The sequence below is a fragment of the Sporosarcina sp. FSL K6-1508 genome (genome assembly GCF_038007465.1).
Taxonomy (GTDB): Bacteria; Bacillota; Bacilli; order Bacillales_A; family Planococcaceae; genus Sporosarcina; species Sporosarcina psychrophila_B.
This window is the reverse complement of record NZ_JBBOXF010000001.1, coordinates 632355-690025: the sequence shown is the minus strand read 5'-3', so window position 1 is coordinate 690025 and position 57671 is coordinate 632355. Positions and strand designations below refer to the sequence as shown.

The following is a 57671-nucleotide window of genomic DNA, read 5'->3' as shown; positions in this document are numbered from 1 at the left end:
TGAATTTGTTTGTAGTATGGTAGGCACCACTTTACCCCTTTCAGTCTACTGCATTTTGAAACCCAATCCCCATACCGTTTGAATATAGGTTTCATCAGGGATGACTTTACTGAATTTTTTTCTTAAATTACCGATGTGGACATTGATGGCATTTTCTTCTCCTTCAAAATTCTCATTCCATACGCTTTCGTAAATAATATTTTTTGTAAATACTCTGCTAGGGTTTGTCATAAGTAGCTTCAAAATTAAAAACTCATAGCGTGTAAGGGAAATTTGCTCATTTTCAATTTTAACTTCCAAGGTTGTACTGTTCAAAGTTAAATCCTTAAAATGCAAAATTTCTTGCGGTGCTGTATTTCCTTTTTGATATCTTCGTAACACGGCTTCAATTCTTACAAGCAATTCTTTATTATCGAAGGGTTTTGTTAGATAGTCATCAGCTCCACGACGAATAAGATTGACTTTACTATCAGTATCTGTTTTTGAAGAAACACCGATAACAGGTGTATCTGAAGACTCCTTTATCTGTTCTAAAACAACTTCGCCGGACATGCCAGGCAGCATTAAGTCTAGCAAAATTAAATCAAAGCTCTGTTGCTTTAATAAGAGAATAGCTTCGGTTCCTGAATATGCTGTTGTGGTGTTATAACCATTTTGAAAAAGCAGTTTCTTTATCATGTCGCTAATCAGCGTATCATCTTCTACAATTAAAATATGCGTCATTCTCTCACCACCTGTCTTTGCTATTTTGTTCTACAGTCAGTCGGATTCTTAGTGGCTATGGGAACAACCGACAATTTCCGCTTTGAAATAGCCCATTGGATACATCTTCTTTCATAATAGTAGGCTACCATATGCCACGTAACTTTACATTTTTCTCCTATCTTATTTTATGAAAAATCGAGCTTTTGTTATTCAGTATCCATTATTCAGAGTGAACAGAGGGGAAACCATTAAGATTGATTATAATATCGCAACGTTATGTATTTTTTTGTTTCATAACTCTGTACTTCAATTTTGCACTATACAAGTGACTTATTGAAGTAACTGTATGATAGTTAAATTAGGATTTCTGTGATAAAGGCTTCTACATTAAAAAGACAAAAAACACTTGGAAAACCAAGTGTTTTTTGTCTTTTTCCATACTTCAAAAGGTACTCACTCAATAAGAAGATTTCTATATATAACACTACTTTTACTATTATTCATTAAATCTTACAGGTATAAGTACCAATTAACAAAAATACATCAAGTGGCATTATTCATTGCAATGTACTGTTTTTAATCATCATATTTTATAGGGTAAAGTATTTATAACTAAAAGTTAAACAAACTTTACTTTAAGTATGAAATATATTACACTCATTTTATAAGAGGTGAGTAAAGATGACATTAAACAATGAAAGAATGATTAAGAACAGAATCGTTATCTTAAGAACCAAAAGAGGTTTATCACAAAGAGAGAGGTTGCTGATAAATTGGGAGTGAGTAGACAGATGGTTCTATCTCTTGAAAATGTAGATACAATCCGGCTTTAAAATTAGCGTATGACATCTCACTAATGTTTGGAGTAGATTTACACGAAGTTTTTCAATGGGGAGTGTCAATATTTATGTGTAAATGACAATCCAACCTCTTCTTAAAGATCATCACACTTTTATTCTTTCACTTCAAACAACTCAGCCAGCTTTGCACGTGCTTGATCGAAACCGATATGGCATCGTACGGCGAAGCGTTGGTTGTACTCTTCAAACTGCGAGACTAGGAAGCGTTCGAGTGCTTCTTCATTCGGAAACTGTTCTTTGCGCTTTGTATATTTCTTGATTTGCTTGTTAAAGGACTCGATTAAATTCGTTGAGTAGATGCTGCGCCAAATTGCCTTTGGAAAGTTATAGAAGGTAAGTAGATGATCATTTGTAGCGAGTGATTTTGTTACCTTTGGATATGATTTGTTCCACTTGGAACAGAAATTATCTAACGCGACTTGCCCAGCTTCCTGATCATCTGCTCGGTAAACTGTTTTGAAGTCATCGCAAATCTCAGCACGATCTTCGACACGTACTTTATGTGAAATATTGCGTGCCACATGCACTAAACATGTTTGGAATTGCGCTTTAGGAAATACGCTTGTAATCGTGTCAATCATGCCTGCTAAGCCGTCTGAAAGGAAGAGAAGGACTTCTTCTACGCCACGCTCTTTTGTTTCCAGTAAGAGCTCTTTCCAATTGAATGCTGATTCTGTTGGAGCGATTGTGTAAGCAATTACTTCTTTTGATCCATCTTCGCGAATGCCCACAGCTATATAAACAGCTTCTTTAGAGACCGTTTCACGTCGAACAGAAATATAGGTTGCGTCTAAATAAACACAGACATAGCGCGCACTGAGTTTCCTTCTATTAAAGGCTTCTACTTGTTCGCCCACTACCTGTGTCATGTTAGAAATGGTTTGACGTGTGTAATGATGACCGTACATTTTCTCGATTAAATCTGCGATTTCCGACATGGTAACGCCTTTTTGAAACATGTGAATGACAAATGATTCGAGTGTATCGTTTGACCGCTTATAAGGCGCAACTGTCTGTTGTTTAAAATCACCGTTGCGATCACGGGGAATCGTAACTCGGAGGTCACCATATTCCGTGTGTAGCGTTCGGTCATACGAACCATTACGTGAATTCCCTGAATTAAAGCCTATTCGGTCGTATTTTTCATAATCTAAAAAAGCTGTCAGTTCAGTAGTCAGTAAACTATTAACCGCTGTTTCTAAATGCGAACGAAAAACCTCGGTAATATCTTGTTTTTGTACTAGTGCTTGAACAATATCTGTTGTAAACTGAGTCATAGGGAAGGCCTCTTTTCTAGGATTGGTTGTGGTGACTTAATTCTACCAAGAAAAGGTCTTCCTTTTTGTAATTATTCATTTACACAAGATATTTTACACTCTCTTTCAATGTGAAGTAGCAGAGGAGTAATAAATTATAGAAATGTTATTAGCTACTTTGAGTATTATTTATGTATTACTATTCTTTATTGCGTAATTTATTTCGTTGAAATTTGAATTGGGTGAAAAAATAAAGAAGAACGTGGAAAAAGCATTTCAAATAAATTGTAGGGATCGTATTCCCCTTAATGCCTCTTGGGGGGGGGGGGGGGGGGGAATCTCAGGATTAATGATTCTTCATGCAATTATCATAACAGAATTAAAAGGAAAATATTAACTCGGGAAATTTGCTCACATAAAACATATATAAAGAAACTGAGATTGGTAGAAGGTGAGTTGTTGTGTGAATATTTGCATGTGGGTTTTGTGTTATGAATTGTATTTCTTACACCCTTGACTTTAGCAAGAAAGGGCAATTGTATATACATTCATAAGAGTTACCGAAGGAAAGGTTGCTCTCATGGCAAGATACGATAATAAGGATGAAGCATTACAAATCAACGGGTTAGAATGAATAAGATAGAACCTCATAAAAAAGACTTTGTTTTAAGGAGGCGATGTAAATGTTAGTTTCACTTATTTACTCACTAGGTATGTTGATTGTTTTACCCATTGTATTTATTATCACCCTTTGGAAAGCATCATTTAAAAGCAGGTTGGAATGGTTATTAGATGCATTGACGTCCACTGCATTAGTTGTTTGGATATTTCAATCAGGAAATTGGAGTTCGGTCGGGTACTATTTCCGTTTTCTTTTATTCGCTGTTCTCATTATAGCTTTGGTTATTTCTTGGAAAAAAGTACGGACTTTACCCTTTAGAATAAAATATAGCACCAATCAAAAAGTTACGCTTGGTGTTTATACATTCTTATTATTTATGTTTGGTATGTATAACGTATTTATCATTACTAGTTATACAACTGATGAAGCAGCGATTGAATTAACTTTTCCTCTTCAAGATGGTACTTACTATATCGGACAAGGTGGAAATAACGTACAAATGAACTATCATCAGGCACATCCGGCTCAAAAGCACGCTTTAGACATTCTTAAATTAAATAAACTTGGCGCACGAGCCAATGGTCTTTATCCAAAAGAACTTAAAAAATACAAGATTTACGAAGAGGATCTATATAGTCCTTGCAATGGAAAAGTTGTCGAAGTACAAAATGAGTTGCCTGATCTTACACCACCAGAAGCTGATCCAGAAAACCCGACAGGTAATTATGTCGCTTTATCATGTGAAAATACGGATGCAATTCTTTATTTAGCGCATATGCAAAAAGGTAGTGTGACAGTAACTCAAGATGAGATTGTAAATGTAGGTAAAAAAATTGGGCAAGTAGGGAATTCAGGGAATACAAGTGAGCCCCATTTGCATATTCATGCTGAAAAAAATGGGGTAGGTGTACCTATTCAATTCAATAATCGATTTCTCGTGAGAAATAGTTTAATGCGCTAACGATGGAGTTCCTGCGTCTATCATTTGAGGGCACAGGCACTCATTTATCACACCCATATTTGTTTGAATCAAAGCGTTTAGTTTAGTGACTGTCACCTTTGCATTCAAAATCATAAGTACAATCTATATAGGTCTGTTGTTTTTGAGCGATTAAGTCTGTTTTTCAGTAATATAAGATTTAACGGATGGTGGTTCATAATTAATAAACTGATCAAGTAGATCATTTGGTTCTACATCTACAAGTGCCATAGAACGATATTTTTCATGCAAAAACTCTTCATCAGACATATGGTTAAATAAAGCAACAAGGGGATCATAATAATGATTAATATTTAAGAGTCCACAAGGTTTATGATGAAGTCCTAACTGAGCCCAAGTGAAAATCTCAAAGAATTCTTCTAATGTTCCTGGCCCGCCTGGCAAAGCTATAAACCCATCGGCAAGTTCTGCCATCTTTGCTTTTCTTTCATGCATGGAGTCCACTACAATTAGCTCAGTTAGGTTATTATGAGATATTTCCCTTTTTTCTAGAAAATCTGGCATGATTCCAATTACTTTCCCACCCATTTCTAGAACAGAATCTGCAACCGCCCCCATAACTCCTACACTTGCACCCCCATATACAAGTGTAATATTGCGTTTAGCCAGTTCTTTACCTAGTTGTTTTGCTACTTCGACATAGACAGGAGATGCTCCATTACTTGATCCACAAAATACAGCTAGCCTTTTCAATATATACACATCCTAATTTAGTATTCTTTCTTAGATAGCATACAAAAATTCCGATAATTTGTTAAGCTTAATCTATTATACGAAAGGTGGATTCACATGAACGTAACTGAATTTCAACAATGGGTAAGAGAATATTATGAAGCAAGGGGCTGGTCTGAATTAGATATATTTATTCGTATCGGCTTTTTAGCAGAAGAAACGGGCGAGGTCGCGCGGGCTATTCGTTCCCTTGAGATTGGCAGAGATAGACCAGATGAAGTGTGTAGTTCGTTTGAAGAGAATAAAAAGGAGTTAACCGAAGAATTAGGGGATGTGTTAGGAAACTTAATTGTCATTGCGAACAAGTACGATATCCCTTTAGAAGAAGTATTTCATGTGCATAAAAAGAAACTATCGGAGCGCTATTCCAATACATAAATTAATAATAATCTTTTCGACCTTTTTCCAGTCTTCAACCAACTGTACTTGGTCCTTAGATACAAACCGTCCCTATATCACCACTATTAACTTTAGTGATTATCTTTGTCTCTTCATGTTCTGCAACAGGCATGAATTGCATAATGCAACGGTTTTTTATGGCTGTCTAAAGCGTTACGGTAAAATGGCAAGCGACCATTTGGCCCATTTCGGATCGTACTCTTTTGGTTCCTTCAATTCGACAAGGTGGCCGACTCCCCATGTAATGTACGCACCTTCTGAAAAAATAGGGGAGGGCAATAACTCTAAATAACCTTCATGCCTTCGCACAAAAAAAGCGTCCGCATATGCCTTCGCTTGGCTTGGTTTTTCGGCTAGGAAGACCGGTTTCATGAGAACACCTCTTTGATTTCAATAATAGAAATGCTAGTTCTTATACTACTAGTATCTCATAAATGAAGGGTGTTATCTAATGCGCAAATAGGGTCTATGATGTAAACAATTATAAAGGAACAAACTAACTAACTGGTTTATTTGTTGGGCTTTACCCATGCAATAAAGCATTTGCAAAAGATTTGTTACAGAATGCATTTAATTATTGACACTCCCGCAATGGAAAACAAGGAAAATGGATTGGTTATTATACAAATACGAAATTGTTACAATAAATAAGAGGCATACTACTCAGTATCCATCTTTAATATTGTTTTCGGTTTGAGTTAAATAGAGCAGTCTGCCCCTTTACGTCAACTACATGCTTAAGGGGTAACAGAACCTAGAACGAGCTTTCTTCCTTTTGTACAACATATGACCTCATTTACTACTACAACATTAAATTTTTTCACAATATACCACAACAATTAATCATTTGTTTCTTTAGCAAACGCGTCCTTTTGTTTAATAAAATTACAGAAGGGTATTCAGCTACACTATAAGCAGATATAGGTACCAATTAAGCTTTTGAATTGGAAATTGCTTTTTAGTAAATCAGTTTTTAATTATAGTAGAGTTTACTGGAAATTAATTTGTTTTCTTATCGATTTGTATTTCTTCTTCTTTCTCAATGTTTACTACAGCTCGGCCAATGATAATCAATAACATGAACATTACACCAACGCCGACAATGAGATAAATCATGGTAAACCATTTACTTAAAACTGTTTCGGGTACTAACCCAGTATTGACACCTGTTGGGATGAGGCTAACGAATGAAAAATAGAATGAATCGAGTAATGACCAACCTTCAGCACCTTTATAAAACATCGTACCTGATAATAAGATAATTGATAGCGTCGCAATTAGTGACTTAAAAATAGGTTCTTTAATGATTTTAACAGTCGCTGACATTAATCTCCTTAAGGTTAAAATAAATGAAATCACATTACTACTCCTTTGTTTTCTATTGCGTAGTTTTATCCTTTATTTCGCGTAAGTTGAACTTATAACAAGGGTCGTGTTTATCAATCTGATAAGTTCATGTTACTTAGGGACTACTGAACAACCCAATTATGCAATTCGTTCTGGTAGTCTGCTGTAAAAATAAAACCATATTCTTCGGAATTGAAACATAAAATCGGAAGTTTCTCCATCACGGGGCGGCTCATTATCATCATTATCATTCTTCCCATAATCATCGCGTTTAAGCCTGTCCAGAGCGATGGATTCGTTGAGTTCATTGATCATTTTTGCGTAGGTAAACTGGAGGCAGTGGCGTTTGTAGCTTCCAATATTTTTTGGGGGATCGAATTAGCGGATGATAAGAAGCTGCAGGAACGTGCATATTACGGAAAGGTCGTCACGGTAATTGAGAACACTGGATCGCCCATTCCGGAGAACGATTTGAGTCGTGTGTGGGATCAATTCTACCGGGTTGAGCATTCGCGGGATCGTAAATCTGGAGGGACCGGACTGGGACTCGCGATTGTCAAACACATCATGGAACTCCATGATAGTGAGTTCGGAAATAAAGGCGTCGCATTTTCTTTTACCCTATATGAAAGCAGAGGAGAACCCCATGAATACTAAAAAAAACGGCTATATCATTTCAGTTCTTTGCGTGCTTCTTTTGACAAGTGGTTGTGCCATGAAATCAGAGTCTGAAGCATCAGACGCGAAGCCATCTGAAACCAACCAAGGCAATGCCACCAAAACAGAGGACGCTTCAGCGGATTCAGAGAATGAACTATTAATTATTATAGATCAGACTCCAAAACCAATAGAGGGAAATAGTTTCGATTTCGTAGTGAAACAGGTCCCAGAAGGATACGCGTTAGCCGAAATACAGTGGATTTCCAAGGATAACCGGATTGTAAATTCGATTCAAGAGGCCATTGAACACGGAGCTAATGGAGAAGATGGATTTTACATTAGTGGGGATGGACAATTCTCGGGTTTCATATATCCGGATACGATGAGGGGCGAAGAAGGTCAGGTTGTATTTCTATTCAAAAATTCCGAAGGCAATGAGTTAACTTGGAAAAAGAAAATAACATTGGGTGCGTCAGCAAGTTCTCAGGAAGGCGGTAAGAATGAAATTGTCGTTGAGAATCCGCAAGATACGTTGGAGCAATATATGCAGGCTATCGCTAATCTGGATGCTGCAAAGTTGGTCGAGTTATACGGCGGTAGCTATCAAGGACTCATGAACTTATTTCCTGAAACAGACCCTAGTGACAAGCGGGGATTAATTGATCAATATTTGAAGCGAATACCTAAACTTTCACTGAAAGAAATTGTTGATCAGACAGAAGTAAGCAAGGACGAATATACATTTGTGATCACGTTAAAACAGGAAGACGGAACCTTGTTCCAGACAAAGGAGTTTGACACAATCACCGATAAGTTTACTTACACAGTTAAACGAGTCGATGGCAAGCTGAAATTGATGGAACTTCCTCCCTACCAGGCTTAGTTTGGTGTTAATCTTGATGAATTCAAACGAAATTTGACATCATTATAATTAGTGATGTCAAGTTTTGTGATTATTTTGGTGTGTCGTACATAACTTTTTATTCGATATTGATGAACCTTAAAACCAAACTAATAGATATGAATGTTTTTCTTGCTTTTATTATTTACCTGATATATAATTCAATTAACAGTTTGGTAATTGTTAATTGGAGAGTGGGAAAAAGGAGATGAAATCGGATGTCTACATTTAAAACAGAAGAAGAAGCACTACAACAGTATGATTCGAGTCAGTACAGAACGCCGGATGGGTATACAAGTGATATTGCGATATTTACGTTAATCCCAAATGAGGAATCGACTGTTGAAAGTCAATCGGCCTCTACTCACTCATTAGCTTTGATGTTGATTAAGCGGGCAGCGTTCGATGCAGAAGGTGAACCTAATATCGAAGGCGGAAAATGGGCTTTACCAGGAGGGTTTATCCATCCAGAAGAAACAGCTTACGAAGCGGCTAAGCGGGAACTAAAAGAAGAAACTGGTGTAGACGGCATTCACATCGAACACTATGGTGTGTATGACAAATTAGGTAGAGATAAACGCGGATGGATCATATCTAATGCTCATTACGCAATTGTTCCTGAAGAAAACATCGAAAGCAGGGAAGCTGCTGATGATGCAGACGATGTTCAATTATTCACGATTGATGAAGTCTTTGCGTTAGACTTGGCTTTTGACCATTACCAAGTGATTAAAGATGCTTTGGAAGCCGTTCGAAAAGATGTGTTTCAAACAACGGTGGTTAAAAACTTTTTAACAGAAGAATTCAAGTTGGAAGATTTGCGCCAGGTGTTGCTTGCGATTATTAATGACCCTGTTGTGAATAGTAAGCCTGGGTTCTTTAGGAAAGCACCAAGTCTGCCTTTTATCGTAGAAGCGTTAGACAAAAATCAAGTTCCTAAAACAGCAGAACCGACAAGCACTACGAAACGACCAACTAAATTATACCGATTTGTAGATGTAGACATTACCCCTTCGATTTGGCGCTGAATGTGTGAATGAGTATGTACGTGAACGTGTGAATCAATGAAACATGAATGCCTCCTGTTGCAGGCGAGGGCACTGAAAAAGTTCTTTTTTATAGTAAGAACTAGTTGATTGTAGTGGAAAGCGTCCGCTCGGAACGGAAATCAACGGAATTGAAGGAAATAGGACTTTTTCAGTGGCTTCTTGCAGGCAATAAGGCGTCCAAAGTTTATCTTAAATTAAAGAAACGGTAGTAGATTTTATTTCTCCGCATAACAATTAACAAATATATAATCGTTAATTTAAATCAAGACTAAAGGAGTGTGTTGAAAATGATGAAAACCAAATTTGAGGAAATCGTTGATGTTTCAAGGGTAGGAAGTAAGAATACGAAGGGATTAAATGAATTACTGGTCCTTGCGAATGCGGAGAAAATGACACCTTCAAGTGAAGATGTTGAAAAGGTGTTATTCATTGGGATTGATTTTCAAAATGACTTTATGGAAAACGGAGAATTAGGTGTTCCAAACTCCCATAAGGATGTTGAACGTGTAACTAATTTCCTTTATCAAAACCTAGATAAGGTGACGACGATTGCCTTGTCGTTAGATACACATGAATTGCATCAATTATTCCATGCGAGTTGGTGGGTGGATGCAGAGGGGAAACATCCTGTTCCATTTACAGTCATCACCAGAGAAGATATTGAAAAAGGAAAGTGGATGGCTGTAGAAAAAAATGAAAGCTTGGCGTACATTGTTCACTTGGAGCGTTTAGGAAAAAAACAATTGTTGATATGGCCTTATCATTGCATAGAAGGGACACATGGTGCGGCCTTAGAAGGTCAGTTTTCGAATATGGTTCACTTTCATTCCTTGATACGGCAGTCCAGCATACAAAAGATTGTAAAAGGGCAAGACCCATTAAGCGAAATGTACGGCATCATTAAACCGGAGTATGCCGAAACAGATGGAACAAATTATGCGTTTCTCCATTCCCTACTCGCTTACGATAAAATTGTTATCGCCGGGGAAGCAAAATCTCACTGTGTATTGGAATCCGTTCGGCAGATAGTCGAGTACTACGTAGATAAGCATGAATTGCTATCAAAGATTTATTTGTTGGATGACTGCATGAGTCCGATCCCTGGTTTTGAAGAATCAACAGAACATGCATGTAAAGAACTTCAAAAGAATACTGGCATTCATATTGTGAAATCAACCGAATTCATGTTGTAGAAATAAACAAAAGAAGCGGCACTGTTAAAGAGACGATGCCACCACCTTATGAAGGAGGAATAGTAAATGACTAAAAAATATCAAGATGATGGGCTAGCACTACACACGGATTTGTACCAAATTAACATGGCGGAAACGTATTGGGAAGATAATATGCACGACAAACGAGCGGTGTTTGAACTCTATTTCCGCAAGTTGCCTTTTGAAACGGGTTATGGGATTTTTGCAGGATTGGAACGAATCATTGAATTTATTCAAGACTACCGTTTTACAGATAGTGATCTTGCTTATTTACGTGAAGAATTGGGTTATGAAGAAGATTTCTTGGCCTATTTAGAAACGGTGCGCTTTAATGGAACGATTCGAGCAATGAAAGAGGGAGAATTGGTTTTTGCGAATGAACCGATTCTACAAGTCGAAGCAAGTTTAGCGGAAGCTCAGTTGATAGAGACAGCTCTCTTGAATATTGTAAATTACCAAACCCTCATCGCGACAAAAGCAGCACGCATCAAACAAGTGGCAGGAGAACAACCAGTAATGGAATTTGGAACGCGACGTGCACATGAGTTTGATGCGGCGGTGTGGGGAACAAGAGCGGCGTATATTGCTGGATTTTCCGCAACGAGTAATGTGAGAGCCGGTAAGATGTTTGGTATCCCTGTTTCTGGAACACATGCACATTCTATGGTTTCAGCGTATAAAGATGAATACAAGGCATTTCATAAATACGCTCGTCGTCATAAAGAATGTACGTTTTTAGTGGATACCTATGATACGTTGCGATCTGGTGTACCGATCGCAATTCAAGTAGCGAAAGAACTGGGAGACAGCATTAATTTTAATGCGATTCGTTTAGATAGTGGCGACTTGGCTTACTTATCAAAAGAAGCTCGAAAAATATTGGACAAAGCAGGATTTAAAAAAACGAAAATTGTTGCTTCAAACGACTTAGATGAAAAAACCATTATGAACTTGAAGGCACAAGGAGCGAAAATTGATGCGTGGGGTGTCGGAACAAAAGTAATTACCGCATTTGACCAACCTGCTCTGGGTGCTGTTTATAAATTGGTAGCGATTGAGGATGATAAAGGTAATATGGTTGACACAATTAAAATATCTGGAAATCCAGAGAAAGTAACGACGCCTGGATTGAAAAGAGTATATCGTATTGTGAATACGGTGAATAATCGTGCTGAAGGTGATTATATTGCTATGATAGATGAGAATCTGCAAGCGGAAGAAAAGTTAAAAATGTTCCACCCGACCCATACGTTTATCTCGAAGTTTGTGACGAACTTCGAAGCCATCGAATTACATCAGGACATTTTTGTAGAGGGGGAACTTGTGTATGTGTCCCCATCTATACAGGAAATTCAAGCGTATGCTAAAGACAATTTAAACCTCCTGTGGGATGAATATAAGCGTACCTTGAATCCAGAACAGTATCCTGTGGATTTAAGTCAGAAATGTTGGGATAATAAAATGAGAAATATTCGTGAGGAACGAGAAAAAGTACAGGAGCTAAATAGCTAATGAAGAAATACAAAATTACACGTTGGAGGAATGACTTATGATGCAAAAGACAGAAAAACTAAAAGCACATCTTCAAGAGCTAAATCCTGGGAAAGACATCAAGAAAGTGTTTGAAAAAGGCATGAAAATCGGTATATACGGTTCTTCTTTCGACCCTGTGACCAACGTTCATTTGTGGACTGCCTCAACAGTGGCACATCGTAAAAAATTGGACTATGTTATTTTTCTACCTTCATCTAACAAACGGTTAGATAAACAAGTGCAAACGCAAAACAAGCATCGAGTGGAAATGGTTAAGTTAGCAATTGAAAATAATCCTAAATTCATCTTGGATGATTACGAACTAGAAGTATTACCAGGTGATCACTATACGTATTACACAATGGAGTATTTCAAGGAAGCGTTCCCTGATGCAGATTTTTATTTCATCATGGGTGCTGATTTGTTGGTGGATATCGGAAAAGGAGAATGGCGATTGGCGGAAGAGTTAATAAGTCGAAATAAATTTATCGTGATGGCTAGAAACGGGATTGACATTCTGAGCACGATTTCAAAATCACCTATTCTGCGAAATCATGATGATGGTCGATTCCAATTGTTAGATAAAGGACTAGCGATGGAAATAAGTTCGACGTATATTCGAGAAGAATTTGCAATGGGGGGAGAACCGCAGTATTTATTGCCAGGCTCTTGCTACGAATACATTAAAAATAATGGTCTTTATCAAACAGTTGTCGACTGAAAATTGAGGAAGATGGTTTTCTAAATAGCCTACGTGACGTCTGACAGAAAAAGCATCTGCATACGCTTTTCCCTCGCTTGGTTTTTTGGCTGAAATTATCGCATGAATGATAGCACCTCTTTCATTCATGCGATAAAATCGTATTATATATCCTTGTATTATCGTATAAATGGGAGAGGTTATCTAATTAGCAAGTAGGACGAATAACTAATCCAATCAAAAGGATTTGAACAAACGTGTTTGTTTGAAATGTCACGTTTGTAAAGAATGGCAATACATTTTCTGTGGTTATCCAGATGTATGAATTCATAATTGTATGGAGCCTCACATAACTAATAGTGTACCTTTGGGAATTAACTTGTGGGTACAGGAGGCAGGAATAGCTATGAGAGAAAACAATGGAGGGGAATCAGGTTCTTCCACGCATCTAAACAGAAATGCATCAAAATTTTGGGCTGAGGAAATGCATTCACAGACTGTAGGTGAAAGAGGTCCTGTACTGGAGCAGGACAGTATTTTACATGAAACATTGGAGACCTTTGTCCATTCAACAATTTTAGAAAGACCAGTGCATGTTAAAGGCTTTGGTGCTTTTGGTTACTTTGAGACTGTGTATTCTATGGCAAACTACACAAAGCTCTGCTTCTTACAAAATCCTGGGCAGCGAGTTCCAGTCACGGTGAGGTTTTCGCTTGCTGTAAGCAATAAAGGTACTCCGGATACCTCACGAAATGTGCGTGGATTTTCTACTAAGTTTTATACTGAAGAGGGTATTTTTGATTTGGTCTTCAACCATATTCCTGTATTTTTAGTACGAGATGCTATACGTTTTCCAGAGACCATTCAAGCTTTTTTACCCTCGCCCGTAAATAACTTGATGGATCCCGAACGGTTCTGGAGCTTCATAGCCAGAGCGCCAGAATCAACCCATTTTGTTGTTCGGCTTTACTCTGATGCAGGCACAGTAAAAAGCTTTCGCCACATGCCGGGTTATGGTGTGAATACCTACGTTTGGAAGAACGGGGAGGGGGTACGCAGTTATGTAAAATATCACTGGGTTCCTTATGCTGGAGAGCAGTATATAGATGCTCAAGAAGCCGCCCGATGGAATGGCGAGAACCCAGATATTGCAGGTCAGGATTTGTATGATACCCTAGCAAAGGGAGAGACTGTTGTATATGGGCTTTATGTGCAGCTTATGAATCCGAAAGATGAAGCCACTCTTCCTTATGATCCATTGGATGATACAAAAGTTTGGGATAAACAGCAGTACCCTCTGATGCCTGTTGGCCGCTTGACGTTGAACCGCAACCCGGATAACTATATGGAACAAGTGGAGAAACTGGCATATTCACCGTCCAATCTTTTGGAAGGGGCCGAATTATCAGATGATAAGATGCTGCAGGGACGCGCCAATATTTACTCGGATTCCCAGCGGCGGCGGCTTGGACCAGATTTTCGCAAAATACCTATCAATCATCAGGAAGACTGGACACCAGCAACACAAGTGACAAGCGGCAACGGCAGATTTGTGGAGGGGCATCTTGAACGATCCAATTTGCCAAAACCGGATGATTTTACGCAAGCCGGGCAATATTATCATGCTCTTCCCCCTGAGCAACAAAATCACCTAGTAAATAATCTTTCTGCTGATCTTGCCGGCATATCCCATGAAACGCGACGCATTGTTTTGACGTATCTGTACAATGCATCGCCGGAAATGGGAGAACGGGTTGTCCGACAAATTGAAATGCAGACAGAGGGTTAATTCGATAACCCGACAAGGGTAAAACTTTTAAAGTACTCGTCTATATATGTTGAACCAAGCGTGTTGATTTAGCGTAAAAAGACAATGTAATACAAAAAGAAACCCTCTTTTTGTAAAATGAAAGTGCGAACATTCAAATACAAGGAGAGGTGTTTCTTATGAAAAAGAATATTATATTTGCAAATATGATTCAAAAAATTATTTCCTTGAAAGAGCTCGATTTGTTGTAAAAGGTCATCTCCCCTGGGTGGTCCAACATGGCGAACCCTTGGGCATCAAGTTACATATCAGTTATTCTCCTGAAAGTGAGATGCTCCTACACGTAATTGAAAGTACAGGGCTTAAACACGATGGACCAGTTGAAGAAAAGCTAGTGGACCCGCGCTTTGTTCAATAGGGTTCTTAACAGTTATTAAAATGGACTAGCATCTACCTTGGTGGAACTTTTCCCCTTAACCTGTTTTAACGTCGCTACTATAAGAAAGCTAACAATCACTAACAAGAGCCATGAACTTACCTTTCCTAGATGGACGAGACTCCATGCGTCGGTTTGGTTTGGGTATTCCCAAGCCCCAAAGAACGTTGCAATATTTTCGGCTATCCATATAAAAAGTCCGATGAGCACAAATGAAAATGCGAGCGGCATACGGTAACGGGTTCCGACAACCTCGTATGTGACCCATGATTGCCAAAAGACGATAATTACAAGTCCAGATAACCACCAGCGAACATCGATCCAATAATGGTGGGTGAAAAAATTCAAATAAATAGCAGCTGCAAGGGGCACAACTACCAAAAATGGTGGCCACTTAACCAGTTCAACCTTTAACCTCCGCCACGCCTGGCAAAGATAACTCGCTACACTCGCGTACATGAAGCCACTATATAAGGGTACTCCAAAGATTTTAAAATATCCTTCTTCTGGATAAGACCAGGAGCCCATATGTACCTTGAAAAATTCAAGAGCAAGTCCAATAAGGTGGAATAACGTGATAACCTTTAGTTCATCCCGTGTTTCAAGACCAGAACGCACCATCCACCACTGCATTAGAAGGAAGATAATGAGCAGCCAGTCATAACGTGGAAGGAGGGGAAGTGGGATGAATTGTGTAATAGCTAAAGAGGCAAAAATCACGACAGGAAACAAACATGATAGCGCCTGCTCCCAACCAAAACGAACGAGTTGTTTTAGTGCTCTCATGATTTGTGCCTCCACTTTTGAACGGTTAAATTCATGAGTAACTCCCCTTTTTTGTAATAACGGAAAAAGAAGTCATTCTTTTTCTTTCCGCATTAAACACTGACAATTCATTAAATTTGAGTGTCTTTATTACTTCGGTATTCTAAAATATCTCCAGGCTGACAGTCTAAAGCTTTACAAATCGCTTCTAAAGTTGATAATCGAATTGCTTTTGCCTTTCCATTTTTCAGTATGGAAATGTTAGCCATTGTTATTCCAACCCTCTCCGAAAGTTCTGTCACGCTCATTTTCCTTTTAGCCAACATCACGTCAATATTGATTATTATTCCCATTGTTTTCACCTCAGACTGTTAAATCATTTTCTGATTTTATATTAATCGCTTCTTGCAAAAGCCTTTGTAGAACGGCAGCAAAGACTGCGATAACCATTGAAGCAAAAGCAGGAACCATTCCAACTATGATAAGACCAGGTGCATCATCTAGATCTGCAACGAGAAATACAAATGGCATAATGACTATATACAAAATACTAATCGTAATTGCACAAAATTTGATATTCTTAAGAGACTTAACAGACAACTCAGAGAAAGATTGGTTCTTGTCAATATAGCTTAAAAGTTTAAAGGCCTGATACAATGCAATGAAAAACGGTAAAGCTGAAACATACATAACTATTAAAATGGGATATAGTATATAGGCATAATCCGGGTTTACTGGATTACTGGCTAGCTTATATAACCCAAATATACACAAAGCAAGAACTGGGATTCCCATTAGAATAACAGCCATCCTTAAAAATAGTGTTGAACCTCGTTTCATAAAAAGCACCTCACTTATTTATTATTAATTTTATTTTAGCACCAGATTTATCGAATTGCAATAAAATATTATCGTTTTTTGTTATGAACTTATTGTTATAAACATATCCTTTTAGTTTTAGACAAAGATTGTACAAAAGTTTTTACTAAGTATCCAATATCAAAGTGGAAATCATGGTTTATCCCATATAAAATGAAAAAACTGTTTGCCCCATACTTGGGAACAAACAGCATCTTCCAACAGTTCACTTTCAAACCCATCTCCCATTCATGATTGAAAACGAATGGCGTGCGCTTTAAATGAGAACCGAAATACCAGCTATACTTTAGTCGGGCTAATTTTGCTACTTTCATTCATCATTTCCAAAAATTTAAGCGGAATATTGAATTCATTTTTTTCATTAAAAAGAGTTGTGGTAAACTCTTCATCCATTCGTTTAATTTCATTGATTTCTTTATGAAGATTCGCCATCTTTTGGTCTAATTCGTTGGCAGATTCCGCAGCTTCTTTCAACTCTTTCGTTATTTTTTCAGGGACAGATTTGTTGAACTTATAAAAGATTTTATGTTCCAGACTTGCCCAAAAGTCCATAGCAATTGTCCTGATTTGCATTTCAACAAAGACGTGCTCTACCCGATCTGTCATAAACACAGGAATTTTTAATATCAAATGAAGACTCCGGTAACCATTGGGTTTGGGATTTTGTATGTAATCTTTATACTCAATCACTTCAATATCCTTTTGCTTTTGAATCATTTCACTTAGTTTATAAATGTCAGAGTTAAAGGAACAGTTAATACGAATTCCTGCGATATCCCGCATATTTTCCTTTATGGAAGACATGGACAGTCCGATATCTTTACGAATCGCCTTTTGTATAATGCTTTCTGGTGTTTTCAAGCGGGTATTAATATGTTCGATGGGATTATATTCATGTATTAATTGAAATTCTTCTTCCAATATATTGATTTTTGTGCTGACTTCGTCTAACGCAAATTTATAGGCTAGCATGAATCTAGTCATTTCTTTTTTTAGATAAGTCAATTGGCTGTAGTCTAGTTCATTTTTCAGTTTCAAAATAAATACCTCTTTTCTTTGCCTTAATAAATCATAGCACGAATGAAAAAATCCTCTGAACTTGAGTTCAAGTTATTTTAGCCTTTTCAAGGAATATTTGCTGTTTCGTTCACCCTTTGTTCAAAAAAAGTGAGATTTACATAAGGTCCCATTCGCGTCGCATAAAATTGTGTATAAACAATAAGTTGCGCTTTTCTATATCTATCAGGTTTGAAAAATTAAAAAGGAAACAGGTCCTCACTAAAAGGACCTATTAGGTTTTAATATGTCAGATCAAATGTTGACCGGGAAACTCAAATTGTATTCATAGCTAACTTAGCGCACCGAACAATCGGATTGCCTAAAAAAAAACTAACCGAAATAATTTTCTTATTGTAGAAGGCTAATGCTTTTATTTGGATTGACCGGTATTTTTTTACAAGCAAAAACCCCGTTCTAGATTCAGAACGGAATTTTGCTTGTTTCATTAGATAAAACCATCAAATTAACGGATAGTGACTCAATCTATTTCCCTTGCTTTTTGTGTATCTCTAACATTTTTCTGAACTGTTACCGCTGCAAATATACTAAGAACAAAAGCCATACCATAAAACCCTTTTTCGCTTAAGATAATACTTCCTGCATTATATAAACCGATAGCCATTAATAAAATAGATATAGTAAGTGCAAACCAGCTAATGCCATAATAAATGTTCGTAACTGGGATTCCTTCCTCTTTATCTCTTACAGCTTTTTGTAAGGATACAGCCGAGTAGAGTCCGAATATTAAAATTGCAAAGTAATATCCTTTTTCATTCAATTCCATGGCTGCATTATACAAACCTAAGAGATAAGCTGATACACCTATTAATAGCGCTACCAAGGAAGCTCCTTTGAAAGCTGCAGTGGGTTCTCCATGTTTTCTTTCTACTTTCATAGTTGAATCATTTTGTCTTTCCTTATCGAATAACTCTTCATGATCAGTAGCCATTGAATGTTTCCCCTCCCCTATAGACAATCATATCCAACCGAGTGTAAATCGGCAATGCCTTTTGTAATATTCCATCCTTTCTCTAAATTTTATCTTTAGTAGCCCTAATCGAAGAAAATGATAATTGGACTGTTGATAGGGATTTTAGTTGGGTTTGACGTTTTCTATATCGTGCGTGGTCAAATGCTATAAATTTTGAATTAAAGAATCCCATTGAATCTGCTGTGGCGCTCAATAATGAGAGAGTTGTAATTTGAGGTATGGATTGTAGATCGCTTGGCGCTTTGGGGATGCCTTTCGCTGTAAGCCTGGATTAGCGCTTCGCATCCAGTCTTACGGCTTCGGCGACCCCTTTGCCGCGCCCGCGCTAGGGTGTTCATTATCGAGAGAAATGTGATTTTTGAGATGTATATTCCGAGATTATAAGGTGATTACGTTTTGATAATATATAAATTGAAATAAAGAATTACTCTGAACCGCTACGGCGCTAGGGGATGCCTCCCGCCATAAGCCAAGCAGCTACGCCGCCAGTCTTATGGCTTCGGCTACCCCTGCTAAGGCGCCTTCGCTCAGTTTATATACCGGATTCAATAGTTCAATATATAGAATTAGAGTCAAGAAAGACACACTCCAGATTGCAGATTTCATCACAGCTAATGAAATGCGCTCTCTCACATAGACCATCCAGCGAAGGCGCGACTTCGTGGTAGCCGGAGCGATAAGACTGAAAGTGCTCTCCTTTCCGGCTTATCGCGGGAGGCATCCACAAAGCGTCGAAGCGATATTAGCAGGAATTCTAATTCATTCCACATATATTGGGACATTCGTTGATCACATTCGCTCGATTTATGGCACTCCAGATTGCAGGTCTCATCCCCGAAAACGAAATGCGCTTTCACAAATAGACCATCCACAAAGCGTCGAAGCGTAATTAGTAGAAATTCTGATTCATTCCTCATGTATTGGGACATTCGTTGATTACATTCGATCGATTTATGGCACTCCAAGTTATAGGCCTCATCCCCGGAAAAGAAATGCGCTTTCTCAAAAAGATCATCCAGCGAAGGCGCGACTTCGTGGTAGCCGGAGCGATAAGACTGAAAGTGGTCTCCTTTCCGGCTTATCGCGGGAGGCATCCACAAAGCGTCGAAGCGGTATTAGTGGGAATTCTAATTCATTCCAAATATATTGGGACATTCGTTGATCACATTCGATCTATTTATGGCACTCTAGGTTGTAGTCTCATCCCTGAAAACGAAATGCGCTTTCTCACACAGAGGCCATCCAGCGAAGGCGCGACTCCGTGGGAGGCATCCACAAAGCGCCGAAGCGATATTAGCAGGATATCTAATCCATTCCTCATGTATTGGGACTTTCGTTGATCACATTCGATCGATTTATGGCACTCCAGGTTGTAGGTCTTATCCCCGAAAACGAAATGCGCTTTCTCAAATAGACCATCCAGCGCAGACGCGGTATAGTAGGATTTCTGATTCTATCCATTGTAAAGCGCCTATGCCGTATTCACTTGTTTAACGGATATAGTTTGAAATTTGATTGCCAGGCTTAGAGACAATTATGATTTGCCTCTGTGCTTGGCAGTTTTCGCTGTGTTGCAACTTTATACCCACGTTCTTTGGGCTCATAGACGTTTTTTAGGCACTATTCTAAAATTAATATATGGAAATATTTGATTATTTATATTTCAACAACTAGGATGATTTTGTGCAAAGGAGCCTATTATGACGAATGACTATGAAGGAAAACGAAAACAACTAAAAGTGATTCAATTTGACAAAGAGAGAAATACACTTATTGAAAAGACAGAGCCGAAGGAAACGTTTGCCGATGTTGGCGGTTTGGAGGATGTTAAGAAGAAAATTCAGATGAACTTCATCCTTCCACTTAAAAATCCAGAGTTTTTTAAAGCCTATGGCAAAGAGGCTGGGGGAAGTTTACTGCTTTACGGACCACCGGGTTGTGGAAAAACGTTTTTGGCAAAAGCGATTGCGGGTGAAATAAATGCCAGTTTTCTACATTTGGAATTACAGGCAATTTTGTCCATGTATGTAGGGGAAAGCGAGCATAATCTCCATGATGTATTTGAAGCAGCGCGAGAAAATAAACCGTGCGTCTTATTTATTGATGAGTTGGATGCAATTGGTGGAAATCGGCAAAACATGAGACAACATCATGAGAGAATGCTTGTCAATCAGTTGCTCCTTGAGCTGGATGGTCTAAATTCTCATAATCATGGCATCTATGTCATTGGCGCAACAAATACGCCGTGGTATTTGGATTCTGCATTACGGAGACCTGGCCGTTTCAATCAGCTGCTATTCATTCCACCACCAAGTGAAACGGAAAGAGAAGTCATCCTAGAATTAAAACTAAAAGACAAACCTCAGTCTTCGCTAAATCATAAAAAAATTGCTAGTAAAACAGAACATTTCTCTGGGGCTGATCTTGGCCAACTTGTCGGGGATGCAATCGAGTCCGCATTACACCGTTCGTTGGAATCGGGTGAACTACAACCGTTAACGAATGAGGATTTAAGTGGAGCATTGAAGCAGCGGAAGCCGACGACTTTGGAATGGTTTTCCACGGCTAAAAATTACGCCACCTTCAGTGATGTGAATAAAGATTATCAACATGTGCTTGATTATATAAAAGAGAATAGAATTAGATAGGTTGTGAGTTGCGATGGACGAAGAAAAACAATATGCACAACTCATGCGGATTGAACAATTGTGTGAGTGGAGTCGTTTTAAAGATGCCATTAAAGAGACGGAAAACTACATTCAACAATACCCCGAAGATGCGGATGGCTATGCGTTGCTCAGTAAAGTCTACTTAATGTTAGATGACTTTGAAAAAGCTTGGTATTGGTCACAAGAAGCATTAAAGAAAGAGCCGGAAAATGAGGTCGCATGGGAGGTTAGGGTATCGACGCTTTACACAGAAGGTAAATATGATGAAGCGATGGCTGCGATTAAAGAGGCTTTAACGATTTACCCCGAAGAAGGCCATTATTATTTTTTGAAAGGAAATATTTATAATCAGCGCGGTAATTATAAGAAAGCGAAAGAAAGCTTTATCGTTGCCTTAAAATTTGAGACTTCTAATGCACTCTATCTTGCAAACTACAGTTATGTTGAAAGTATATTAGGAAATCAAGAGCTTGCTCTTCAAGCGGAAGAACGAGCATTGGAACTAGAGCCAGAAAATCCGACTGTTTTTATGTATTTAGCTTGGGCGGCTGATCAAAGGGGAGATCATTTAAAGTCATTGCATTACTTGGAAAACGCGGTCCGATTGAAACCTGACAATCGCCAATTAAGAGAAGAGTACTTGGAAATTTTACAAAAGCAATATAAAGTGTACCGATTTTTCTTGGTGCCGTCTAAACTGTTAACAAAAGTAAAACCGGTATATGCATTCTTACTTTGGATTGTGGCCTGGATTTCATTTAAGCCACTTGTCGTTGTATTTATTATTTTATATGTCGTGGCTCATTGGACGACGAAAATCATTGTCAATTTAAAAGTGTTTGGTCGGGTAATTGTAAAGGCATGAAAATGTGCATTAATGAACACATGTAAAAAAAGGTACCTGAGTTACTCTGATGTTTTTGATGTGCAATATCCAGCGGTTCATTTTGTGCTACATCAAGGTGAATATACGACTATTTCCAATTGGTTTAAAGAGGGGCGCGTAGACTTTGGCTTTGTTAAGCCAACCTTTCGGGGAATTATGATTAACAATTGAATAATGGATTCATACAGTGAATCCAGGTAGTAGAATGAGAATAAACTTTATTGTTAAAATCCATTGACAATTCCGAAAAGGAAATGGTATCCTCAAGTAGTTAGATTTACAAAAAAGAAGGAGGTACGGAAAAGATGATTAAACATGTATATTCTATCCGCAACTTTATAGTCATCCCGTGCCAAAACGATCTTTCTGTTAACTAATTAGAATCGGAATGGCATATGTTCTGCCATTCTTTACTATGAGCACACGCTTATTTTAATAGGCGTGTGCCTTTTTGGGTTCATTTTAAATGGAAATTGGTGTTTTCACGCATTGCGTGTTGCATAAATAAAAAGAAAAGGAGTGCTGACCATGTTTTATGTAATTCAGCAAAGAAAAGTATTGAAAAAGGAATCTACAGAGAGTGGATAGTGAAAGATTTTAATACTTTAAGAATTAATTAAAAATAAGATTGAGGAGGAGAATAAAAGATGAACAACAAAATTGTGAATAACAGATTGAATAAGCGATACGGAGAAAATAAATTGGAGTCTCCAAAAATGTATGTGGGCGGTAAATATGTAACAAGACTGGTGTTTGCCAAACCTTTACAATAAAATTGGAAGAGCTCCTAAGGGAGTAATAGAATGTCTGAACATAATATAGAATACGTCCGTGAACGTATGATCGAATTAGAGAAAGAAGCAAGGGCTTATGAATTGGCACGTCGCTGTATGGCAATGAAAAAGAAAAAAAGAAAATCTTTTTGGGTAATAGTATTGAGCTATTTTCAGAGATGAGTAACTTATTCGTTACATCTGTCAGAGATTACATCTTTGTCTGCTATGAATTTATATATGCTGGAATAAAGAATCCATTGAATCCGCTATGGCTACCCCTTGAAAGGCGCCTACGCTATATACAATTGTTCAACATATATAATGGATAAAGATGTTTTTTCAGTCTAGCAACATTCATTATTTACTCTTTTGTAAATGACGAACTGCTTGGTCTTTTATTTTGTTTTTGTAAGTGTGTAGACGACGATTGCTAGAGCGAAATTAATAATGGTTTAATCGCCAGTTTATTGCAAAAGAGCAAAGCGGATTAAAATATAGGAGTTCTTGTTCAAAATTGCTAATAGGATAAAAACATGTTAATGTTAGTCTACAAATTTTGGACGGAGGGTTTTATTAAAATGGTGTTGCGTAAATTCCGATTTATTTTAACTTTGCTTGGCTAATTGAATAGCTGTGAAGGTTCTACTTGTGTGTAGAGTATTCGGAATGGATCTGCCTTTTTAAGAAAATCTATATTGATACAATAGAGGGAGAAGTTGCTCCCTCTTTTTGTTTCTTAAAATATCGGTCTAGGTATTTTGAGTGTAAGGCAGAATTGTCTCTGTCTTTGATTGAATATGTAGGTATACTTATGCTCCTTTTCGTCTACTTTTAACACAAGCTAGAAATTGTGATTAGAATGATATAGACAGAAGGAGTTTTTATATGAAGAATACACAGGATCCAAAGAAGTATGAATATTTATCGGATAATCCGAACGTCAAGGTTATGCCTATTATGCTTTCCCTAATTATTGGTGCCTTTTTTGCGATATTAAACGAAACGCTTTTAAATATTGCACTCGTTACGTTAATGGATGAATTTTCAATCCCGTTAACGACTGTGCAGTGGATGGCGACAGGCTTCATGCTTGTAATGGCAATTGTTATCCCTGTATCTGCATTGTTGCTTCAATGGTATACAACCCGACAATTATTTTTAAGTACAATGATTATTTTTACCATCGGAACAATTATCAGTGCAAGTGCACCGACTTTTTCACTATTGCTAGTCGGTCGACTAATCCAGGCGGTTGGAACAGGATTATTAATGCCGATTATCTTTAATGTGTTTTTATTGATTTATCCGCCACATAAGCGTGGAAAAATAATGGGATTAGTAGGCCTTGTAATTATGTTCGCCCCTGCGATTGGGCCCACGCTTTCTGGAGTCATTGTTGAATATTTAGGATGGCGCTATTTGTTTATTATAGTCATTCCATTTGCTTTATTTTCTATTTTATTTGCTTACAAATATTTAATTAATGTTTCTGAAGTAACCAAGCCGAAGATTGATGTACTATCAATTATTTTTTCTACAATTGGTTTCGGATCCATTGTGTATGGCTTTAGTTCAGTGGGAGAAAGTGCCGAAGGTTTTTTGAGTGCCAATGTCCTGATTGCGATTATTGCGGGAGTCGCTGGAATTACATTATTCGTAATAAGGCAACTGAAACTTGAAGAACCCGTCATGGATTTAAGGGTTTTTAAATACCCGATGTTTACGCATGCGGTTCTAATGTTTTTAATTATCATTATGGCCATGTTTGCTTCAGAGATTATATTGCCGATTTATATGCAAGGTCCTTTAGCTTTAAGTGCAGCTACAGCTGGTCTCGTGCTATTACCGGGAAGTATTTTAAATGGCATAATGTCTCCATTTATGGGACATCTTTTTGACAAGTTTGGTCCTAGGGTATTAATGGTTCCAGCATCGCTTGTTTTATGCGGAACGATGTTCATGATGAGCCGATTGACGACAGAAACTTCCTTGTGGATTGTCATCGTTGGCTATATTTTATTAATGTTGGCTGTCTCAGCTATTATGATGCCTGCCGAGACAAATGGCTTAAACCAGTTGCCTAAACGACTGTATCCGCATGGAACTGCAGTTATGTCAACATTACAACCTGTTGCAGGTGCAATTGGTGTGTCTGTGTTTATCAGCATCATGAATGCCAGGCAGCTGAAATTTTTACAACAGTCAGATACACCTACTAATCCAGCGACAGTTAGTGAAGCAATGGTAGCCGGCGTTGAACTTGTCTATTTTATCGCTTTTGCCATGTCTATCGTAGCGGTTATCTTAGCGTTTATTGTTTACCGAGCAGAGCCTATGGAGATGGATGAGCAACATCAAACAGAAGAATAGAAGAACAGCAAATTTGGGTGAGTGGAAAACACTGCCTGAGACAGTTTCAAGTTTTAAAAGCTTATGATTGCAATTCCCAGTGTTGGAGAATAGAAATGATAAATACCGTGTCTCAAAATGAGATGCGGTATTTATTATTTCGGCAGTGAAGGATACTAGCGTTAAACAGGACTCGAAGTTATAGAAGGCGCTGGTATCGTTTTGGAATTAAATCTTGAAACCAAGGCATTTTGTTGGATTTACCATCACTTGCGTGGTAAAGTGATAGTAAGATTAGTGATGGGGAGGGAAAAAAGATGCGTAATAATACGATTGGCTCGTTAATTTGGTTACGTTTAATGCGTTTTACAAACCAAAGTAATCAACTGTCGAATGAGTTTTTAAAGCGTTTTGATTTAACAACTGCCCAATTTGATGTACTTGTTCAAATTCAGCTGTACCAGCCACTTACACAAAGTGAATTAGCTGAAAAAGTGACGGTTACGCAAGGCGGTATATCCCGCATGCTCGCCCGACTTGAAAAAGAAGAGTATATTGTACGTAAGCAAGACTGGAAAACGAAAATGATTAGCTTAACTAACAAGGCTGAAGCAATATTAGAAGATGCGATGCCAGCTCAACTGGCGTTTCAATCGTCATTTTTTGCCGATGTATTGAACGAAGAAGAAGAAAAAACACTATATACACTAATGACACGCATCCATAAACATAGTCAAAAAAAAGAGTTGCCGCCGGAGTAATTTTTTTGCACCATCACTTGACTAATCAACTAAAGAACGAAGGAGGAACTGCTATGTATAAAATACCAGGACATCACCACATTTCGATGATTACAAAAAATGCTCAATCGACTAATCACTTTTACCAAGATGTACTAGGCTTGCGCCGTGTGAAAAAGACGGTTAACCAAGATAGTCCATCCATGTATCACTTGTTTTATGGAGATTTAACGGGAAGTGCAGGAACGGAGTTATCCTTTTTTGAAATGACGAACGCGGGGAAAACCGTTCGTGGGACAAATGCCATTACACAAATCGGCTTACTCGTTCCATCACTTGAAAGTTTAACGTACTGGAAAAAGCGCTTTGAGCAATTGAATGTACTGCATGGAGAAATTATAACGTATGCAGGTAGAGCAGCATTGCCATTTGAGGATGCAGAGGGGCTACGAATGATCCTGCTAAACAATAATGGCGAAGTGATTCCTGAATTTTGGTCGGCGTGGGAAGATTCTACCGTGGAGCAAGGGCATCGTATTTTAGGAATGGGAACTGCGGAAATAACAGTACGTTATTTGGACCGAACAGCTAAAACATTAAAGGATATGTTTGGCTATGTAGAAGTAGCTCGTTCAGAAAAGGAAGCCACTTATCAGTCAGTTGCAGGGCAAGCATTTGGCGAAATTGTCTTAATGCAGTTGGAGGGACCGAGTGAAAAACCGGGCCGAGGAAGTATTCATCATTTAGCTATTCGTGTGAAAAACGAGGAGGAGTTACGTTATTGGGACGGTGTTGTTAAAGAACGAGGTTTTGATTCATCGGGCATTATCGATCGTTTTTATTTCCAAAGCTTATACTTCCGTGATTCAAATGGCATTTTATTCGAAATTGCCACAGATGGACCTGGATTTACAGTTGATTCAGCGGTTAAAGATTTAGGAAAAGAATTAGATTTACCACCATTTTTAGAATCAAAACGTGCAGAAATTGAAGCGAAACTACAACCGATTGATTAATAGAAACGATACAAAGTATGGGCATAGAAAAAGGAGACGATGAAAATGGAGAAATACCGTATTGACACAACTAAAGGACTTGAATTTGGTTTATATTCGATTGGGGATCATTTACTAAATCCGTTAACAGGAAGTCGTATTAGCGCAGAGCAGCGTATTCACGAATTGATTGAAGCAAGTAAGTTGGCTGATGAGGCGGGACTAGATGTTTTTGCAGTAGGGGAGAGTCATCAAACGCATTTTACAACACAAGCGCATACGGTCATTTTAGGCGCAATCGCACAGGCAACAAAAAACATTAAAATTGCGAGTTCTGCAACGGTGTTAAGTGTATCTGATCCTGTGCGTGTCTATGAAGATTTTGCCACGATTGATTTAATCTCGAAAGGGCGGGCTGAAATTGTGGCAGGGCGGGGTTCACGGATTGGAGCCTATAGTTTACTTGGCTATGATGTACACGATTACGAAGAGTTATTTGAAGAAAAACTGGAACTTCTGATGAAGATAAATGATGAGAAAACAGTGACATGGCAAGGGCAATTCCGAGCGCCGTTGGAAAACGCTACGATTTTACCGCAACCGCGGAATGGTCATCTGCCAATATGGCGTGCAGTAGGAGGACCACCCGCGAGTGCGATTAAGGCTGGGTATGCAGGAGTACCGATGATGCTGACAACTCTTGGTGGACCGGCGATTAACTTTAAGGCGTCGGTGGATGCCTATCGTGAGGCGGCGCAACGTAGTGGTTTTGATCCAGCGGCGTTGCCAATTGCAACAACGAGCCTATTCTATACCGCAGAAACTTCACAGGATGCGCTTCGCGAATATTATCCACATGCCAATGCAGGTATGCAGGCGTTAAGAGGCGGCGGCTATCCGAAACAACAATTTGCACAATCAACGGATACGCGCGATGCATTAATGATTGGTAGTCCACAGCAAATTATTGAAAAAATTCTCTACCAATATGAGCTATTTGGTCAACAGCGATTCATGGCACAAATTGACTTTGGTGGTGTACCGTTTGATAAAATCATGAAAAACATTGATCTGATCGCGACAGAAATTCTGCCAGCAGTTAAGAAATATACAGCTGGAAAATAAGGAGATGTTATCATGAAAATCGCATTACTATCAGGATCAAAAGTAGGGTCTAAAACAAGAACGGCGATGGATTTCACAGTCAAAATAGCACATGAAAAATATCCAGATGCAGAGATTACATTACTGGATCTGGCCGAGTTTGAAATGGTCTTTAGTGACGGGCGTAATTATTGGGACTATGAGGGCGACACCAAGTACGTTACAGAAACGCTAATGGCCGCGGATGCCATTATTATTGGAACACCGACGTTCCAAGCTTCTATCCCGGCTACGCTCAAAAATATTTTTGATTTATTACCGGTCAATGCGTTCCGAGATAAAGTGGTGAGTATGCTCGTAACAGCTGGTACTGCAAAGCATTACTTGATGGTGGAACAACAGTTAAAGCCGATTTTAGCATATATGAAGGCACATATTGTACCCACTTATGTATTTATAGAAGAAAAGGATTTCCATCGCAAAGAAATCGTCAATGATGATGTTCTCTTTCGTCTGGAGCGCTTAGTGGAAGATACCGTACTGCTTGTCGATGCTTATGTAGGGATTCGGAAACTAAAAGATGAGGAGTATGGATTTTAACTAATCTGTGAGGACAGGCACTTGAAACCATTCTTTTTCGTTTTCTACCGAACACGAGTAAAGCTTGATTTGCTAATTCATCATGATTTCATTCAAATTGGCGGCGTTTTGACGCACATGCGCGTCAAAAATACGTTCAAGCAAACGTTTATGATTCTATTTCTTGGCATTTTAGCGTTTGGCGTATTTTTCATCCGGTTTTCCGATTTATCCAACTTCCCTGAGTTTAACTTTATTCAGTAGGGGTACCGTTAACCAAGGAACAACTATTGATCTTTGGCGTATGAAGATGTGCTAGTTGTGCGTCCGGAAATCAGAAAGAACTCCTATAAATGAAAACATAGAGCGTAACAAAAAATCCCGGTACTCTCGTTGGAACTTTAGACGAGATTAGCGGGATTTTAGTCATAAGGGATAGCCGTTCATTAAGTATAAATCTTTACCTTTTTTTCGTTTTTAAAAAGTAGATAATGGGCATTTCCTACTTTTTCTTCTATATAGTCGAGTGAATAATTACCGAATGGATCGGCTAAATCTCCAAGTGCCCGAGATAGATTATCAACCGCAAGATTTAACGTTTCAATTTGTCTCGGCTCATTCCCTCTATTCATCTCATCCATGATTTCATGAGCTAGTTGCTGAATTCGACGTAAGCGTACTTCTTTTGTTTGCATGATATCCTCCTCCATATCTTAACTTATATAGCCTAACTATATTGCTAATGACAGGAGTTTATGAGTATGTGTATTAATTAATTCGGATAACCGTTCACAAGTACTACTTAGTCTTCAATTCGAAAGGTTAGTTATTAATGATCGTAACAAGTTCACGAATATCCGTGCGTGTTTGAGCCTCGGGTATATGTTTAGGATAGCCAATCATCAACGTCGCTACTACTTTTTCACCAGGTAGGACACCGATAGCTTCCCTGAATAACGGATCGTACACCCAATCATTCGTTCGCCAAATCATTCCGATCTCCCTTTCCCATGCCGCAAGCTGGAAGTTTTGAATTAGTGAGGAAACCGCCCCGTAATCCTCGTCCCACCTTCTTTGGCGGGGGTCTTCAGGCATAACAACTACAAGATGAACCGGAATATCCCGGAAATATTGTGCTTTTCTTTTCACTTTTTCTGAAATTTCGCCATCTACTTTCGGCTGTGAATGAATATAGGCTTGAACAAACTGTTCTTTTCCTTCATCCACGTACAATTGAAAGCGCCACGGTTCCGTCAACTTGTGGTTCGGTGCCCATTTCGCCACATTTAGCAGCTCAATAATCACTTCAGCACTAATCGAATCCTTTTTAAAAGATTTGATTGTCCTCCGACCTAAAATGTTTTGTTCGACTATGTTTTTCCCTTCTTGATAACTCATCTGATAATCCCCCTTTATGTTTAGAAAGTATAGGAGTTTTCTAAACTACAAATGAAAACAATTCTCATTTAGTATAGCATGACGAATAATAATAGCCCAACAGATCTATCTTTTACATCCTATATAAGCTCACACTCTAAAGGGGGATTCAAAATTGGAAAAGTTACGAGATTAAATAACGAAAAGTTGGAACAAAAAGTACAGGAATTCCTATGCTTTGTACAATTTTCAATTATACTTAAGGTCATTCCGTTATTTGAAAGCCTAACAAATAATTCTGTATTTCAAATCATGATTGGATTAACAGTCATAGCCATTATCATAAAAACAGTACCAATAACCAAGCTATCCTTTTATCTTCAAGCCCAGAGTGAGCATTTCAGAATTAACTTAAATTACTTGTATGCTATTTATATAATCCCGTACATTTGGGTGTTTTATGTATTTTTAGAGCGGCGATGGTAGACACTTACTTGAGGATGAAAAAAGTTAAATTAAGACTAGATATCGAAACCGTTAGTGTAAGCTATTTTTAGCGCAAGATTTCAAAAGGACTGTGCAGTCGTATGCGACAATATATGTCTTTATACGTGATACCTGTAAAATGAAGTCTCATCTGGTTGTACGAAACACTTGTATTTGATATATTAAAAGTAATATGAAATCTTTGATGTGATCAAGTAGACAAGAATTGTGAAACAGAAAATGTAGCGACTTGCTGAAAGCTATATCACCCCTTCTTGTTGAAACCTACCACTGAGACGTTATGCCAACATAACCGAGTCGTTTTCGTTATCAAACGTTTTAGAGGGCTTGAATTTAACTTAATTTAGGCTAAACTAAGGTGGTACCACGTCCATTCAGCACAAAGACGTCCTTATTATAAGGGCAACTTTGTGCTTTTTTGATGTCCAGATTTCAGGCAACCGAAGGATTTCTTTATTATTTTAGGAGGGGAAATTAATGACCAATCAACAGAAAAATGATTTTACAAGCTGGTATATCGACACAATTAAAAAGGCGGATTTAATGGATTACACGCCAGTTCGCGGGTGCATTGCATTCAAACCGGATGGTTATGAAATTTGGGAACATATCCAGGCTGAGATGGATAAACGTTTTAAAGAAACGGGACATCGTAATGCCTATTTCCCAATGCTGATTCCAGAGTCATTTTTCGAAAAAGAGAAGGATCATATCGAAGGGTTTTCACCAGAACTCCCTTGGGTTACCGAAGCTGCGGGTGAAAAACTAGAGGAGCGTTTAGCACTTCGTCCAACTTCTGAGACGATGATCGGGCATCTCTATTCAGATTGGATTAAAAGCTATCGAGATCTACCCGTGTTAATTAACCAATGGGCGAACGTCTTCCGTTGGGAAAAGAAAACACTTCCGTTCATTCGGACGTCTGAGTTTTTATGGCAAGAAGGGCATACAGCTCACGTGGATGAAGAAGAAGCACGTGCTGAAACGATGCAAATGCTCAACATTTATAAAGAAGTTGTCGAAGAGTTGCTGGCGATTCCAGTATATGATGGTCAAAAGACGCCTTCCGAGCGTTTTGCAGGAGCAGTGGATACGTATTCCATCGAAGCAATGATGAGGGACGGAAAGGCTGTTCAAGCGGGAACTTCACATTACTTAGGAACGAAATTTGCGGAAGCATTTGATATTAAGTATCTAAATAAAGAAAATAAGCATGAATTTGTTCATACAACATCATGGGGAACTTCCACACGATTGATTGGTTCTGTCATCATGGTTCATGGGGATGAACAAGGTCTTGTACTACCACCGCGTGTTGCACCAACACAGGTCATATTAATTCCGGTAGGGCCATGGAAGAAAAACCCTGAAATTATGGAGAAACTAGATGGGATTTTTGCGGAGTTAAAAGCAAAAGGAATTCGTGTGCGTTTAGACGACTCCGATCAATCACCAGGTTACAAGTTCAATGAGTGGGAATTGAAAGGCGTACCGGTTCGAGTAGAATTAGGACCACGTGATTTAGAAAAAAATCAAGCGCTCATCAAAGCACGAGATGAAGACGAAAAAGAAGCTGTGGAGCTTTCCGTACTCGTCGCAAAAATTGAAGAAGAATTAGCGACAATGCAAACACGCTTATTGGACAAAGCCCGTACATTCCGTGAAAAACACTCCCATATACATGTTGATTCACTTGCACAATTAACAACTCATATTGCGGATTCAACTGAAGGCGGAGAAATCCCTGGATGGATCCTTGCGGGATGGTGCGGAGATGACGCTTGTGAGGAACAAGTGAAAACAGAAACGAAATTCACGACACGTAATATACCATTCAATCCACCGGCTACGAAGTCGACTTGCATCAATTGCGGAAAAGAAGCGAAACATACCGTGTGGTTCAGTCGGGCTTATTAATTATATGATGGAAGTATGGAAACTTGTAAAAATTGTTTAGGCGCCTTACTGGGGTAGCCGAAGCCATAAATCTGAAAGTTTAGCGGTAAAACTAATGGCGGGATGCATCCTCAAAGCGCCGAAGCGTATTTAAAGGAATTCTTTCTTTCAATTTCTATAAGCAATCGTAATATAAAACGCTCCCCGGATAAATCGGTAGGAGCGTTTTCCAATACATTTGGAATCAAAATCACTCATAGAGTTTTAATGAATGGGATAACTATTCTTGCAAGCGTTCCGAATGTCAGCTCTCGAAATAAGTCATTAGTATTTCGAATGCGTTTTGATTCATTCAATTGAATTTACTTATGTAGATAGGTTGAATATGCTATATGTATAGAGGTTTTCACAGAAAGAAGGATGCAATATGGAGTACATTATGCTTTACTTCATCGGCTTTGCTGCAACAACTCTTGGTACATTAGCAGGGGGAGGGGGACTTATCAGTTTACCGGCCATGTTGCTGATGGGATTGCCTGTTCACTCGGCAATCGGAGCGAATAAAGTATCAAATACGGTGAGCTCATTTTCAAGTTTTCTTGTGATTTATAAAAATAAGGAAGTAACAGTCAAAGAGGCGCTTACAGTTGTCCCAATTAGTCTTGCTGGAGGAATTACCGGTGGGGTTATTGCATCCTTCCTAAAAGAGGAATGGATGATTATTATTGCAATTATACTATTAACATTCGCATTCATCACATCATTTCTTGGAAAAGCGGACTTTGATGGCAGTGAATCATTTCGTGTAACAAAAAAAAGTGCTACATCATTGTATGGTATAGGTATTTACGATGGCGTGTTTGGTCCAGGTAGCGGAACATTGGCGTTGTACTTGTATGCTCGATTGAAAGTATCTTATTTGAGAGCTGTTGGATTATCCCGTATCATGATTTTTTCAAGCTGTTTTGGGGCGTCAATCAGTTACATTTCGACGGGTAAAATCATTTGGCCACTTACGATTGCATTAATGCTTGGTTCAATAAGTGGTGCGCAACTCGGTGTTCGCCTCGCGCGTAAGTTGAAAACAGAGCACGTCAAACCGATACTTCGTGTTGTCACTGTACTTTTAATCATTCAAATTATTGTGGAGTATTTTGGATGAGTTGCCGGTACACCTATTAAGAATGAATCGGAACACTTTTCATAAGTGATGCATTTGATAAGTATGATGAAAGAATAACTAGTTGACGTTAGACACTTAAAAAGGAGGATTACATATTAAAATACTTGTTGTGGGTGCGAGCGGAACGATTGGCAATGCGGTTACTGAAGAATTAAAGAAAAACCACGAGGTGATCCGCGCGGGACGAAATGGTGCTGATGTATCTGTTGATATTACGTCAGTAGAAAGTATCAAAAAAATGTATGAACAAATTGGCAAAGTCGATGCGGTTATTAATGCAGCAGGTCGTGCTCATTTTGATGCAGTTACGGATATGACACCAGAATTGAATGAGATAGGAATTGATAGCAAACTGAAAGGGCAAGTTAATCTAGTTCTTTTAGGTTTTGATAATATGAACGATGGTGGAAGTTTCACGTTAACGACGGGGATTATGATGGATGATCCAATCGCTAAAGGAGCTTCAGCAGCTCTGGCAAACGGCGGCGTCAGGGCTTTTGTTAAAGCTGCGGCTATTGAAATGCCAAGAGGGATTCGCATTAATTGCGTAAGTCCAAATGTCTTACAAGAATCTTGGCACAGACTTAGTACTCTTTTTCAAGGGTTTGAAGCAGTACCTGTAAGTCGTGTAGTCCATGCTTTTGAAAAAAGTGTGTTCGGTTTACAAACGGGTCAGAACTTTGAAGTTTATTAATAAGTTAAACTTGAAAGTATGCGAAAAGCCTTCCGGGTAGAGTTCCCAGAAGGCTTTTCAAAGTAACAAACATCACTTTATAGTCATCATTTTTTAAAGAATAAGAAAGTATAAGTTTTTCAACTGGGGTCGGTGTCTAGACTCCAGGCGCCAGCCGCTCGGGTCACAAGCAATCCAGCTATGTGGCAAAGAGCGCCACGTCGCTGGATTGACTTATGCCTGTCGCGTCTAGCAGGCGCCTTGCGCTTTTCTTATTTAAATTCTTTTCAAGACGTTTTTAATTAAATGCACAAATGAATTTCGAGACTTCGCAGCAACTTCAATTACATCCTTATGGCTTAATGGTTCATCTAAAATGCCGCATGCCATATTTGTTAAGCAAGATATTCCTAATACCTTAATTCCCGAATGAATAGCGACAACTGCTTCAGGCACTGTTGACATACCAACTGCATCTGCACCTAAAATGCGGATCATCCGGATTTCAGCAGGAGTTTCATAAACAGGACCACTCCACCAGCCATATATGCCTTCCCTTAATGTGATGTCATTCTCTCGAGCAACTTGTAACGCCGTATTTCTCATTTCCCGGTTATAAACTTCAGAAACATCTGGGAAACGCGTTCCTAAATCATCGTTATTTTTACCGATCAATGGATTAATGCCAACTAAATTAAGGTGATCTGTAATTAGCATTAACTCGCCCGGATTAAAATCAGTATTTACCGCTCCGCATGCGTTCGTGATAATGAGTTTTTCTATCCCTAATGCTTTCATCACTCTGACAGGGAAGGTAACTTCATCTAGCGAGTATCCTTCGTAAAAGTGATAACGTCCTTTCATGGCCACGACTGTTTTTCCTTCTAGATTACCGATAACTAACTCATTCGCATGACCAACTGCAGCTGATTTCGAGAAAAAGGGAATGTCCTCGTATGGAATGACCACTCCATTTTCTATCTCATCGGCAAGTCCGCCCAATCCAGATCCTAGTATAATTCCTATTTCAGGAATAGTATTTGTTTTACTAAGAATATAACTTTTCGCTTCTAAGATTTCTTCTGTTTTATGCATTATTAATTACCCCCTGCTGAGTTTTTCGAATGTTTTAGTAGTTGTTAAAAATGTTAAGTGCGGTCCTTTTATAAATTTCCATCAGTTTACAATCTCAAAAGATCAGTTGAGGCTTTTGAGGTTCTCCCTATTTTTTGCGAAAGGAAATAGGCAATTGTCGATGATAGGAAGATAAAGATGGAGAAGAAGGGAATGTTAGAAGTCTTTTCAAATACGACTTCCTGATTTGAAATAGCCGTCATAGAAGATAAGTCTGGCTTATAGAGAACTGTAAGAATCGCTCCTGTTGAAAGTTGAAAGAGTATATACAGTGCTGCAAAACTAAAGATAAAGATCAGGTATTTTTTCATTGTTGTCACCCCTTCACCTATTTACTGTTCGATTTGACTAAAGTTTCATGTAACCCAATCTTTGTTGCATGACTCTTCCATCACAGTCAGCAACTGTTCTGCAGACACTAAGCGTTCACCGCCGCCTTGAACAAACATATCATTCCCGCCGCCTTTGCCTTTTATAAGGGGAAGTATGGCAGATGATACTTGCTTCATGCTCATTTGTACAGAAGTTCCTCGAGTTGCGACAAATTGCAATCGATCATTATTTTCAGCAACAAGAAGTACAAGTATATCATCTGATTCAGCTACAAGGAGGCGGGCAAGTTTCTGTAATTGCTGAACAGTTCTACCTGTAAATAGGGCTTTCACAATGCCTTGATCTCGTTGGTCCAATAACGCTTTCGCTTCGAATACCAATAATGCTTCTTGCGCATCTGCCAACGACTTCTCCAGTGAGTGATTCGTCTCCAATAACTTCTGTACCGCCTCCGCAACACCACCATCAGGTGCGCTTAACAATCTGGACGTTACTGCCAACTCCAGGTTTTTCCGTTGTAATTGCTGCAACACACGCCCGCCGCAAACAAAATGCACGCGCACTTTTCCACGATGCTTCTCGGTTGATAAAATCTTCAGCATACGTGCTTGTCCCGTTGAACTTGGATGCGTACCGCCACAGCCGTTGTAGTCATAATCGGGAATGATAACAAGCCGGATTTCGTCTGTCACTGCCAGTTGCTTGCGAAGGGGATAGTGATGAAGCTCATCTTCAGTCACCCATTTTATTTCAATTTGTCTATTTTCTAATATAATATCATTTGCTAACTTTTCCACCGCATTCAATTGTTCAGGAGATACTTCTTCAACATCCAAGTCAATCGATACAATTTCTCTTCCTAAATGAAAACTTACTGTTGGAAAGCCAAGTAGTTCAACAAATGCAGCTGACAGAATATGCTGTCCTGCATGCTGTTGCATATGATCAAAGCGACGCTCCCAGTCGATGACGCCCTCCACTTGATTCGCAGAACCGAGGCTTTCAGCCAGTGTATGACGAATTTCATTCTCCACTTCCTCCACATTGAGTACTTGAATACCATTCAATGTCCCCGTGTCATGCGGTTGACCGCCGCCTGTCGGATAAAACGCTGTATTTTCCAAAACGACATAATAATTGCTGTCCGGATCTTGAGCTTCCTTGAGAATATTTGTGGTGAAAGATTTACAATAAGAATCTGCATAATACAAGCGATCTTTTAACAACCTATTACCCCCAGTACTTTTTTCTATAGTTTACCACTGGAAGGTAATAAGGTGGAAATGAAAAAACACATTTAGCACTCGACAATTATTGTCAAGGAATCCAAATGTGCTCGTATTTTTGTTTACTCTCCATAGAAATGTATCCAAGCCTCCTGAATACCTCCTGCACAATCCTTCGCAGCCCGATATAGCCGAGGATGTGGTTCCATTGAAGCAAGCTCGGCTTGGGCATTGCCTACAATAACAGAAGGATGGCCAAGGGAGAGCATTTCAACGTCATTACCAGAATCCCCGGCGACAAGGACATTGACATCTGGGTAGGCATATTTGTCCATCACATAAGCTAAAGCTTGTCCTTTTCCGCTGCTTGCCGGAAGGATATCTACATCACGATTAGAGCTGAAAATTAACTTGTGGGAAATATTATCCTCGATAAGCGCTTTTTCCAGCTGAGATACGACGGCTTCGTCCGATTGAGTAGTGAATGAAATGCGACGATTGTCTGGCAGAGGTTGCCTGGCAAGGGCAGGGATGGAAGAGCCTAGCTCAACAACCAGCTCGGGTTGCCAATCCGCCTGCATCTTTTTCGTCCACTCCTTATCTTCAACCAGCCATTCCGTTGTATAAATTACTGTACCGACGTCTGAAATTAGAACGTCGGGCATCGGTAATCCTTCAGCGCGTATCAGAGAAAGCGCTGAGACCAAGTGTCTGCCTGTTATATAGACAAGTGCTACGTCATAGTGTGAGTCCTCATAATAACGAAGAAGGCTGTGAAGCCCTTCTTTATCACCGACTAGCGTACCGTCGAGATCGGTCGCCAGCATATAGGGTTTTCTTTTCATTTATTACCACCTCATACAATGTATCCATTCTTTTTGCTAGTACAGGCCACTTGAATTCAAGGTTTGCAAAAGTCGCCGCTTTTTTTCCGAGTTCGTTAGCTAAGGTCGGATTGGAAAGCAGAGTTTTCATGGCATAAGCTAAACTTTTTTCATTACCTTTTTCGATATGAAGCCCGGTGATCCTGTTTTTCACGACGTCTTTCAGGCCGCCCACCTTCGATGCAATAACAGGGCTTCCACAGGCTTGCGCTTCAGCGGCCACCATCCCGAAGGATTCATAATAAGAAGGGACAATCGTTGCTACTGCATTGTTGAAAAGGGATGCAAGCTGTTGCTGAGATTGTGAACCGATAAAGTCAATCCGGCTTTCCAGACCTATGATTGCTGTCTTCAGCTTGGTCTTTTTCGGCAGTTTGTTGAAGACATTTACATTTTCTGAATCTCCGCCGGCAATGATGAGTTTAGTGGAGGCTGGAATATCCTGTTTTTCAACAAGTCTGCGAAAAGCATTGACCAATGTATAAATCCCTTTTGTTTTTTCGAGTCTTCCTGCAAAAGCGAAATAGGGATGAGTTGCTGTTTCAGCTTCGTTAAAAAATGGTTGAAATTGGTTAGCGGTACCAATCGGAATGACAGTAATCGGAGAGGGATTATATACGAAGCTCCGGATGAGGGATTTTTCATTTTCCGTCGTTGCGACAATGCTGTCTGTTGAACTCAAAATTAGTTTTTCAGCAGTAAGGCGCGTAGGCTCTGCAATACCGGTTGCACTTTCTTTTGCCACTCCCAATGAATGATTTGTATGAATCCATGGAAGGCGATAGTCTTTCTTGACAAATGTACCCAACAATCCTGAGAGCCAATAATGTGTATGGACGAGATCATAGGATGCGATCTTGATTGTCTGTCCCATCTCCTCATAGAAGTCGGGTAATATAGCAAGCATTTTATTTTTAGGGATATATGTTTTAGAGCCGGCCCCAATTCTAATAACACGGCAAAAGTTACTGAAAGTCTCGATTTGTGGATCGGAAGGATTCGCCCAATGTGTCACAACATCCACGCGATTACCTTTCCTTTCAAGAGCCAGTGCAAGCTGTTTTACATAATTATTTTGGCCGCCTGCTTGCTCACTGCCAAGCGGAGCGAGCGGATCGCCATGATCTGAAATGAACAAAATTTTCTTATGCAAATTAGATTTCTCCTTTCTGTTTATTAAATGGATTAAAGTAATCTGTTGAAATGTATCAAAGCCAGTAGATTACTATACCCATTAAACTGAAAATATAAACTACTAGTTGTTTTAATTTGTTGAAAAAGGGGGATTTAGATAAATTAAGGAAGGGGGGCTTTAGATGGAATTAAAAGAGAGAAGTAAGTTCGTACCAATTAAACTATTTTTCAAAGTGATTGCGGCATATACGATTTCAAAACTATCTGTAAAGAAACCAGAAAAGAAAATTGTATTGGTCGGCGGGAATTTGGGAGTGAAATATGAAGACAATGCTTCCGTATTCCATCGCTATTTGGTTGATCATTACAAGGATGAGTTAGAAATTTATTGGATGTACGATCCCCGAACATCCTACGTTCAAAAGCAGGGGATACCAAATGGTATTGCACTAGGAAGTTTCCGCAACTATTTACTATTCTTCAAGGCGGCCTATACAATCCATGGTCACTCAATCGCTTATGATATTGCACCTTCAATCGATAAATATATATTCATGAATCGGAAAACGGTCATGATACACATCAGTCACGGGATTGAATGCTTTAAAAAAATCCTTATTCAAAAAGAAGATGTCCCACTTCTTGCAAGGTGTAATTACTTCAATTGTGCATCGAACTATGAAAAAGACATTAAGTTGACCGAATGGGGCATACCGGAGGAAAAGCTCATTGTTACGGGGATGGCGAGGTTTGATCGATTTGGTCCAGACCGACCTGCAGTTGAAGTGAAAAAGGTTCTTATTATGCTGACATGGCGGGAATGGCTTTTTGGATTATCAGATGAGGAATTTCTTGCAAGCGATTATTTCCTTAACACCGTAAAGCTTGTAAATAATAAAAGGATGGCAACTTTGGTGTCAACGTATGATTTGCAGGTGAAAGTCATCCTGCATCCATTCATGAAAAAGTTTGAGCATCATTTCAATGGCCTGGGAGCTGCCGGAGGGAAAGTAGAATTTTTCAGTTTTAATGAATTGTCCATTGGTCGGGAAGTCATCGAAGCCGATATGTTGCTCACGGATTACTCGAGCATTTCTTGGGACTTCCTGTACATGAACAAACCAATTATCTTCTTTACTTTTGATCAAGAAGAATTTCTAGAGATGAGAGGTTCTTACTTAAATCTGGACACGGATTTATATGGATATAAAGCGAATACAATCGATGAGGTTGTGGGATGGATGAAAGAAATTATTATCAATAAAAAACCATTGAATCCTTATTTTAAAGATGCGTCAAAATACATTGATTTCTTTGATCAGAAAAATTGTGAAAGGTTGGCTCGTCAAATAATTGTTTGAATGATAGCCACCATCAAACGGATGCTGATTTTGAACAATTAAAAAGAGTGCCAAATCCACTGGGGATTTGGCACTCTTTTCTGTTTACTCTTGAAGCTTACCAGCAGGGGATAAAACCTTGGTTTGCAATACGTCTGTTTCATCTTTCTCGTCAACAATCGCTTTCTTCGACCAAATTGTTGCGAGAATCGGACCTGAAATATTATGCCAAATGGCACCCCATACGCTCGGCAATGCTGCGAGCGGACTAAAGTGCGCAGTCGCTAGCGTGACGCCTAATCCAGAGTTTTGCATGCCAACTTCAATCGAAATGGCCCGTCGATCATTTTCGTTCAGACCGAGCATTACCGCTGTCAAGTAGCCAAGCAGCAGGCCGAATCCATTATGAAGGAAAACGGCAATGAAAACAATAAGTCCTGAACTTGCAACATTACCCGCATTGGCGGCAGTGACAGCTGATACGATGATTAAAATCGCAGCTACTGAAATGAGAGGAACGACCGAAACACCTTTTTCGACAGCTTTCGGGAAAAATTTCTGAACGGCAAGTCCTAATACAATCGGAATGATAATCACTTGAACAATCGACATAAACATCGACACCGGGTCAACCGGCAGCCATTGTCCCGCAAGTAAAAGCAGCAAGAACGGTGTTACGACTGGAGCTAGTAAAGTGGAAAGAGAAGTCATTGCAACTGACAATGCAAGATTCCCTTTCGCAAGATAAACCATAACATTGGAAGCCGTACCACCTGGAACGCACCCTAGAAGCACTAAACCTGCTGCCAATTCAGGGGGTAACTTGAGCAAGTGGGCTAATGCGAAAGCAACAAGGGGCATGATGATGAATTGAGCCCCAACACCAATAATTACGGGCAACGGTTTTGTCAGAACAATTTTAAAATCCACCGGTTTTAGCGTCAGTCCCATTCCGAACATGACGACTCCTAGTAAAATCGCAATATAGTCGCCTAATCCTAAAAAAGGAGCTGGAACCATGAAGGCGATGGCAGCAATAATGATAACCAAAAAGGCAAAGTATTTTCCGGCAATTGTACTGAGTGCTTCAAGCTTTTTCATAATAGATTCCCTCCTAGTTCATCTTCACGTTTTTATTTGGATTAAGTAAGTTGTCGGGATCAAGGGCTTTTTTTATTTTTTCCATAACGATGAGTGCTGAACCATGCTCTTGTTCCTGGTATTTCTGTTTACCGATACCAACGCCATGCTCTCCAGTACATGTGCCGCCACGTTCAAGTGCATACATAACAATTCGTTCATTTAACTCATCGGCTTTCGCAAGTTCTTCGGGATCATTCATATCCATCATCAGCAATACGTGGAAGTTGCCATCGCCGACGTGGCCGACAATTCCACCTGTCAATTCAAGTGACTCAACTGTTTCACGCGCATGACCGACTGCACCTGCCAATTCTGAAATCGGAAGACAAACATCCGTTACCATCATCTTTTTTCCCGGATAACCATGGATGAAGGCATAAGCTAAATTATGCCGCGCTTCCCACAACCTATTGCGTCCAGCGTTGTCAGTTTCAAATTCGATATCTTCACACATATGATCTTTTACAATTTCTGTTGTGAAATCAACATCTTGTTTCAACCCTGCTTCATTGCCATGAAACTCCAAAAATAGCGTCGGCTTTTCTTTATAGTTAGTCTCACTGTATAGATTCGCCTGTTTTATAGAGGGTTCATCGACCAACTCGACCCGCGCAATCGGAATGCCCGCCTGCAAAATGGACACGACAGCCTCAACGGCATCATTGACAGTAGGAAAGGAAGCTCGTGCTGCCGTGACATGTTCTGGAATGCCATACACACGAAGTGTTAATTCTGTAAAGCAGCCAAGCGTACCTTCAGATCCGACGAAAAGACCGTTCAAGTGAAGACCAGACGCAGATTTTGCTGCCATATTCCCCGTATGAATGACCGTTCCATCTGCCAAAACAACTTCCAAATCGCGTACTTGATCACGCATGACTCCGTATTTAACGGTCGTTGTTCCACTTGCATTTGTTGCCGCCATTCCGCCCAGTGTTGCATCAGCGCCCGGGTCGACTGAGAAAAAAAGCCCATACTTTTTCAGTTCTTTATTTAACTGTGTACGGGTCACGCCGGGCTGTACTTTAACTAGAAAGTCATTCTCCCGGACTTCAAGAACTTTATTCATAAGCGAAAAATCAATCGTGATTCCACCTTTGGAAGGGATTATATGTCCTTCTAGGCTAGAACCGAGACCGAATGGTACGACGGCAATTTGGTATTCTTTCGAAACTTTCATCACGTTGCTTACATCTTTAGTGGACTCCGGAAAAACAACAATATCCGGAAGCATTGCCGCGTGATATGATTCATCCCTGCCGTGAAGTTCTCTTACGGTTTCATTGACTGTCACCTGATCGTTCTTAAGCACGGTTCTTAGTGCTTCAATTATATTTTCTGTAGATATTGTCATTTTGTATTCTCTCCCTCTACTAGATAAGTAGTCATACCAAAGGTTTAATCAATTTTAAATTATTAGATTTTGGTCCAACCAATGTTTATAATTATAACCAATAATCTGAAAAATTCAACACTTATTTTATGTTATTGATTATTCTAACTATGGTTGGTATCGTTAAAAGTACAAATCGGGGTGAAGTTATTGATGACACAAAAGAAAAAAACCTATGAACTAATTGTTGAAAAGATAGAAGAACTCTTTTTAAATGGAAAACTGAAATCGGGTGATAAGCTGCCGCCCGAAAGAGAACTGGCAAGTCTTTTTGGGGTGAGCAGGACTTCTGTGAGAGAGGCGCTACAGGCGTTGGAAATTAGCGGTTCTATTGAGATCAGACAAGGCGGGGGGAGTTTCATAAAAGTGCCTGAAGGCCAATTAGTAAGCGAAGCACTTTCCACTGCGATTATTCAGGCTGAAAACAATTTGGTCTATGAAATGTTGGAGTTGCGCCGTGCATTGGAAGTTGAATCCGCATCTCTTGCTGCACAACGTGCAACTTCCTCAGACTTGGAAAAGATTCGTCAATCATTGGAACAGATGGCTACATCCGGGGAAGATACAGAGGCGGGGGTACAGGCTGATCTGCATTTCCATTTGCAAATCGTACAAGCTACGCATAATCAATTACTCATTAATCTAGTTCAGACGCTAACCGAACGAATGGAAGATACAATTCGTGCAACTCGGAAACACCGTTTTTCAGATGAAACTCGTTACGAAGATACATTCAAGGAACATAAAGAAATTTACGTGGCAATTGCTTCGGGCAATGCTCAGGAATCAAAGAAACTGATGGAAGAGCATATTACGCGTATACGAAAAGAGTTGAGTGAAACCTTTTTGCGGACTTTAAGATGAAAAATAGCCTTTACACTACCAAAGTAATTATTACTGATATTATTGCTCTAGGGGAGATTACATTCTATATTGCTTTTCAAACAGCCTTTGAGTTGAATAATTCAATTAGGAATGCAAGGTACTATTATTTAGGGTTAACTCAATAATGTCGGCGTATTGAATTTAATATTGCCTTTAGTAGATAAGTCGATACTATACCAATGAAAAAAGGAGCTGAAACCATAGCGGTTTGTAGCTCCTTGTGATTAATTATGCCTTAACATAGATTTCATCAGACTATTTTTCTAATTCAATAATGATGTCTTCCAATATAAATTCCTCTTTCCCTATCCCGGATTTTGTAGGTATGGGAATTTCTTTCGGTCCGTCTTTTGTAAACTCGACTCCGCCAGAATTAGTAGAATCGTGACTTCTGAAAGTGACATGGGGAGTTATAATAAGTTTCGTTGCACTCGGTTTTAGCTTTTTGAATGTCTCACTCAAGCTCATATTATAGATGTTCTTTCCCAATCCTCCATTCCCTTCGCCGGAGTATACATTCCCTAAGTCATCTTTTACTTCTAGTTCAACATAGACATCATGCCATTTATCACTGACCTGTTTGGCAACCTCTTGGTCGTAAGAAACGATAAAGGACATTGGCGAATAGGATATCTTTTCGATATTTATTTTAACTCCACTTTTTTCAATGCTCTGGTTACTTAATTGTACTTGGCTTTCCGTCGCTTTTAGTGAGAATGCAAATTTCCAATTTCCTTCTACCTTTTCCACAGTGCCGTGTTGGATGAAACCATCCAAACTCCATTTTATATCGACTGAATCTTTTCCTATTGAAGCTAAGTCAATAGGTGTGGCTCTATATAATCCCACATAATGATAATCATCCACTTTAGAAATTTTAGAACTTCCTGCCATTCCTGTGGATCCTTTAATATCAGGTGAGCCAAATGTTGTGATATCATCTCCTAAATCCTTCTCACTTTCGATTGAATAGGTGATGGCAACAGTTTTTCCGTCAAAAATTGCATCATTAATGGTCACTTTGATGCCATTGCTTTCCTGTGTCATATTCATTTCAGTGGAATAGTCCTTGTAATTATCATAAAGACCTGTTTTTCCATTATCCATGAATCTGAAGATATCCCCTATGATAGGAATATTGCTAGCATAAGCAGGAAAGGTTAATCCAAATGTTGTAACCGATAGACCTACAATCATTGCAGCCGCCGCAATCTTTACTTTCCAACCTTTTCTTTTCTTTTTTGTGGTTATGGATTTTTTGAGAGCGCTTTTCACTTTAGCTTTTTCAAATCCAGTGACTTCCATTTCTGCGAATTCATCGTCGTCTATAGGTGCGTCATTCAATAATTCATAGATATCCTTCATGCTCTACTCTCTCCCAACTCAAGGCTCGTCACCTTTTCATTTAGCTTCTTTTTCCCTCTGTAAACTCGATTATCAATGGAAGCTACAGTCAGACCGAGTTTTTTAGATATCTCCTCCGTTTTGAGACCAAGAAAGAACTTCATGATGAAAATTTCTCGTTCCACAGATCCAAGTTGATTTATCAATTTGACCAATTCGGATCGATTTTCTAGCAAAATCAGCTCATCTTCAGCAGAAAGGTCCGCATTCAAATCCATGTAATCTGACGAGAACTCCATCTCCTTACTAGCTTTTCTGTAATAATCGATTGCTTTAAACTTGGCGATAGCACAAATCCATTTTCTGAAATCAGTTGATTCTCCCTTGAACTTTTTCGAGTTGTTCCAGATTGATAGAAAAATATCATTAATACATTCATCTATAACACCGTTGTCTTTCAAGGGAATGAGAACTTTATACGTTATCCCCTTAATTAATGGTAAATAGGTGTCGACGACAAATTCTAACGCGTCTTCTTCCTGTCGCTTTAATCGTTTAATAAAATTTGTCTCATTAGACTTCATATAACGATTCTCCTTACTTTTGTGTAAAAGTTTTTACACCTTATACAACGTATTGAAAAAGAATTTCTCTCACATTTTCAATAAAACCTAATAAATTAGCTAGCATCAATCGAAATTGAAGGTGTGTTTGGAGAGGAACTTACTAGTATAATGATAAAAGTAGAAGAATAGGAGACAATATTTGAACTACTTGTAAGGGAGGACTTTTTTGGGAATACAAAGGTGCCGCGGTTTATGATAATGATGAATTCTTTGATAACTATATAACAAGAAGACATAGAGCAGAAAGTCCGAACAACAGCATTGAAAAGCCTGTTTTAATGGAGCTGATGGGTGATATTGCTGGAAAAAAAGTATTAGATTTAGGTTGTGGTGATGCTGAATTCGGGGTAGAGCTACTGAAACAAGGCTGTGTTTTTTATGAAGGAGTGGAGGGTTCGCTCAATATGGTCCAAAAGGCAGTAAGTGTCTTAGATCGCACGACTAGTAAAATCCATCATTCATCGATGGAAGCCTGGGATTTTCCACTGGACCACTATAACTTGGTCGTTTCTCGATTGGCCCTGCATTATTTGGAAAACGTAGAACCTGTGTTTAAACAGATATACAACGCCTTAACAGAAGATGGGCTATTTGTTTTTAGTGTTCAACATCCAATCTTAACGTCTTCAGTGCAAAGTGCAACAAAATCGGCACGGACAGATTGGATAGTGGATGACTATTTCCATACTGGAAAACGGGTAGAGCCATGGATTGACGAAGAAGTCGTCAAATATCATCGTACAACAGAAGATTATTTTAAGGAATTGAAAAATGCAGGATTTACTATAGAAGAATTAAGCGAATGTAGTCCACGTCGTGAGAACTTTAAAAGTGATGAGGAATATGCGAGACGAATGAGAATCCCCTTATTTTTAATATTTGCATGCAGTAAATAAATACTCATATATATTGGCTTGATAAATACCGTATATAAACTGAGCGTAGGCATCCCCAAAGCGGATTTAAAGAAATTCTTATATATATGTTCACACCTGTTGATTAACCAAGATTAACCAGTGAATAACATGATCACCTGCTGGGCGCTACGTGTATAGTTGATTTGGATTGCTTTGTATTGAATGGCTTCTATACGATTACCGAGATGTCTGGATGTGTAGGGATGCGACCTTGTCGCATCCCTACATATTTTTTTCGGTAATCCTATGGTGATCCTTCATCCATCGCGCTCCAAATGCATAAGTACACGAAGTGCTAAAGCTTTTTGGGACGAAAGAATAGAGTGGCATCTACCTGGATAAAAGCCGCCAAAGATGCAATTTTGGCGGCTGAAAATTTCTTTAGGGTTTTCTTTTTTTACTAGTAAAGAAGTGTCACTTTCAATAAGGTATAACATGATTACATGCATAATCTTTGCTAAAATTAAGGAAGGAACGCATTGTACAACGTGCAAGTGTGCCCGAAATTGCATCTTCGGGCACTTACAATCTCTAAAGAAAGTCATCTATTCGTTTCCTTCAAACATAACTGCATTTTTCACTTGAATATTGTAGGTACGCGACAGGCAAATATTTGCAACAGGATTATCGAAAAAAGTGTGGCTAGAAGTGACGGAGTCACTTCTAGCCACACATGCCTCTCGGTAAATGTGTCTTGATTATTTCGCCGAAAGCGAACCGGAAATGATCCAGTGAAGTGGATTTTTCCACGCCCTACTCACCAGTATTTTATGCAAATAAATGGTTAATCAACAGACGTGATATATGTTGAACAAATGAATACGGCATATGAACTTTACAAGGGCTTTTAGGAGGTCACTGAAAAACTCTCAACACTTGAAATGAATAAGAAGCCCTGCTAATACCGTTTCGACGCTTTGCGGAGGGCCTATGTGAGTATGAGCATTTCGTTATCTGTGCTGAAATCTGCAACCTGGAGTGCATCTTTCTTGAATATAATTAGTGTCAACTAGAACTCACCTTATAATCTCGCAATATACATCTCAAAATCACATTTCTCTCGATAATGAACACCCTAGCGCAGGCGCGGCAAAGGGGTCGCCGAAGCCGTAAGACTGGATGCGAAGCGCTAATCCAGGCTTATGGGAGGGTACTGAAAAAGTATGATTTCCTTCAATCCCGTTGATTTCCGTTCCGAGCGGACGCTTTCTTACCTCTAGTCAAGTAATTTCTAAAAAAATTGGTGGGGGAATAAAGAATAGCCCAAGGCAATTGCTTTTCGTTCCAGCGCTCGCTTTCCGCGGGCATGGCTTGAGCCTCCTCGTCCGCTTCGCTCCCTGCGGGGTCTCAAGGCTCATGCTATTCCCGCAGGAGTCGAGCGCTTCCACTACAAGCAACAAGAGAGAAATCAAGAAAGGATAGGAATACGTGGGGTCTCCGCTAGAGAATTTAAGTAGCACAAATAAACCTGACGATTATCTATTTTTTCGAAAGGTCTTCTGTGCTATAGTTTGGATATCCTTATTACGAACTGGTTTGGGCTGCTTCGTAATCAAAAAGGACTCTGTGTTGAATAAGGTGAAATGCGACTTTCAAGAACTTATTCACACAAGCTATGACCGCAACCTTATGAGGTTTCCTCTGAGGTTGCTTTTTTAAATGATCATAATAGTCGACAATGGTATTCTTCGTTCGTTGTCGCAAAGAAATCATGGACATCACCATGAAATATAGGATTTTTCTCAACCTACGGTTCCCTCGCTTATTTATCCGATCCTGGTACTGCAGCTTCCCGGATTGATACCGTTGGATATCAATTCCTGCGTAGGCATTTACCTGTTTCGGATTCTTGAAGCGACGGATATCCCCCAATTCTGCGATAAGCCGGACTGCTGTAGGTACTCCGATGCCCGGAAAGGATACAAGTACTTGGAAATCCATGCGTTCTTTGGAGAGTGCCACCATCTGCTTAATGATTTCATTCTTCTTTTGTCTTAGCTCTACTATACGGGCCGCGTCTTCTTTTAAGTGCAGGCACCGAACATCGTCCTGTTTGATAGCTGGATATGTGTCCTCTGCAGCAATGAGCAGTTCCATCGTTTTCTCTTCTGCTTTGTGAATCGAGAGGTGCTTATAAGTGGCTTGTTTGATGTGTTTCGTAATTACTTCCTTTGACTGACCTTTTAGACAATCTGGATGGGGATACAATTGAATCACATTTAAAAACAAGACCGACCTTTTGGAGAACACCTTTTCCAGTGCTGGAAAACTCAGCTGCAGAAAGGCGTGTAATCGATTCGAATACTGCTGAATCTCTTTCTCTACATCGTCGTAGTAACGCCCCAACGCACGCATTTGTTCAAAGTAGGCCTCCTGGACATACGTTTCTTCACGGTCGACCTTGAAATGGGACTTGGCTAACTCATGTGCGTCACTAATGTCTGTCTTATTTCTGCGCATAGAGGCCATTTGCAGCTTCGCTTGTAGGGGATTTAGCCTTTTGTATGGATAACATTCCTCCTTAAGAAAGCGTTCCAGTCCTTGTGAGTAGACCCCGGTAGCTTCAAACACGATCTCAGGTGTTCGGCCAGATTGTTCTTTCAAATTGTCCAACTTCTCTTTTAGCCACATGAACCCAGTGACTGTATGTTCCATTTCGCCCTCGAATCGGCAATGTTGATTGTGATCGTACACCACCATTGTACTTTTTCCCATACTCACGTCAAAAGCAACTACATTATTCATCCTACATCCTCCTCTTATGTTTCATAGAAGCCTTCACATTGCCTTATCGATTCCACTTTCTTATACACGATCTCGAAGATCCAACATACTAAACTGATTCAAATAAGGATGTGAAGTGAGTCGGTTTCCTTATACGAATTCAAAGATTCCAGCGTCCGCACGACTTCGCTTCACTTCTACCATAAAAAATAGTAGCACAAACCATGGCCATGGTTTGTGCTACTAATGTTAGTATGTTTCCGCGGGCACGGCTTCAGCCAATCGAACTACGAAGGGTTCGATTTGCCGTATTTCTGTGTTCTTTGCAGAAATTAAGGCATTCTTGCCCCGTGCTCCCAACGCTAGCGCTTTTGCTCGCAAAAGCCGTTCTTCGTAACGGCTCTTCCTGCGGGGTCTTCAGCTCGTGCTGTTCCCGCTGGAGTCGCCGCTCTCCACTACAATCAACTAGTTCTTACTAAAAAAAGAACTTTTTCAGTGGCTTCGCTTATGGCGGGAGGCATCCCCAAAGCGCCAAGCGACCTTCAATCCACACGCCGAATTACAATTCTCTTATTAAAGAGCGCCACAGCAAATTCAATGGGATTCTTTAATTCAACATATATAATAAAGAAGTTTAACATAAGGTGAAATCCAGTCGGGGAACATTTTCTGTATGAACAAAGGAAGCAGTACGAGGAGGATGAGTAATATGGAAATAGTAGAACAATGGAATCAAGACGATAGTGACTTTATTCGAAGTAAAGTTATAGAACATAATATGGAACGGTTGCCGAATGAACTTAAAACTTCAAGCGAAAATATTAGCTTTGTATTAAAGGATGCCGAAGGAGAAATAAGGGGCGGCATTACAGGTAATATGTTTTGGCGTCATATGCATATTGAGTTTCTGTGGGTTGATGTAAGCGTTAGGAAAGAAGGTTATGGGAGTATTTTATTGGAGAAAATTGAAAATTTTGCAAGGATTAAAGAGTGTAGGCTCATTCACCTTGATACATTCAGCTTTCAAGCGCCAGAATTTTATCGGAAAAATGGCTATGAAGTGTTCGGTGTACTTGAGGACCATCCAAAGGGGTTTAATCAATATTTTTTACAGAAGAGATTGGATAGGTAGGCAGTTGTGAAGAGATGGAGTTGAAAAACAGAAAAAAGATACGGCTAATGAATAGCCGTATCGGAACATGTAGGGGATTGTATTATTGCTATTACCTGGCTTTTAGGAAGCGTATTTCCTTTTTACGAAAAGAGAATAACCAGTTTACTATTTTTTCGTAGTTCTCTTTCCATAGATTTTTCATCATCAATGTCAAGAACAGCAAAACTAGCAATAGTAGAAAAGAAATGATGGTTGTTAACCGGAAGAAAAGAGATTCTTGAAAACCGCCATAACCGATGCAAATGGCGATGCTACTCACAAAGATTATAGATAGAACAGGCAACAATTGAAAAAATATATCATGGTTTCTCTTCTTGATAAATCGCATTATATAGGGGGAGATCAAAGCAATAAGTAAGATATACGATATGATTACGAGTACGTCTATTACGACTATGAATACATCCATCTTTTTTCAACACCTCACTTTTCAGATATCCTAACAAGAATAACGCTCTCGGAAAAAGCTATATACATAATCTATACCCTTTCATTCTCGCAGTTATGCATAGAATCAGTATAATCCCTTAAAATGGAAAAATAAAAAGCGGTAGGGTTTATCACCCATCCGCTTCCTTAAGGTCGTTACTCTATTATTTCAAAGCTCTCCAACATATGGTGGAACCTGGCGCCGTGACCTTCCGCTGCTTCGAGGAAGTAGTTTTCAGTAATGACAAAGCTTCCTTTATTACCGTTGCTGATGACATAAGCGGTGACGACTTTACTGTCCCACTCGCTGCCTGTTATGCCGTGGAGCCAATAACCTTCGACGGGCTCCGTCACTGTCTCAACCGTTCGCAACTCGGGGAAATCTTTCTTCAATTCTGCTTCGACTTTGCCAACAAGGTCTTCTGGTTTTTCGTTAGGCAATTGTTTAATTTCCATTGTTACTTCTGGGTACTTTTCAGGTAATGGATCAATCGTCGTAATCATGTCTGTTTCTTTGCCGTTGATCATTTTGTAGCGTGTTTCGTCGACATAAATGATGTACTCGGAGTTAGTCCCTTCATTCAAATGAACGTTTGTTGCTTCGTCTTGACCTTCGATGCTTTGATTAATTTCTTTTTCAGGGACGAACATCTCTTTAATACCTTTAATGAACGCCATTCCTGTATCTGTTTGTAAACTGAATGCAATGACGATGGCGGCAGCAGTTGTAATGATAATGGGAATTACACGATTTTTCTTTTTCAATGTCTTTATTTCTCCTTTGTTAGCTCGCTCTTCGCTGAATAATTCTTTTTCTAGACTATTCCATATTTCGTCTTTTAAACCAATCGTGTCTTGGTCGGTCCGTCTATGAATTTCATTTTTTGCTCGTTCGTCGAAGTTACTCATTGTGGTCGTCCTCCTTCGCCGCTAAATTCAACTGTGCTCTTAGCCGTTTTCTGCCTTTGAATAACCGTGACTTTACGGTGTTGTGATTCAATCCGAGGATATCCGCAATCTCCTTTTCGGTGAAGCCCTTTACATATTTTAAAATGAGCGGTATCCGGTGTGTGTCATCAAGCGATTGAATCATATCGTATAAATCGGAGAGATGATCGAAAGATTCTTCGGTAAGGGATGGATCGTTTTCCAAGTCGGGATAGTCGAACTTTGAAAGTGGCGATTCTTTTTTTAGGTACCGAAGGCATTCATTCGTCAAAATCCGATAAAACCATGGATCGAAAGGCAACGCGGAATTGTAGCTACCGATTTGTCGATATACGCGGATGAATGTTTCTTGTACGGCATCTTTCGCCATTTCACGGTTGCGTGTAATAGCAGAAGCGGTTCGGATCGCATAGTCCACGTAGGCTTCGTAAAAGACACGGAAAGATTCTTTATCGCCAGCCTGTATATTTCGTATCATTTCTTCTGTCTCCACCCACATTTCACTCCTTCCATCACAAGGGTATTTCGTTGTCCATACTATACTTACCCTGAGAAACAGTAAAAAGTTTTCAAACGTACAAATTTCTTTTCCAAGCCGGATGATGTATGTGAAATGAGCTTTACGTGTAAAATAAATGCTAGAGTATGAAATATGTTAGATGAAGGAGAGGGATAAATGAAAGTTGTAGCGATTGTCGGTAGCTTGCGGAAAGATTCATTTAATATGCAGTTGGTAAAAACGGTTGAAAAGAGATACAGTCACCTTTTTGAAGTGGAAATTGCAGATATAGGAAGCCTTCCGTTCTTCAATGAAGATGAGGAAAAGGCGCCTTCAGCAGTTGTACAGAACTACAAGAAAATGATTGCTGAAGCGGATGCGGTACTCATCAGCACACCAGAATTCAACTGGTCCATCTCCGGCGTTTTGAAAAGTGCGTTAGAATGGTTATCCAGAGTTGACAAGGTAATAGCGGGAAAGCCGGTCTTACCGATGGGCGTTTCGCAAGGAGCACTCGGGACAGTGAGGGCACAGTTGCACTTACGACAAGTATTATCGAGTATCCAAGCAAATACCATGCCCCCTGCGGGAAATGAAATCTTCATCGGCTCTGCTGGACAAAAGTTCAAAGACGGGGAGCTGACAGATGAAGCGACACTCAAGTTTTTAGATTTAGTTGTCGATAAGTTTGTTGCTTTTGTTAATGAGCAGGAAATTAAATAAATAAGAAAAGCGCAAGCGCCTTGGTAGAGGCGACAGGCATAAGGCGGACCGGCGAAGCGGTGTCCTTTGCCGTGTAGCTGGACAGACTTATGACCCGAGCCTCTAGGCGCCGGAGCTAGACGCTGCTCCAGTTTCAAAATCTTATACTTTCCTTTTTAAAAAACCGCCTTTTTGATTTCTCATGTAAGAATCAAAAAGGCGGTTTCTATTTTGTTAAATTATTTTTACCATATGATGAAATGGTTCGCCAATGATTGTCCAGGGCGATACGATTTCATAGCCAAGACGTTTGTAAAGGCGGAGGGCGGATTCTTTTTGTATTTCGACGTTCAAGGCAATTTTTGTATAACCTGTTTGTTTTGCAATTTCTTCCGCATAGGTGAATAGTTGAGTGCCGATGCCTACGTTACGAAACGTTGGATTGATACAAATGGTGTCTATATATAATTCACCGGGTAATGCTTCTGAGTCGATGTCAAAATTCGTTGCACCTTTTTTTCTGAGCCATTCGCTTAAGTTTTTATCGAACTCGGCTTCATATTCACCCGGATACAAAACCATAATGCCAGCAAATTTCCCATCCAGTTCGGCAATATACGTGTAGAGATAGGAATGTAAGTTGTCATCCCGCTTGAATAGCTCGCATAGTGATTGTTCTACTTGTTTCCAGTCTGTTTCTCCCGTAATTCTTTTTGTGATATCGCCGTTTGCGTCAATAAGAAGAGGGGCAGCTTCTTCTGCATCGGTTGGTCGCGCTTGTCGTATTGCAATTTTCATCATAAAGATCTCCTTTGACTATCATTACTATTGTAGCAAAATATCGCGTTTATATACGCTTGTTACCATCGTGGAAGAAAGAAATGATAAAATAATCCCGTTATTGTCTAAGGAAATAAACAATAACGGGATTATTTAATGGGTCATTATATAGATTTCACCATATGATGAAATGGTTCGCCAATGATTGTCCAGGGCGATACGATTTCGTAACCGAGTCTTTTATAAAGACGAATGGCCGGTTCTTTTTGCGTTTCAACATTTAAAGAAAGCTTTGCAATTTCTTTTTGTTCCGCGATTACTTCTGCATATTCAAACAGTTTTGTGCCGATGCCTTTACCGCGAAATGCGGGATCAATACAAACGGTATCGATATAAAGTTCGTCTTCTAATGACTCCGCGTCCACTTCAGAGTTAGTAGCGCCTTTTTTAGCAAGCCACGCACTTAAATTAAGATCGAGCTTAGGAGCATCTGCACCTGCATACAACACCATAATGCCAGCCACTTTTTCATCAAGCTCAGCAATGTATGTATAGAGGTGGGAGTGCCGGTTATCGTCCCGCTTGAACAGGTGACAAAGTTCCAGTTCCACCTTGTCCCATTCAGTTTCGCCTGTCATTCTTTTTGCAATATCACCGATTGCATCAATTATAAGGGGAGCTGCCTGTTCGGCATCAGTTGGTTGTGCTTGTCGAATCGTAATGTCCATTAGAAAATCCTCCTTCTCTATTTACTTATTATATCAAATGTTTCTGAGTCATAAATAAAACAGCCCACTGCAAATGCGTGGGGCTGTTTGGGTCAACGTGTGTATTTTAATCTACGTTGTGCCAAGGTGGGTAAAGTCATCCCGATTACGATAATGATGATACCGATTACTTGGAAAAATGTGAGCGCTTCGCTTAATAAGATAACTGACGCAGTGACGGCAACGGGCAGTTCCGCTGCACTTAAAATAGAAGTCATTGCTGTTCCGACTTTTGGTACCGCAATGGAGAAAAGGTAGATCGGAATAACGATCCCGAACAATCCAAGAATCAAGCCATATATCCACAAACCGCCGCCGAATAATGTCCCGTTCCAGACAATTTCTGGTGTTTGAAAAAAGAAGATGGCAATTGCAGCGAAAAACGATGTAAAGAGCAGACGCGTTTCCGTATCCATACCTTCCACTTGTCTTGAGTTAATCATAACGAAGGATGCAAAGCTGACAGCCGAAGCCATTCCCCATGCCCAGCCTTGCCAAGGAATCCCGCTAAGATCTGCATCGATGATTCCGGCTGCAAGTATGGTCCCCCCGAATAGGAATAGAAGTGAAATGACTTCAATCCGTTTAGGAAGTCGCCTTTTGGCGATGCAATCGAACAGCATCCCGACCCAGGTGAATTGGAACAACATGACAACCGCCAGAGATGCGGGCATGTATTCAATTGCCTGGCCGTAGACTGTTCCTGTCGTTGCAGTAAATAAACCCGCAAGCAGAAGTGTAACACCGCCACTGAATTTTGGGATTTTACGTCGTACAATGACGAAAATGATAAGAGCAATGAAAAAACCGACGAAGTATTGGCTTGTTACTGCTTCAGCAGCAGTAAAACCATCTTGAATCGCCAGTTTAATAATCGTTGAAAGAATTCCGTAGCAACTCGCCGCAAAGACGATAAGTAACGGATAAATCCACTGTTTCATAAGATAAATCCTCCTGTTCCATTAGATCAGTATATCACGATAAGGGAAAGGTTGACAGGTCGGAAGTCTGACGACAAGGTGACATCCGTTTTGTGGTTCTACAAAGTCATTGAAGTCAGAATTCATCTAGCATAATTCCTCCCCTTCCTGTAACGAGTATTCCATGATACGATTAAAAAAATGAAATTGCGGGGAGTTTATGAATGAGTTATACACAGAAAAAGCATGTCCTTATTTACGGTGATGCATTCGTCGATTATATAGCGGAAGACCAGTCCAATTTGACATTCACAACGTTTCTTGGCGGCGCCACGGTCAATGTGGCGGCTGGAATTGCTAGGCTTGGCGCTTCTTCCGCTTTCATTACCGTGACGGGGGATGATACGACTTCCGAATTTGTGCGGGAAGAGTTACAGAAAGAAGGCGTCGACTTGACGTTCGCGAAACTGAAAAGTGATAAACGGGTGAGCGGTGTTTATGTTCATTTGACAGAAGATAATGATCGCATTTTCCATACATATATTGATGAAACGCCTAATATTCAAGTGGAAATTGCTGATTTATTTGCTGAGGCATTTTACAATGCTTCAGCATTGCATATTTGTTCGGGCACGATGTTTCACTCAACGGCTCTACAAACTACGCGGGAAGCAGTACGTCTTGCAAAGGAGTACGGAGTGCCTTTGTCAGTTGATGCAAATATTCGCCCGTTAAGGTGGAAGAGTGAAGCGCTCTGCCGTGAGACAATCATGTCATTTGTTGAGGATACTCATCTGTTGAAACTAACGGAAGAGGAGCTTTTTTTCCTAACTGAGACAGCAACACTTGAAGATGGGCTCGCCACGCTATTGCCCTATCAGGTTCCTGTCATACTTGTCACTGCCGGAGAACTTGGCACATTCGCTGTCATTGATGGCAGCATGACACATGTAGGCGTCAAACCTGTTGTGCCTGTCGATACGACTGGAGCGGGCGATGCATTTATTGCAGGTATTCTTCGCCAAATTCATTTAAAAGGGCGTCCGAAAACGCACAATGAATGGATTGATTATATCTCCTTTGGCAATAAACTCGGGGCACTCTGTGCGACAAAACCGGGAGCACTTTCAGCGATGCCGCGGATTGAAGACATAGAAGAATAATAGAATCCTCCCAGTTTTTATGGGAGGATTTTTCTATTGCTGAAGAAATTCTGAAATATCAAATGGGGAATAAGTTATAAGGTAGAAGCTTCACGTCTAGTCTTCGACGCCTAGGAGGCTCACATGCTGAGTTCATTTATAACAGGTACTTTGCATTTTAGTTTTAAAGAAAAATTGTAATACTTCACCCGTTTGTTATATACAATATAGAACAGTATTGTTATACTGAATTTACCATTAACAAATTGAAAGGTTGTGAAGTTCATGGTTGAACTCTCTAGCATTCCGTGGAATCTCATCATGCCATTGATTGTACTTCAGTTTATTTTGATGATTATTGCGCTTGTCGACGTCATCCGTCATCAGCGGACGAACGGTCCATTTATCATGTGGATTTTCATCATCGTCCTTGGCAATTTGCTAGGACCTATTCTGTACTTCATCTTTGGGAGGCGACAAGTATGACATCTTTGCTTCAAGTGGATAATTTGACAAGAAAGTATGGCGATAGCAATGCAGTAGATGCTGTCTCGTTTGAGCTTCAGGAACATACAGCGACTGCTTTGATAGGGCCGAATGGAGCTGGGAAGACGACG

Annotated in this window: 57 protein-coding genes, 1 pseudogene and 1 other annotated feature (2 of these 59 cut by a window edge); of the genes and pseudogenes, 30 read left to right on the top strand and 28 right to left on the bottom strand. The window is 39.6% G+C overall.

What is annotated here, in order from left to right; genetic code table 11:
- The 3 genes from MKZ11_RS03120 to MKZ11_RS03110 form a co-directional block, all read right to left on the bottom strand.
- Nucleotides 1-27 carry the beginning of an ABC transporter ATP-binding protein gene (locus MKZ11_RS03120; RefSeq protein WP_340792600.1) on the bottom strand. It extends 876 nt beyond the left edge of the window, so 27 of the gene's 903 nt are visible here — the first part of the coding sequence; it begins with the start codon at nt 25-27; its stop codon lies beyond the left edge, outside the window.
- Between the two features lie 18 nt (nt 28-45).
- Nucleotides 46-723, bottom strand: a complete 678-nt coding sequence (locus tag MKZ11_RS03115) for a response regulator transcription factor (RefSeq protein WP_340792599.1) — start codon at nt 721-723, stop codon at nt 46-48.
- Between the two features lie 934 nt (nt 724-1657).
- Nucleotides 1658-2842 carry an IS256 family transposase gene (locus MKZ11_RS03110; RefSeq protein ID WP_340792598.1) on the bottom strand — a complete coding sequence of 395 codons (1185 nt, stop codon included), beginning with the start codon at nt 2840-2842 and terminating at the stop codon, nt 1658-1660.
- 662 nt (nt 2843-3504) lie between these two features.
- Here MKZ11_RS03110 and MKZ11_RS03105 point away from each other — a divergent pair.
- On the top strand, nt 3505-4404 hold the full coding sequence (locus MKZ11_RS03105) for a M23 family metallopeptidase (RefSeq protein ID WP_340792597.1): 900 nt from the start codon (nt 3505-3507) through the stop codon (nt 4402-4404).
- Nucleotides 4405-4554: 150 nt separating this feature from the next.
- On the opposite strand, the gene MKZ11_RS03100 is transcribed toward MKZ11_RS03105, so the two are convergent.
- Complete coding sequence (locus MKZ11_RS03100; protein ID WP_340792596.1) at nt 4555-5136, bottom strand: LOG family protein; 582 nt, start codon at nt 5134-5136, stop codon at nt 4555-4557.
- Nucleotides 5137-5232: 96 nt separating this feature from the next.
- Here MKZ11_RS03100 and MKZ11_RS03095 point away from each other — a divergent pair, with 96 nt between their 5' ends.
- The gene (locus tag MKZ11_RS03095; RefSeq protein WP_340792595.1) at nt 5233-5553 is read left to right on the top strand and encodes a MazG-like family protein; all 321 of its coding nucleotides are present in this window, start codon (nt 5233-5235) and stop codon (nt 5551-5553) included.
- 177 nt (nt 5554-5730) lie between these two features.
- Here the strand turns inward: MKZ11_RS03095 and MKZ11_RS03090 are convergent.
- Together MKZ11_RS03090 and MKZ11_RS03085 are read right to left on the bottom strand one after the other, a co-directional pair.
- Nucleotides 5731-5946: pseudogene (locus MKZ11_RS03090) on the bottom strand (type IA DNA topoisomerase); the annotation flags it as partial.
- A gap of 627 nt (nt 5947-6573) precedes the next feature.
- On the bottom strand, nt 6574-6900 hold the full coding sequence (locus MKZ11_RS03085; RefSeq protein ID WP_340792593.1) for a potassium channel family protein: 327 nt from the start codon (nt 6898-6900) through the stop codon (nt 6574-6576).
- A gap of 213 nt (nt 6901-7113) precedes the next feature.
- Here MKZ11_RS03085 and MKZ11_RS25025 point away from each other — a divergent pair, with 213 nt between their 5' ends.
- From MKZ11_RS25025 to MKZ11_RS03050, 7 genes are all read left to right on the top strand, one after another.
- Nucleotides 7114-7578: an ATP-binding protein gene (locus MKZ11_RS25025; protein ID WP_445326973.1), complete on the top strand. Its 465-nt coding sequence runs from the start codon at nt 7114-7116 to the stop codon at nt 7576-7578.
- Nucleotides 7568-8464 carry a hypothetical protein gene (locus MKZ11_RS03075; RefSeq protein WP_340792592.1) on the top strand — a complete coding sequence of 299 codons (897 nt, stop codon included), beginning with the start codon at nt 7568-7570 and terminating at the stop codon, nt 8462-8464. The genes MKZ11_RS25025 and MKZ11_RS03075 overlap by 11 nt, the downstream gene beginning before the upstream one ends.
- A gap of 236 nt (nt 8465-8700) precedes the next feature.
- Complete coding sequence (locus MKZ11_RS03070; protein WP_340792591.1) at nt 8701-9510, top strand: NUDIX domain-containing protein; 810 nt, start codon at nt 8701-8703, stop codon at nt 9508-9510.
- Between the two features lie 308 nt (nt 9511-9818).
- On the top strand, nt 9819-10724 hold the full coding sequence (locus tag MKZ11_RS03065) for a hypothetical protein (protein ID WP_340792590.1): 906 nt from the start codon (nt 9819-9821) through the stop codon (nt 10722-10724).
- A gap of 66 nt (nt 10725-10790) precedes the next feature.
- Nucleotides 10791-12257: a nicotinate phosphoribosyltransferase gene (locus MKZ11_RS03060; RefSeq protein WP_340792589.1), complete on the top strand. Its 1467-nt coding sequence runs from the start codon at nt 10791-10793 to the stop codon at nt 12255-12257.
- A 121-nt stretch (nt 12258-12378) separates the two neighbouring features.
- Nucleotides 12379-12999 carry a nicotinate (nicotinamide) nucleotide adenylyltransferase gene (gene nadD / locus MKZ11_RS03055; protein WP_340796900.1) on the top strand — a complete coding sequence of 207 codons (621 nt, stop codon included), beginning with the start codon at nt 12379-12381 and terminating at the stop codon, nt 12997-12999.
- A gap of 385 nt (nt 13000-13384) precedes the next feature.
- Nucleotides 13385-14767, top strand: a complete 1383-nt coding sequence (locus MKZ11_RS03050) for a catalase (RefSeq protein WP_340792588.1) — start codon at nt 13385-13387, stop codon at nt 14765-14767.
- 412 nt (nt 14768-15179) lie between these two features.
- Here MKZ11_RS03050 and MKZ11_RS03045 read toward each other — a convergent pair whose 3' ends face one another.
- From MKZ11_RS03045 to yiaA, 5 genes are all read right to left on the bottom strand, one after another.
- The gene (locus tag MKZ11_RS03045) at nt 15180-15968 is read right to left on the bottom strand and encodes a DUF817 domain-containing protein (RefSeq protein ID WP_340792587.1); all 789 of its coding nucleotides are present in this window, start codon (nt 15966-15968) and stop codon (nt 15180-15182) included.
- Nucleotides 15969-16078: 110 nt separating this feature from the next.
- Nucleotides 16079-16300 carry a helix-turn-helix domain-containing protein gene (locus tag MKZ11_RS03040; RefSeq protein ID WP_340792586.1) on the bottom strand — a complete coding sequence of 74 codons (222 nt, stop codon included), beginning with the start codon at nt 16298-16300 and terminating at the stop codon, nt 16079-16081.
- 10 nt (nt 16301-16310) lie between these two features.
- Nucleotides 16311-16787: a DUF2975 domain-containing protein gene (locus tag MKZ11_RS03035; protein ID WP_340792585.1), complete on the bottom strand. Its 477-nt coding sequence runs from the start codon at nt 16785-16787 to the stop codon at nt 16311-16313.
- A 318-nt stretch (nt 16788-17105) separates the two neighbouring features.
- The gene (locus MKZ11_RS03030) at nt 17106-17864 is read right to left on the bottom strand and encodes a GTP pyrophosphokinase (RefSeq protein WP_340792584.1); all 759 of its coding nucleotides are present in this window, start codon (nt 17862-17864) and stop codon (nt 17106-17108) included.
- A gap of 499 nt (nt 17865-18363) precedes the next feature.
- Nucleotides 18364-18834, bottom strand: coding sequence for an inner membrane protein YiaA (gene yiaA / locus MKZ11_RS03025; protein ID WP_340792583.1), 471 nt, complete (start codon nt 18832-18834; stop codon nt 18364-18366).
- Nucleotides 18835-20576: 1742 nt separating this feature from the next.
- Here yiaA and MKZ11_RS03020 point away from each other — a divergent pair.
- From MKZ11_RS03020 to MKZ11_RS02975, 10 genes are all read left to right on the top strand, one after another.
- Entirely contained in the window at nt 20577-21524 is a 948-nt protein-coding gene (locus MKZ11_RS03020) for an ATP-binding protein (RefSeq protein WP_340792582.1), read from the top strand.
- A gap of 13 nt (nt 21525-21537) precedes the next feature.
- Nucleotides 21538-22410 (top strand): tetratricopeptide repeat protein, encoded by an 873-nt coding sequence (locus MKZ11_RS03015; protein WP_340792581.1) that lies wholly within the window; start codon nt 21538-21540, stop codon nt 22408-22410.
- 668 nt (nt 22411-23078) lie between these two features.
- Nucleotides 23079-23204: a hypothetical protein gene (locus tag MKZ11_RS03010; RefSeq protein WP_340792580.1), complete on the top strand. Its 126-nt coding sequence runs from the start codon at nt 23079-23081 to the stop codon at nt 23202-23204.
- Nucleotides 23205-23234: 30 nt separating this feature from the next.
- Entirely contained in the window at nt 23235-23387 is a 153-nt protein-coding gene (locus tag MKZ11_RS03005) for a hypothetical protein (protein ID WP_340792579.1), read from the top strand.
- 705 nt (nt 23388-24092) lie between these two features.
- Entirely contained in the window at nt 24093-25577 is a 1485-nt protein-coding gene (locus tag MKZ11_RS03000) for an MDR family MFS transporter (RefSeq protein ID WP_340792578.1), read from the top strand.
- A 296-nt stretch (nt 25578-25873) separates the two neighbouring features.
- Entirely contained in the window at nt 25874-26317 is a 444-nt protein-coding gene (locus MKZ11_RS02995; RefSeq protein WP_340792577.1) for a MarR family winged helix-turn-helix transcriptional regulator, read from the top strand.
- A gap of 53 nt (nt 26318-26370) precedes the next feature.
- Nucleotides 26371-27312 carry a ring-cleaving dioxygenase gene (locus MKZ11_RS02990; RefSeq protein ID WP_340792576.1) on the top strand — a complete coding sequence of 314 codons (942 nt, stop codon included), beginning with the start codon at nt 26371-26373 and terminating at the stop codon, nt 27310-27312.
- Between the two features lie 45 nt (nt 27313-27357).
- Nucleotides 27358-28416: an LLM class flavin-dependent oxidoreductase gene (locus tag MKZ11_RS02985; RefSeq protein ID WP_340792575.1), complete on the top strand. Its 1059-nt coding sequence runs from the start codon at nt 27358-27360 to the stop codon at nt 28414-28416.
- Nucleotides 28417-28428: 12 nt separating this feature from the next.
- Nucleotides 28429-28995, top strand: coding sequence for an NADPH-dependent FMN reductase (locus MKZ11_RS02980; protein WP_340792574.1), 567 nt, complete (start codon nt 28429-28431; stop codon nt 28993-28995).
- Between the two features lie 21 nt (nt 28996-29016).
- Nucleotides 29017-29238, top strand: coding sequence for a hypothetical protein (locus tag MKZ11_RS02975; RefSeq protein WP_340792573.1), 222 nt, complete (start codon nt 29017-29019; stop codon nt 29236-29238).
- Nucleotides 29239-29420: 182 nt separating this feature from the next.
- Here the strand turns inward: MKZ11_RS02975 and MKZ11_RS02970 are convergent, their stop codons facing one another.
- Nucleotides 29421-29669 carry a hypothetical protein gene (locus tag MKZ11_RS02970; RefSeq protein ID WP_340792572.1) on the bottom strand — a complete coding sequence of 83 codons (249 nt, stop codon included), beginning with the start codon at nt 29667-29669 and terminating at the stop codon, nt 29421-29423.
- 127 nt (nt 29670-29796) lie between these two features.
- Nucleotides 29797-30372, bottom strand: coding sequence for a nitroreductase family protein (locus MKZ11_RS02965; protein ID WP_340792571.1), 576 nt, complete (start codon nt 30370-30372; stop codon nt 29797-29799).
- A 658-nt stretch (nt 30373-31030) separates the two neighbouring features.
- Nucleotides 31031-31254 (top strand) — a binding site (T-box leader).
- 81 nt (nt 31255-31335) lie between these two features.
- On the opposite strand from MKZ11_RS02965, the gene proS reads away from it, so the two are divergent.
- The 3 genes from proS (at nt 31336) to MKZ11_RS02950 (ending at nt 34631) form a co-directional block, all read left to right on the top strand.
- Nucleotides 31336-32775 (top strand): proline--tRNA ligase, encoded by a 1440-nt coding sequence (gene proS / locus MKZ11_RS02960; protein ID WP_340792570.1) that lies wholly within the window; start codon nt 31336-31338, stop codon nt 32773-32775.
- Between the two features lie 406 nt (nt 32776-33181).
- Nucleotides 33182-33916: a sulfite exporter TauE/SafE family protein gene (locus MKZ11_RS02955; RefSeq protein ID WP_340792569.1), complete on the top strand. Its 735-nt coding sequence runs from the start codon at nt 33182-33184 to the stop codon at nt 33914-33916.
- Between the two features lie 115 nt (nt 33917-34031).
- Complete coding sequence (locus MKZ11_RS02950) at nt 34032-34631, top strand: short chain dehydrogenase (RefSeq protein ID WP_340796899.1); 600 nt, start codon at nt 34032-34034, stop codon at nt 34629-34631.
- 255 nt (nt 34632-34886) lie between these two features.
- Here MKZ11_RS02950 and MKZ11_RS02945 read toward each other — a convergent pair whose 3' ends face one another.
- The 5 genes from MKZ11_RS02945 to MKZ11_RS02925 form a co-directional block, all read right to left on the bottom strand.
- On the bottom strand, nt 34887-35705 hold the full coding sequence (locus MKZ11_RS02945) for a purine-nucleoside phosphorylase (RefSeq protein WP_340792568.1): 819 nt from the start codon (nt 35703-35705) through the stop codon (nt 34887-34889).
- 86 nt (nt 35706-35791) lie between these two features.
- Nucleotides 35792-36055 (bottom strand): hypothetical protein, encoded by a 264-nt coding sequence (locus MKZ11_RS02940; protein WP_340792567.1) that lies wholly within the window; start codon nt 36053-36055, stop codon nt 35792-35794.
- A gap of 45 nt (nt 36056-36100) precedes the next feature.
- Nucleotides 36101-37303: an alanyl-tRNA editing protein gene (locus MKZ11_RS02935; RefSeq protein WP_340792566.1), complete on the bottom strand. Its 1203-nt coding sequence runs from the start codon at nt 37301-37303 to the stop codon at nt 36101-36103.
- A 122-nt stretch (nt 37304-37425) separates the two neighbouring features.
- Nucleotides 37426-38148 (bottom strand): HAD-IIB family hydrolase, encoded by a 723-nt coding sequence (locus tag MKZ11_RS02930; RefSeq protein ID WP_340792565.1) that lies wholly within the window; start codon nt 38146-38148, stop codon nt 37426-37428.
- A complete protein-coding gene (locus MKZ11_RS02925) occupies nt 38093-39340 on the bottom strand; it encodes a glycosyltransferase (RefSeq protein ID WP_340792564.1) in 1248 nt (415 codons plus the stop codon). Before MKZ11_RS02925 ends, MKZ11_RS02930 begins: the two co-directional genes overlap by 56 nt.
- Nucleotides 39341-39503: 163 nt before the next feature.
- On the opposite strand from MKZ11_RS02925, the gene MKZ11_RS02920 reads away from it, so the two are divergent.
- Nucleotides 39504-40682: a CDP-glycerol glycerophosphotransferase family protein gene (locus MKZ11_RS02920; RefSeq protein WP_340792563.1), complete on the top strand. Its 1179-nt coding sequence runs from the start codon at nt 39504-39506 to the stop codon at nt 40680-40682.
- A gap of 84 nt (nt 40683-40766) precedes the next feature.
- Here MKZ11_RS02920 and MKZ11_RS02915 read toward each other — a convergent pair whose 3' ends face one another.
- The gene (locus MKZ11_RS02915; RefSeq protein ID WP_340792562.1) at nt 40767-41762 is read right to left on the bottom strand and encodes a bile acid:sodium symporter family protein; all 996 of its coding nucleotides are present in this window, start codon (nt 41760-41762) and stop codon (nt 40767-40769) included.
- Nucleotides 41763-41775: 13 nt separating this feature from the next.
- A complete protein-coding gene (locus MKZ11_RS02910; RefSeq protein ID WP_340792561.1) occupies nt 41776-43158 on the bottom strand; it encodes an FAD-binding oxidoreductase in 1383 nt (460 codons plus the stop codon).
- 192 nt (nt 43159-43350) lie between these two features.
- Between MKZ11_RS02910 and MKZ11_RS02905 the strand changes: the two genes are divergently transcribed.
- On the top strand, nt 43351-44061 hold the full coding sequence (locus tag MKZ11_RS02905; protein ID WP_340792560.1) for a FadR/GntR family transcriptional regulator: 711 nt from the start codon (nt 43351-43353) through the stop codon (nt 44059-44061).
- A 276-nt stretch (nt 44062-44337) separates the two neighbouring features.
- On the opposite strand, the gene MKZ11_RS02900 is transcribed toward MKZ11_RS02905, so the two are convergent.
- Both MKZ11_RS02900 and MKZ11_RS02895 read right to left on the bottom strand, forming a co-directional pair.
- A complete protein-coding gene (locus tag MKZ11_RS02900) occupies nt 44338-45447 on the bottom strand; it encodes a DUF4179 domain-containing protein (RefSeq protein ID WP_340792559.1) in 1110 nt (369 codons plus the stop codon).
- Nucleotides 45444-46010 carry a sigma-70 family RNA polymerase sigma factor gene (locus tag MKZ11_RS02895; RefSeq protein ID WP_340792558.1) on the bottom strand — a complete coding sequence of 189 codons (567 nt, stop codon included), beginning with the start codon at nt 46008-46010 and terminating at the stop codon, nt 45444-45446. Before MKZ11_RS02895 ends, MKZ11_RS02900 begins: the two co-directional genes overlap by 4 nt.
- A 320-nt stretch (nt 46011-46330) precedes the next feature.
- On the opposite strand from MKZ11_RS02895, the gene MKZ11_RS02890 reads away from it, so the two are divergent.
- Nucleotides 46331-46948 (top strand): class I SAM-dependent DNA methyltransferase, encoded by a 618-nt coding sequence (locus MKZ11_RS02890; protein WP_340792557.1) that lies wholly within the window; start codon nt 46331-46333, stop codon nt 46946-46948.
- Nucleotides 46949-48493: 1545 nt separating this feature from the next.
- On the opposite strand, the gene MKZ11_RS02885 is transcribed toward MKZ11_RS02890, so the two are convergent.
- On the bottom strand, nt 48494-49714 hold the full coding sequence (locus MKZ11_RS02885) for an IS110 family transposase (RefSeq protein WP_340792556.1): 1221 nt from the start codon (nt 49712-49714) through the stop codon (nt 48494-48496).
- A gap of 688 nt (nt 49715-50402) precedes the next feature.
- On the opposite strand from MKZ11_RS02885, the gene MKZ11_RS02880 reads away from it, so the two are divergent.
- Nucleotides 50403-50825: a GNAT family N-acetyltransferase gene (locus MKZ11_RS02880; protein WP_340792555.1), complete on the top strand. Its 423-nt coding sequence runs from the start codon at nt 50403-50405 to the stop codon at nt 50823-50825.
- Nucleotides 50826-51452: 627 nt separating this feature from the next.
- On the opposite strand, the gene MKZ11_RS02875 is transcribed toward MKZ11_RS02880, so the two are convergent.
- Both MKZ11_RS02875 and MKZ11_RS02870 read right to left on the bottom strand, forming a co-directional pair.
- Nucleotides 51453-52205 (bottom strand): hypothetical protein, encoded by a 753-nt coding sequence (locus MKZ11_RS02875; RefSeq protein WP_340792554.1) that lies wholly within the window; start codon nt 52203-52205, stop codon nt 51453-51455.
- Nucleotides 52198-52737 carry an RNA polymerase sigma factor gene (locus tag MKZ11_RS02870; RefSeq protein ID WP_340792553.1) on the bottom strand — a complete coding sequence of 180 codons (540 nt, stop codon included), beginning with the start codon at nt 52735-52737 and terminating at the stop codon, nt 52198-52200. The genes MKZ11_RS02875 and MKZ11_RS02870 overlap by 8 nt, the downstream gene beginning before the upstream one ends.
- Nucleotides 52738-52920: 183 nt before the next feature.
- Between MKZ11_RS02870 and MKZ11_RS02865 the strand changes: the two genes are divergently transcribed.
- A complete protein-coding gene (locus tag MKZ11_RS02865; RefSeq protein ID WP_340792552.1) occupies nt 52921-53466 on the top strand; it encodes an NADPH-dependent FMN reductase in 546 nt (181 codons plus the stop codon).
- A 213-nt stretch (nt 53467-53679) separates the two neighbouring features.
- On the opposite strand, the gene MKZ11_RS02860 is transcribed toward MKZ11_RS02865, so the two are convergent.
- The 3 genes from MKZ11_RS02860 to MKZ11_RS02850 all read right to left on the bottom strand — a co-directional run bounded on the left by MKZ11_RS02860 (nt 53680) and on the right by MKZ11_RS02850 (nt 55933).
- On the bottom strand, nt 53680-54243 hold the full coding sequence (locus tag MKZ11_RS02860; protein ID WP_340792551.1) for a GNAT family N-acetyltransferase: 564 nt from the start codon (nt 54241-54243) through the stop codon (nt 53680-53682).
- Between the two features lie 146 nt (nt 54244-54389).
- Entirely contained in the window at nt 54390-54953 is a 564-nt protein-coding gene (locus tag MKZ11_RS02855) for a GNAT family N-acetyltransferase (RefSeq protein ID WP_340792550.1), read from the bottom strand.
- A 92-nt stretch (nt 54954-55045) separates the two neighbouring features.
- The gene (locus tag MKZ11_RS02850) at nt 55046-55933 is read right to left on the bottom strand and encodes a DMT family transporter (RefSeq protein ID WP_340792549.1); all 888 of its coding nucleotides are present in this window, start codon (nt 55931-55933) and stop codon (nt 55046-55048) included.
- A 203-nt stretch (nt 55934-56136) separates the two neighbouring features.
- Here MKZ11_RS02850 and MKZ11_RS02845 point away from each other — a divergent pair, with 203 nt between their 5' ends.
- From MKZ11_RS02845 to MKZ11_RS02835, 3 genes are all read left to right on the top strand, one after another.
- Nucleotides 56137-57075 carry a carbohydrate kinase family protein gene (locus MKZ11_RS02845; RefSeq protein ID WP_340792548.1) on the top strand — a complete coding sequence of 313 codons (939 nt, stop codon included), beginning with the start codon at nt 56137-56139 and terminating at the stop codon, nt 57073-57075.
- 264 nt (nt 57076-57339) lie between these two features.
- Complete coding sequence (locus tag MKZ11_RS02840) at nt 57340-57540, top strand: PLD nuclease N-terminal domain-containing protein (RefSeq protein WP_340792547.1); 201 nt, start codon at nt 57340-57342, stop codon at nt 57538-57540.
- Nucleotides 57537-57671, top strand: partial view of an ABC transporter ATP-binding protein gene (locus tag MKZ11_RS02835; protein ID WP_340792546.1) — the start only. It continues 765 nt past the right edge of the window; 135 of the gene's 900 nt are visible here — the first part of the coding sequence; the start codon lies at nt 57537-57539; its stop codon lies off the right edge, out of view. The genes MKZ11_RS02840 and MKZ11_RS02835 overlap by 4 nt, the downstream gene beginning before the upstream one ends.

What these genes read in the sequence shown, in the direction of transcription:
- MKZ11_RS02915 (WP_340792562.1), bottom strand. Translation starts at nt 41,762, where the DNA reads ATGAAAAAGCTTGAAGCACTCAGTACAATTGCCGGAAAATACTTTGCC.
- proS (WP_340792570.1), top strand. Translation starts at nt 31,336, where the DNA reads ATGACCAATCAACAGAAAAATGATTTTACAAGCTGGTATATCGACACA.
- MKZ11_RS03005 (WP_340792579.1), top strand. Translation starts at nt 23,235, where the DNA reads ATGTCTGAACATAATATAGAATACGTCCGTGAACGTATGATCGAATTA.
- MKZ11_RS02890 (WP_340792557.1), top strand. Translation starts at nt 46,331, where the DNA reads ATGGAGCTGATGGGTGATATTGCTGGAAAAAAAGTATTAGATTTAGGT.
- MKZ11_RS03115 (WP_340792599.1), bottom strand. Translation starts at nt 723, where the DNA reads ATGACGCATATTTTAATTGTAGAAGATGATACGCTGATTAGCGACATG.
- MKZ11_RS03040 (WP_340792586.1), bottom strand. Translation starts at nt 16,300, where the DNA reads ATGGGAATAATAATCAATATTGACGTGATGTTGGCTAAAAGGAAAATG.
- MKZ11_RS02910 (WP_340792561.1), bottom strand. Translation starts at nt 43,158, where the DNA reads ATGACAATATCTACAGAAAATATAATTGAAGCACTAAGAACCGTGCTT.
- MKZ11_RS02965 (WP_340792571.1), bottom strand. Translation starts at nt 30,372, where the DNA reads ATGAGTTATCAAGAAGGGAAAAACATAGTCGAACAAAACATTTTAGGT.
- MKZ11_RS02920 (WP_340792563.1), top strand. Translation starts at nt 39,504, where the DNA reads ATGGAATTAAAAGAGAGAAGTAAGTTCGTACCAATTAAACTATTTTTC.
- MKZ11_RS02840 (WP_340792547.1), top strand. Translation starts at nt 57,340, where the DNA reads ATGGTTGAACTCTCTAGCATTCCGTGGAATCTCATCATGCCATTGATT.
- MKZ11_RS02845 (WP_340792548.1), top strand. Translation starts at nt 56,137, where the DNA reads ATGAGTTATACACAGAAAAAGCATGTCCTTATTTACGGTGATGCATTC.
- MKZ11_RS03020 (WP_340792582.1), top strand. Translation starts at nt 20,577, where the DNA reads ATGACGAATGACTATGAAGGAAAACGAAAACAACTAAAAGTGATTCAA.
- MKZ11_RS02850 (WP_340792549.1), bottom strand. Translation starts at nt 55,933, where the DNA reads ATGAAACAGTGGATTTATCCGTTACTTATCGTCTTTGCGGCGAGTTGC.
- MKZ11_RS03045 (WP_340792587.1), bottom strand. Translation starts at nt 15,968, where the DNA reads ATGAGAGCACTAAAACAACTCGTTCGTTTTGGTTGGGAGCAGGCGCTA.
- nadD (WP_340796900.1), top strand. Translation starts at nt 12,379, where the DNA reads ATGAAAATCGGTATATACGGTTCTTCTTTCGACCCTGTGACCAACGTT.
- MKZ11_RS02930 (WP_340792565.1), bottom strand. Translation starts at nt 38,148, where the DNA reads ATGAAAAGAAAACCCTATATGCTGGCGACCGATCTCGACGGTACGCTA.
- MKZ11_RS03075 (WP_340792592.1), top strand. Translation starts at nt 7,568, where the DNA reads ATGAATACTAAAAAAAACGGCTATATCATTTCAGTTCTTTGCGTGCTT.
- MKZ11_RS03050 (WP_340792588.1), top strand. Translation starts at nt 13,385, where the DNA reads ATGAGAGAAAACAATGGAGGGGAATCAGGTTCTTCCACGCATCTAAAC.
- MKZ11_RS02990 (WP_340792576.1), top strand. Translation starts at nt 26,371, where the DNA reads ATGTATAAAATACCAGGACATCACCACATTTCGATGATTACAAAAAAT.
- MKZ11_RS03085 (WP_340792593.1), bottom strand. Translation starts at nt 6,900, where the DNA reads ATGTCAGCGACTGTTAAAATCATTAAAGAACCTATTTTTAAGTCACTA.
- MKZ11_RS03000 (WP_340792578.1), top strand. Translation starts at nt 24,093, where the DNA reads ATGAAGAATACACAGGATCCAAAGAAGTATGAATATTTATCGGATAAT.
- MKZ11_RS03110 (WP_340792598.1), bottom strand. Translation starts at nt 2,842, where the DNA reads ATGACTCAGTTTACAACAGATATTGTTCAAGCACTAGTACAAAAACAA.
- MKZ11_RS02860 (WP_340792551.1), bottom strand. Translation starts at nt 54,243, where the DNA reads ATGAAAATTGCAATACGACAAGCGCGACCAACCGATGCAGAAGAAGCT.
- MKZ11_RS02940 (WP_340792567.1), bottom strand. Translation starts at nt 36,055, where the DNA reads ATGAAAAAATACCTGATCTTTATCTTTAGTTTTGCAGCACTGTATATA.
- MKZ11_RS02885 (WP_340792556.1), bottom strand. Translation starts at nt 49,714, where the DNA reads ATGAATAATGTAGTTGCTTTTGACGTGAGTATGGGAAAAAGTACAATG.
- MKZ11_RS03035 (WP_340792585.1), bottom strand. Translation starts at nt 16,787, where the DNA reads ATGAAACGAGGTTCAACACTATTTTTAAGGATGGCTGTTATTCTAATG.
- MKZ11_RS03060 (WP_340792589.1), top strand. Translation starts at nt 10,791, where the DNA reads ATGACTAAAAAATATCAAGATGATGGGCTAGCACTACACACGGATTTG.
- MKZ11_RS02945 (WP_340792568.1), bottom strand. Translation starts at nt 35,705, where the DNA reads ATGCATAAAACAGAAGAAATCTTAGAAGCGAAAAGTTATATTCTTAGT.
- MKZ11_RS02970 (WP_340792572.1), bottom strand. Translation starts at nt 29,669, where the DNA reads ATGCAAACAAAAGAAGTACGCTTACGTCGAATTCAGCAACTAGCTCAT.
- MKZ11_RS02895 (WP_340792558.1), bottom strand. Translation starts at nt 46,010, where the DNA reads ATGAAGTCTAATGAGACAAATTTTATTAAACGATTAAAGCGACAGGAA.
- yiaA (WP_340792583.1), bottom strand. Translation starts at nt 18,834, where the DNA reads ATGGCTACTGATCATGAAGAGTTATTCGATAAGGAAAGACAAAATGAT.
- MKZ11_RS02865 (WP_340792552.1), top strand. Translation starts at nt 52,921, where the DNA reads ATGAAAGTTGTAGCGATTGTCGGTAGCTTGCGGAAAGATTCATTTAAT.
- MKZ11_RS02955 (WP_340792569.1), top strand. Translation starts at nt 33,182, where the DNA reads ATGGAGTACATTATGCTTTACTTCATCGGCTTTGCTGCAACAACTCTT.
- MKZ11_RS02985 (WP_340792575.1), top strand. Translation starts at nt 27,358, where the DNA reads ATGGAGAAATACCGTATTGACACAACTAAAGGACTTGAATTTGGTTTA.
- MKZ11_RS02875 (WP_340792554.1), bottom strand. Translation starts at nt 52,205, where the DNA reads ATGAGTAACTTCGACGAACGAGCAAAAAATGAAATTCATAGACGGACC.
- MKZ11_RS02995 (WP_340792577.1), top strand. Translation starts at nt 25,874, where the DNA reads ATGCGTAATAATACGATTGGCTCGTTAATTTGGTTACGTTTAATGCGT.
- MKZ11_RS02980 (WP_340792574.1), top strand. Translation starts at nt 28,429, where the DNA reads ATGAAAATCGCATTACTATCAGGATCAAAAGTAGGGTCTAAAACAAGA.
- MKZ11_RS02855 (WP_340792550.1), bottom strand. Translation starts at nt 54,953, where the DNA reads ATGGACATTACGATTCGACAAGCACAACCAACTGATGCCGAACAGGCA.
- MKZ11_RS03065 (WP_340792590.1), top strand. Translation starts at nt 9,819, where the DNA reads ATGATGAAAACCAAATTTGAGGAAATCGTTGATGTTTCAAGGGTAGGA.
- MKZ11_RS03015 (WP_340792581.1), top strand. Translation starts at nt 21,538, where the DNA reads ATGGACGAAGAAAAACAATATGCACAACTCATGCGGATTGAACAATTG.
- MKZ11_RS03095 (WP_340792595.1), top strand. Translation starts at nt 5,233, where the DNA reads ATGAACGTAACTGAATTTCAACAATGGGTAAGAGAATATTATGAAGCA.
- MKZ11_RS03105 (WP_340792597.1), top strand. Translation starts at nt 3,505, where the DNA reads ATGTTAGTTTCACTTATTTACTCACTAGGTATGTTGATTGTTTTACCC.
- MKZ11_RS02900 (WP_340792559.1), bottom strand. Translation starts at nt 45,447, where the DNA reads ATGAAGGATATCTATGAATTATTGAATGACGCACCTATAGACGACGAT.
- MKZ11_RS03010 (WP_340792580.1), top strand. Translation starts at nt 23,079, where the DNA reads ATGAACAACAAAATTGTGAATAACAGATTGAATAAGCGATACGGAGAA.
- MKZ11_RS02905 (WP_340792560.1), top strand. Translation starts at nt 43,351, where the DNA reads ATGACACAAAAGAAAAAAACCTATGAACTAATTGTTGAAAAGATAGAA.
- MKZ11_RS03070 (WP_340792591.1), top strand. Translation starts at nt 8,701, where the DNA reads ATGTCTACATTTAAAACAGAAGAAGAAGCACTACAACAGTATGATTCG.
- MKZ11_RS02880 (WP_340792555.1), top strand. Translation starts at nt 50,403, where the DNA reads ATGGAAATAGTAGAACAATGGAATCAAGACGATAGTGACTTTATTCGA.